At 75.3% G+C, this 56,001-nt stretch carries 51 protein-coding genes (2 of these 51 only partly in view); 21 read left to right on the top strand and 30 right to left on the bottom strand.

Going from position 1 to position 56,001, the window contains the following annotated elements; all coding sequences use genetic code 11:
* Positions 1-573: the beginning of a carboxylate--amine ligase gene (locus tag CUT44_RS03700; RefSeq protein ID WP_100200828.1), read on the bottom strand. Its footprint begins 756 nt before the window's first position; only the first 573 of its 1,329 coding nucleotides appear in the window; the start codon lies at positions 571-573; its stop codon lies off the left edge, out of view.
* Positions 574-820: 247 nt separating this feature from the next.
* On the opposite strand from CUT44_RS03700, the gene CUT44_RS03695 reads away from it, so the two are divergent.
* Positions 821-1,993: a glycoside hydrolase family 26 protein gene (locus CUT44_RS03695; RefSeq protein ID WP_100200658.1), complete on the top strand. Its 1,173-nt coding sequence runs from the start codon at positions 821-823 to the stop codon at positions 1,991-1,993.
* Positions 1,994-2,160: 167 nt separating this feature from the next.
* Here the strand turns inward: CUT44_RS03695 and CUT44_RS03690 are convergent, their stop codons facing one another.
* From CUT44_RS03690 to CUT44_RS03650, 9 genes are all read right to left on the bottom strand, one after another.
* Positions 2,161-3,339 (bottom strand): GNAT family N-acetyltransferase, encoded by a 1,179-nt coding sequence (locus CUT44_RS03690; protein ID WP_199185602.1) that lies wholly within the window; start codon positions 3,337-3,339, stop codon positions 2,161-2,163.
* A gap of 26 nt (positions 3,340-3,365) precedes the next feature.
* A complete protein-coding gene (locus CUT44_RS33410; protein WP_199185592.1) occupies positions 3,366-4,262 on the bottom strand; it encodes a YveK family protein in 897 nt (298 codons plus the stop codon).
* A complete protein-coding gene (locus CUT44_RS03680) occupies positions 4,259-5,521 on the bottom strand; it encodes a glycosyltransferase (RefSeq protein ID WP_100200657.1) in 1,263 nt (420 codons plus the stop codon). Before CUT44_RS03680 ends, CUT44_RS33410 begins: the two co-directional genes overlap by 4 nt.
* Positions 5,518-6,363 (bottom strand): polysaccharide deacetylase family protein, encoded by an 846-nt coding sequence (locus tag CUT44_RS03675; protein ID WP_199185591.1) that lies wholly within the window; start codon positions 6,361-6,363, stop codon positions 5,518-5,520. The genes CUT44_RS03680 and CUT44_RS03675 overlap by 4 nt, the downstream gene beginning before the upstream one ends.
* Positions 6,353-8,047, bottom strand: a complete 1,695-nt coding sequence (gene murJ / locus CUT44_RS33765) for a murein biosynthesis integral membrane protein MurJ (protein ID WP_332888246.1) — start codon at positions 8,045-8,047, stop codon at positions 6,353-6,355. Before murJ ends, CUT44_RS03675 begins: the two co-directional genes overlap by 11 nt.
* Positions 8,044-9,552: an O-antigen ligase family protein gene (locus tag CUT44_RS33760; protein ID WP_233221200.1), complete on the bottom strand. Its 1,509-nt coding sequence runs from the start codon at positions 9,550-9,552 to the stop codon at positions 8,044-8,046. The genes murJ and CUT44_RS33760 overlap by 4 nt, the downstream gene beginning before the upstream one ends.
* A 40-nt stretch (positions 9,553-9,592) precedes the next feature.
* Entirely contained in the window at positions 9,593-11,176 is a 1,584-nt protein-coding gene (locus CUT44_RS03660; protein WP_100200655.1) for a sugar transferase, read from the bottom strand.
* Positions 11,173-12,426: a glycosyltransferase gene (locus tag CUT44_RS03655; protein WP_100200654.1), complete on the bottom strand. Its 1,254-nt coding sequence runs from the start codon at positions 12,424-12,426 to the stop codon at positions 11,173-11,175. Before CUT44_RS03655 ends, CUT44_RS03660 begins: the two co-directional genes overlap by 4 nt.
* 70 nt (positions 12,427-12,496) lie before the next feature.
* The gene (locus tag CUT44_RS03650) at positions 12,497-13,600 is read right to left on the bottom strand and encodes a DUF3344 domain-containing protein (protein ID WP_199185590.1); all 1,104 of its coding nucleotides are present in this window, start codon (positions 13,598-13,600) and stop codon (positions 12,497-12,499) included.
* A 281-nt stretch (positions 13,601-13,881) separates the two neighbouring features.
* Here CUT44_RS03650 and CUT44_RS03645 point away from each other — a divergent pair, with 281 nt between their 5' ends.
* Complete coding sequence (locus CUT44_RS03645; RefSeq protein WP_100200653.1) at positions 13,882-14,127, top strand: chaplin; 246 nt, start codon at positions 13,882-13,884, stop codon at positions 14,125-14,127.
* Positions 14,128-14,247: 120 nt separating this feature from the next.
* Here CUT44_RS03645 and CUT44_RS03640 read toward each other — a convergent pair whose 3' ends face one another.
* On the bottom strand, positions 14,248-14,829 hold the full coding sequence (locus tag CUT44_RS03640) for a copper chaperone PCu(A)C (protein WP_100200652.1): 582 nt from the start codon (positions 14,827-14,829) through the stop codon (positions 14,248-14,250).
* Positions 14,830-14,987: 158 nt separating this feature from the next.
* On the opposite strand from CUT44_RS03640, the gene CUT44_RS03635 reads away from it, so the two are divergent.
* Positions 14,988-15,191, top strand: coding sequence for a hypothetical protein (locus tag CUT44_RS03635; RefSeq protein WP_100200651.1), 204 nt, complete (start codon positions 14,988-14,990; stop codon positions 15,189-15,191).
* Between the two features lie 174 nt (positions 15,192-15,365).
* On the opposite strand, the gene CUT44_RS03630 is transcribed toward CUT44_RS03635, so the two are convergent.
* Positions 15,366-15,794 carry a hypothetical protein gene (locus CUT44_RS03630; protein ID WP_100200650.1) on the bottom strand — a complete coding sequence of 143 codons (429 nt, stop codon included), beginning with the start codon at positions 15,792-15,794 and terminating at the stop codon, positions 15,366-15,368.
* Between the two features lie 114 nt (positions 15,795-15,908).
* Here CUT44_RS03630 and CUT44_RS03625 point away from each other — a divergent pair, with 114 nt between their 5' ends.
* A complete protein-coding gene (locus CUT44_RS03625; RefSeq protein WP_100200649.1) occupies positions 15,909-16,787 on the top strand; it encodes a DUF72 domain-containing protein in 879 nt (292 codons plus the stop codon).
* A gap of 765 nt (positions 16,788-17,552) precedes the next feature.
* Positions 17,553-18,929 carry a transglycosylase family protein gene (locus CUT44_RS03620; RefSeq protein ID WP_100200648.1) on the top strand — a complete coding sequence of 459 codons (1,377 nt, stop codon included), beginning with the start codon at positions 17,553-17,555 and terminating at the stop codon, positions 18,927-18,929.
* Positions 18,930-19,007: 78 nt separating this feature from the next.
* On the opposite strand, the gene CUT44_RS03615 is transcribed toward CUT44_RS03620, so the two are convergent.
* Together CUT44_RS03615 and CUT44_RS32975 are read right to left on the bottom strand one after the other, a co-directional pair.
* Complete coding sequence (locus tag CUT44_RS03615; RefSeq protein WP_100200647.1) at positions 19,008-20,594, bottom strand: FAD-dependent oxidoreductase; 1,587 nt, start codon at positions 20,592-20,594, stop codon at positions 19,008-19,010.
* Positions 20,591-21,247: a hypothetical protein gene (locus CUT44_RS32975; RefSeq protein ID WP_158239567.1), complete on the bottom strand. Its 657-nt coding sequence runs from the start codon at positions 21,245-21,247 to the stop codon at positions 20,591-20,593. Before CUT44_RS32975 ends, CUT44_RS03615 begins: the two co-directional genes overlap by 4 nt.
* A gap of 266 nt (positions 21,248-21,513) precedes the next feature.
* Between CUT44_RS32975 and CUT44_RS03600 the strand changes: the two genes are divergently transcribed.
* Positions 21,514-22,722, top strand: coding sequence for a hypothetical protein (locus CUT44_RS03600; protein ID WP_100200645.1), 1,209 nt, complete (start codon positions 21,514-21,516; stop codon positions 22,720-22,722).
* A 129-nt stretch (positions 22,723-22,851) separates the two neighbouring features.
* On the opposite strand, the gene CUT44_RS03595 is transcribed toward CUT44_RS03600, so the two are convergent.
* Positions 22,852-23,433, bottom strand: coding sequence for a hemerythrin domain-containing protein (locus tag CUT44_RS03595; protein ID WP_269846163.1), 582 nt, complete (start codon positions 23,431-23,433; stop codon positions 22,852-22,854).
* A 157-nt stretch (positions 23,434-23,590) separates the two neighbouring features.
* Here CUT44_RS03595 and CUT44_RS03590 point away from each other — a divergent pair, with 157 nt between their 5' ends.
* From CUT44_RS03590 to CUT44_RS03575, 4 genes are all read left to right on the top strand, one after another.
* The gene (locus tag CUT44_RS03590; protein ID WP_199185589.1) at positions 23,591-24,727 is read left to right on the top strand and encodes a carboxylate-amine ligase; all 1,137 of its coding nucleotides are present in this window, start codon (positions 23,591-23,593) and stop codon (positions 24,725-24,727) included.
* Positions 24,724-25,848 (top strand): iron-containing redox enzyme family protein, encoded by a 1,125-nt coding sequence (locus CUT44_RS03585; protein WP_100200643.1) that lies wholly within the window; start codon positions 24,724-24,726, stop codon positions 25,846-25,848. Before CUT44_RS03590 ends, CUT44_RS03585 begins: the two co-directional genes overlap by 4 nt.
* A gap of 104 nt (positions 25,849-25,952) precedes the next feature.
* Positions 25,953-26,447, top strand: a complete 495-nt coding sequence (locus CUT44_RS03580) for a hypothetical protein (protein WP_100200642.1) — start codon at positions 25,953-25,955, stop codon at positions 26,445-26,447.
* Between the two features lie 47 nt (positions 26,448-26,494).
* Positions 26,495-26,851: an HIT family protein gene (locus CUT44_RS03575; RefSeq protein ID WP_199185588.1), complete on the top strand. Its 357-nt coding sequence runs from the start codon at positions 26,495-26,497 to the stop codon at positions 26,849-26,851.
* A 158-nt stretch (positions 26,852-27,009) separates the two neighbouring features.
* Here the strand turns inward: CUT44_RS03575 and CUT44_RS03570 are convergent, their stop codons facing one another.
* Positions 27,010-27,321: a CDGSH iron-sulfur domain-containing protein gene (locus tag CUT44_RS03570; protein ID WP_100200641.1), complete on the bottom strand. Its 312-nt coding sequence runs from the start codon at positions 27,319-27,321 to the stop codon at positions 27,010-27,012.
* The gene (locus CUT44_RS03565) at positions 27,305-27,970 is read right to left on the bottom strand and encodes a HemK2/MTQ2 family protein methyltransferase (RefSeq protein ID WP_100200640.1); all 666 of its coding nucleotides are present in this window, start codon (positions 27,968-27,970) and stop codon (positions 27,305-27,307) included. The genes CUT44_RS03570 and CUT44_RS03565 overlap by 17 nt, the downstream gene beginning before the upstream one ends.
* A 128-nt stretch (positions 27,971-28,098) precedes the next feature.
* Between CUT44_RS03565 and CUT44_RS03560 the strand changes: the two genes are divergently transcribed.
* The gene (locus CUT44_RS03560) at positions 28,099-29,286 is read left to right on the top strand and encodes a zinc-dependent alcohol dehydrogenase (RefSeq protein ID WP_100200639.1); all 1,188 of its coding nucleotides are present in this window, start codon (positions 28,099-28,101) and stop codon (positions 29,284-29,286) included.
* A gap of 48 nt (positions 29,287-29,334) precedes the next feature.
* Here CUT44_RS03560 and CUT44_RS03555 read toward each other — a convergent pair whose 3' ends face one another.
* Entirely contained in the window at positions 29,335-29,634 is a 300-nt protein-coding gene (locus CUT44_RS03555) for a DUF6343 family protein (RefSeq protein WP_100200638.1), read from the bottom strand.
* Between the two features lie 169 nt (positions 29,635-29,803).
* On the opposite strand from CUT44_RS03555, the gene ggt reads away from it, so the two are divergent.
* On the top strand, positions 29,804-31,705 hold the full coding sequence (gene ggt, locus CUT44_RS03550; RefSeq protein ID WP_100200637.1) for a gamma-glutamyltransferase: 1,902 nt from the start codon (positions 29,804-29,806) through the stop codon (positions 31,703-31,705).
* 17 nt (positions 31,706-31,722) lie between these two features.
* On the opposite strand, the gene mnhG is transcribed toward ggt, so the two are convergent.
* The 7 genes from mnhG to CUT44_RS03515 all read right to left on the bottom strand — a co-directional run bounded on the left by mnhG (position 31,723) and on the right by CUT44_RS03515 (position 38,417).
* Positions 31,723-32,202, bottom strand: coding sequence for a monovalent cation/H(+) antiporter subunit G (mnhG, locus tag CUT44_RS03545; RefSeq protein WP_233221199.1), 480 nt, complete (start codon positions 32,200-32,202; stop codon positions 31,723-31,725).
* Positions 32,199-32,465 (bottom strand): monovalent cation/H+ antiporter complex subunit F, encoded by a 267-nt coding sequence (locus CUT44_RS03540; protein WP_100200636.1) that lies wholly within the window; start codon positions 32,463-32,465, stop codon positions 32,199-32,201. The genes mnhG and CUT44_RS03540 overlap by 4 nt, the downstream gene beginning before the upstream one ends.
* Positions 32,462-33,064 (bottom strand): Na+/H+ antiporter subunit E, encoded by a 603-nt coding sequence (locus CUT44_RS03535; protein WP_100200635.1) that lies wholly within the window; start codon positions 33,062-33,064, stop codon positions 32,462-32,464. Before CUT44_RS03535 ends, CUT44_RS03540 begins: the two co-directional genes overlap by 4 nt.
* Positions 33,061-34,599 (bottom strand): Na+/H+ antiporter subunit D, encoded by a 1,539-nt coding sequence (locus CUT44_RS03530; RefSeq protein ID WP_100200634.1) that lies wholly within the window; start codon positions 34,597-34,599, stop codon positions 33,061-33,063. The genes CUT44_RS03535 and CUT44_RS03530 overlap by 4 nt, the downstream gene beginning before the upstream one ends.
* Positions 34,596-34,994: a Na(+)/H(+) antiporter subunit C gene (locus tag CUT44_RS03525; RefSeq protein WP_100200633.1), complete on the bottom strand. Its 399-nt coding sequence runs from the start codon at positions 34,992-34,994 to the stop codon at positions 34,596-34,598. Before CUT44_RS03525 ends, CUT44_RS03530 begins: the two co-directional genes overlap by 4 nt.
* A complete protein-coding gene (locus tag CUT44_RS03520) occupies positions 34,991-37,948 on the bottom strand; it encodes a Na+/H+ antiporter subunit A (RefSeq protein WP_100200632.1) in 2,958 nt (985 codons plus the stop codon). Before CUT44_RS03520 ends, CUT44_RS03525 begins: the two co-directional genes overlap by 4 nt.
* 82 nt (positions 37,949-38,030) lie before the next feature.
* Positions 38,031-38,417 (bottom strand): hypothetical protein, encoded by a 387-nt coding sequence (locus CUT44_RS03515; RefSeq protein ID WP_100200631.1) that lies wholly within the window; start codon positions 38,415-38,417, stop codon positions 38,031-38,033.
* Between the two features lie 103 nt (positions 38,418-38,520).
* Here CUT44_RS03515 and CUT44_RS03510 point away from each other — a divergent pair, with 103 nt between their 5' ends.
* The gene (locus tag CUT44_RS03510) at positions 38,521-41,601 is read left to right on the top strand and encodes an FAD-binding and (Fe-S)-binding domain-containing protein (RefSeq protein ID WP_100200630.1); all 3,081 of its coding nucleotides are present in this window, start codon (positions 38,521-38,523) and stop codon (positions 41,599-41,601) included.
* Between the two features lie 138 nt (positions 41,602-41,739).
* Here CUT44_RS03510 and CUT44_RS03505 read toward each other — a convergent pair whose 3' ends face one another.
* Complete coding sequence (locus CUT44_RS03505; RefSeq protein WP_100200629.1) at positions 41,740-42,858, bottom strand: enolase C-terminal domain-like protein; 1,119 nt, start codon at positions 42,856-42,858, stop codon at positions 41,740-41,742.
* A gap of 125 nt (positions 42,859-42,983) precedes the next feature.
* Between CUT44_RS03505 and qcrB the strand changes: the two genes are divergently transcribed.
* Positions 42,984-44,642 (top strand): cytochrome bc1 complex cytochrome b subunit, encoded by a 1,659-nt coding sequence (gene qcrB / locus CUT44_RS03500; RefSeq protein WP_100200628.1) that lies wholly within the window; start codon positions 42,984-42,986, stop codon positions 44,640-44,642.
* A gap of 85 nt (positions 44,643-44,727) precedes the next feature.
* On the opposite strand, the gene ctaF is transcribed toward qcrB, so the two are convergent.
* Together ctaF and ctaD are read right to left on the bottom strand one after the other, a co-directional pair.
* Positions 44,728-45,114 (bottom strand): aa3-type cytochrome oxidase subunit IV, encoded by a 387-nt coding sequence (ctaF, locus tag CUT44_RS03495; RefSeq protein ID WP_100200627.1) that lies wholly within the window; start codon positions 45,112-45,114, stop codon positions 44,728-44,730.
* 49 nt (positions 45,115-45,163) lie between these two features.
* The gene (ctaD, locus tag CUT44_RS03490; protein WP_100200626.1) at positions 45,164-46,867 is read right to left on the bottom strand and encodes an aa3-type cytochrome oxidase subunit I; all 1,704 of its coding nucleotides are present in this window, start codon (positions 46,865-46,867) and stop codon (positions 45,164-45,166) included.
* Between the two features lie 243 nt (positions 46,868-47,110).
* Between ctaD and CUT44_RS03485 the strand changes: the two genes are divergently transcribed.
* On the top strand, positions 47,111-48,262 hold the full coding sequence (locus CUT44_RS03485; protein ID WP_100200625.1) for an NAD-dependent epimerase/dehydratase family protein: 1,152 nt from the start codon (positions 47,111-47,113) through the stop codon (positions 48,260-48,262).
* Between the two features lie 613 nt (positions 48,263-48,875).
* On the opposite strand, the gene CUT44_RS03480 is transcribed toward CUT44_RS03485, so the two are convergent.
* Positions 48,876-49,817, bottom strand: coding sequence for a polysaccharide pyruvyl transferase family protein (locus tag CUT44_RS03480; RefSeq protein ID WP_100200624.1), 942 nt, complete (start codon positions 49,815-49,817; stop codon positions 48,876-48,878).
* A gap of 74 nt (positions 49,818-49,891) precedes the next feature.
* On the bottom strand, positions 49,892-50,119 hold the full coding sequence (locus CUT44_RS03475; RefSeq protein WP_100200623.1) for a DUF6480 family protein: 228 nt from the start codon (positions 50,117-50,119) through the stop codon (positions 49,892-49,894).
* Between the two features lie 106 nt (positions 50,120-50,225).
* Here CUT44_RS03475 and CUT44_RS03470 point away from each other — a divergent pair, with 106 nt between their 5' ends.
* The 6 genes from CUT44_RS03470 to CUT44_RS03445 form a co-directional block, all read left to right on the top strand.
* Positions 50,226-51,194 (top strand): NAD-dependent epimerase/dehydratase family protein, encoded by a 969-nt coding sequence (locus CUT44_RS03470; RefSeq protein WP_100200622.1) that lies wholly within the window; start codon positions 50,226-50,228, stop codon positions 51,192-51,194.
* 190 nt (positions 51,195-51,384) lie between these two features.
* A complete protein-coding gene (locus CUT44_RS03465; protein ID WP_100200621.1) occupies positions 51,385-53,022 on the top strand; it encodes a carbamoyltransferase family protein in 1,638 nt (545 codons plus the stop codon).
* Entirely contained in the window at positions 53,019-54,095 is a 1,077-nt protein-coding gene (locus CUT44_RS03460) for a glycosyltransferase family 2 protein (protein ID WP_100200620.1), read from the top strand. Before CUT44_RS03465 ends, CUT44_RS03460 begins: the two co-directional genes overlap by 4 nt.
* The gene (locus CUT44_RS03455) at positions 54,092-54,754 is read left to right on the top strand and encodes a D-glycero-alpha-D-manno-heptose-1,7-bisphosphate 7-phosphatase (RefSeq protein ID WP_100200619.1); all 663 of its coding nucleotides are present in this window, start codon (positions 54,092-54,094) and stop codon (positions 54,752-54,754) included. Before CUT44_RS03460 ends, CUT44_RS03455 begins: the two co-directional genes overlap by 4 nt.
* Complete coding sequence (locus CUT44_RS03450) at positions 54,751-55,806, top strand: glycosyltransferase family 9 protein (RefSeq protein WP_100200618.1); 1,056 nt, start codon at positions 54,751-54,753, stop codon at positions 55,804-55,806. The genes CUT44_RS03455 and CUT44_RS03450 overlap by 4 nt, the downstream gene beginning before the upstream one ends.
* A protein-coding gene (locus tag CUT44_RS03445) for a glycosyltransferase (RefSeq protein ID WP_100200617.1) crosses the window boundary here: on the top strand, positions 55,803-56,001 show its start. The gene runs 767 nt beyond the window's last position; only the first 199 of its 966 coding nucleotides appear in the window; it begins with the start codon at positions 55,803-55,805; its stop codon lies beyond the right edge, outside the window. Before CUT44_RS03450 ends, CUT44_RS03445 begins: the two co-directional genes overlap by 4 nt.

Below are 56,001 nucleotides of genomic sequence, written 5' to 3'. Positions count from 1 at the left end.
CAGCAGCCAGGGGCGGCTCCACTTGGCCACCAGGGGCAGCCCCAGTTCCGCCGCGGCGGCGGCCGCCTCACCGGCGCTGCGCGGCACCACGGTCGGCGGGTGCGGTACGCCCAACTCCCGGCACAGCCGGGCGAGTTCCGCCTTGTCGGCCACCCGTCGCGGCAGTCCGGGCGGCTGGGCGGGCAGCAGGAAGCGCCCGGCGAGCCGAGCGGCGAGCCGGGCGGCGGCGATGGCACCCAGATCGTCCATCGGGATCAGGGCGGCCGGCCGGCCGATGCGGTCGGAGATCCGGCGGAGCGTCTGCTCGAGCCTCCCGTCCGGCACCGGCACCGCACCACCGGTGCCGGTGCCGGACGGGAGGCGGTCGCCGTACCCGCCGTCCACCGGCAGCCGGTGCCCCCGGCTCAGATGGCGGGAGCGGCTGATGGGGCCGTACGGGGACTCCACGACGGCGTGCACCTCGGCACCGGCCCGGCCCAGGGACCTGATGGCCCCCAGGGTGCCGTGGTGAAAGGGGTTCTGATCCAGTCTCAGCAGCAGTACGGGTACGTCGGTGTCGAGCGGTGGCGGCATGGACACGGGAATTCCTCGGTTCTCCCTGGTGGTTTCCGGACGGTTTTCCGGCGGGACGCCGGTGGCGCCCCGGAGCTTCTCCGGCCCACTGGTCCGAGCGGGCGACGAAAACAGCGAACGGGTTATCAGAAAGCAGTCGGGCGGCCGATTCCGCAGATCCTCCGATTAGTGTCTGAATTCCGGGGGGAATTCGCGCGGGGGCGGGGAGGGCGCGAGAAGGGTTCCGGTGAAGCGGCAAGGAGACACCATGCGCCAACGACACGGCGGACCGCGCGGGGCCGGACGGCACCGCAGGCCGGCGGCACCCGCGCGGCGCCGGAGGCTGACGACCGCCTGCGTCGGGGCCGCCGTCGCCGGAGCGCTCGTCGCGGGCGGCGCCCTGGCGACCGACGTGCTGCGGGAGGACGGCCCGCGGCCCCGCCCGCCGCGGGCGTCGTCCGGCACCGCCGTGGGCGCCTTCCTCGGCTCGGACTCCGAAGGGGTCCGGCGGATCGCCGGACTGCAGAAGTGGCTCGGCGGCACGCGCCTGCGCGTGGGGCACACCTACCTGCCGGGCGACCGCTGGGTGAACATCGAGGGCCGGCCCGGCTTCCTGCGGCCCTGGGCGCAGTGGCGGCGGGCCGAGGACGACCGGCTGTTCGTGCTCAACGTGCCGATGCAGGAGCGCAACGAGGAGAACGTGCCCGACCACGAGGTGCGCCGGCTGCTCGCCAGGGGGGCCGGGGGCGACTTCGACCACCACTTCCGCACCCTGGCCGGGCGGCTGGTCTCGCTGGGCGTGCCCGACACGGTGATCGTGCTGGGCTGGGAGATGAACGGCACCACCTACACCCACCGCTGCGCGCCGGACCCGAAGGCGTGGAAGGCGTACTGGCGGCGCGTCGTCACCGCCATGCGGTCGGTGCCCGGGCAGGAGTTCCGTTTCGACTTCGCTCCCAGCCGCGGGAGGGACGCCGTCGGCTGGACGGAGTGCTACCCGGGGGACGACGTGGTGGACATCGTCGGAATGGACTCCTACGACCAGCCGCCCGGCGAGACCTTCGACGACCAGGTGAACCAGCCCTACGGTCTGCGGCACCAGGTGGAGTTCGCCGCCGCGCGCGGGAAGCCGGTCTCCTACCCCGAGTGGGGGCTGTTCCGCCGGGGCGACAATCCCGAGTACATGCGCCGCATGCTGGAGTGGATCGAGGAGCAGAAGCCGCTCTACCACACCATCAGCGACTACTGCCCGCACGGGGTGTGGCGCTGCGCGGAGCATCCGCGGTCCGCCGCGGTGTTCCGGTCGGCGCTGCGGCCGGGGCCCGGTAGGCCGCCCCGGCCCGGCCGGCCGGAGTACTGCCTGGACCTGGAGGACTGGCTGGGCGCCTGGTTCGGCGGACGGCGGCTGTGCGTGATCCTCTCGCGGGAAGGCGGCCGGTGACGTGCCGACCGGGGCGCGTACCGCTCGCCGCCCCGGCACGCCCGCCGGCCGCCCCGGCCGCGGGCCCGGGCGGGGACGGCCGCGTACGGCTTCCGGCCGCCTGACGAGGGCGCCCGTCCGGGTGGCCCGCCCGCCGGGCCGCCCGGACGCCGGGGCGCGTACCGCCCTCACCGCGCCCCGGCCAGGAGCGCGCGCCAGCGGTTCAGCCGGACCCACCAGACGCCCGGCACCGGGCCCCGGCCGCGTACCGCCCCGGCCAGCCGGACGCGGGCGGCCCGCCCGGCGGCGCGGAGCCGCAGGGCCGGGGCCATGACGGGACGGGCCAGCAGCAGCCGCCGGTTGGTGACGGCCTCGGGCCGCCAGTGGAGCTTGTACGGTTCGGTGCCGCGCAGCAGGCCGATCACCCCGCGGCCGGTCGCGGCGGCGTACTCCGCGTCGTGCCGCAGCAGCATGGCGGAGACGTCGACCCGGGCGCGCAGCCCGGGGTGGGCGCCGTGGAGGTAGCCGCCCAGGAAGTCCCCCGAGAGCAGGACGGCGTCGGCGGCCACCACCCTGCCGTCCAGCCGGTACTCGGTGACCCGGGCCGTGCCGTCGCGCACCATCGCGGTCAGGGCCCGGACCAGATGCCCCGCGAAGCGCGCTCTGAGATGCTCGGGGGTGATCCCGCGGCCCCGCCACTGCAGGACGTGCAGCCGCAGCAGCCCGGCGACCGCGGCGGGCACCTCCCCGGCGGGCACCGCCCGGTGTTCGACGCCCGCGCGGTCGAGCCGGCGGACCTTGCGGCGCAGCCTGCGGGCACTGGTGCGGGGCAGCCGGGCGAGCAGCCCGTCCGGGGGGAGGCCGGGGAGCTCCAGGCACACCGAGTCCGCCAGTTCGCGCCGGGGGCCGGACCAGTGCCGGTACAGCCGCTCGGCACAGCCCCCGGGACGCACCTCCCGCAGATCCACCACGGCGGTACGGGCCGCCCGGCGCAGCCCCGCGGCGAGCGCGGCGGCCGCGGCGTCGGCGCAGGAGTCGTCCAGCAGCACGTCGCAGTGGTCGGAGATGCCCGTGCCCAGCGGAACCAGGACGGGGAACGGCCGGAAGGCCAGCATCAGCGGCGCGGCGCCGACCAGTTGTCCGGCCCGGTGCACCAGCACCAGGCGCAGCCGCCCGGGCAGGCCGTAGGACAGCCACCACGAGTGCAGCCAGGGGTGTGTCTGGAAGGGGGTCGCGGCGCGGCAGCGCCGGTACAGGTCCGCCCACCGCGGACCCAGGGCCGCGAAGCGCGCCGGGTCGCGGCACAGGGTCGCGGACAGGGCGGCGGACGGTTCCGGACCGTGCGCGGGCGGGGCGTTCGCGGGCAGGGCCGCCGCGGGGGGTGCCGAGCCGGTCACCGGACGGTCCGGCGGGTGCGCTGCCCGCTTCCGCCCCGCGCTTTCGCCGCGGACGCGGCGGCGGGTGCGGCGGGTGCGGCGGCGGATGCGGCTGTGGTGGAGGCGGTGGCGGGTACGGGGTCACCCGCCGTGCCCCGGTCCGCCCCGTTCCGGTCCGCCGCGGTGCCGGTGCGCGTATCGGTGCGCGCCGCGGCGGGCACCGGCGGTACGGTCCCGCGGTGGTCGGGGCCGGGGGCCGGGGCCGGTACGCCGGGGAGCGCCGCCGGCCGGCGGGGGCGCGGCGCGGCGAGGAGGGCGAGGGCTCCGACGAGCCCTCCGGCGCAGCCGCCCACGGCGGCGGCGAGCGACGGGGAGGGCGAGGTGGGCTCGTCGGGGGCGAACGCCGAGGAGAACGACGACAACCGCACCCCGGTGCCGTCGGCGGCCCGGTTGCCGGTTCGGGTCAGTGCGTCGGCCACCGCGTTGGCGACGGCCGCGGCGCGGTCGGGGTGGGAGGCGGTCCCGGTGATCTCCACCATGGGGGCGTCCGGTGAGGTCACCGCCCGTACGGCGCTCCGCAGTTCGTGCGGCGGCGTCCCCGCCTTCTCCCCCGCCGCCGCCAGGACGGTGCCCTCGGTGGCGACCCGGCCGTACGCCTGGGCGAAGCCGAGGGCCGCCGTCGCGTCGGACCGCTCACCGGGGACGACGACCACGTAGCTGGTCGCGGTGTACCGGGGGGTGGCGAGCGTCCCGTAGGCCGCCCCGCCGAGCAGCCCCAGCAGGGCGCCCAGCGCCAGTGGCCACCAGGCGGGGCGTGGGAGCCGTGACGGGCCGGCGTACCGGGCGGGCTCCGTGGGCCGGTCCGCGGGCTCCGTGGGCTGGGCAGTGGGCCGTCCGGTCAATGCGGTGCTCACCTCTTCGTCCTCGTCGTCGTCTTCGGCGGTGTCTTCGGTGTCTTCGGTGTCTTCGGCGGGGTTCTCGCCGGGTTCGCCGGTGCGGGCAGGACGGGCAGGCGCAGGGTGAGCGTGCGCTCGGCGCTGCGCCCGTGGAGGTCCTCGTACAGGTCCATGAGCAGATCGGCACCGCGCGCGGCGTCGTAGCGGCGCACGGCCTCGCAGACCGGCGCGCGGCGCCGCCCGGCCGGTACCGACGACGGCTCCCGCAGCGCCGCCGCCAGGCTCTCCGCCCCCGGCCGCACACGGTGCGCCCCGGGCGCCTGGCCGGCGGGCAGTTCGTCGATCGCCGGGCAGGTCACATGGAGTACGGGCAGCCCGGCCGCCAGCGCCTCCAGCACGGCCAGCCCGAAGGACTCCTCGGCGGACGGCGAGACGAAGACGTCCATGGCGCTGAGCAGCCCGGGGATGTCCGGCCCGGCGCCCGGTCCGGCGCCGTCCCCGCCCCCCACCGCTCCCCCGCACTCCCCCAGCAGCCGGACGCGCTCGGCGATGCCGAGCCGGTGGGCCAGCCGCCACAGCCGGGACCGCTCCGGGCCGTCGCCGGCCAGGACCAGATGGGCCCCGGGCAGCCGCGCGACGGCCCGGAGCGCCACGTCGAAGCGCTTGCCGGGCACCAGTCGGCCGACACCGCCGACCACCAGGGCGTGGGCGGGCAGTTCCAGCCGGGTGCGCACGGCCGCCCGCGCGATGGGGTCGAAGCGGAAGCGCGCGGCGTCGATGCCGTTGGGGACGACCCGGATCCGGGAGCCGGGCACACCCCAGCACCGCAGCCGGGCGGCGACGGTGGCGGAGACCGCGACGGTGGTGCTGCCCAGCCGCTCGGTGGCCAGGTACAGGGCGCGTACCCCAGGGGTGAGCGGGCGGCCCTCGATCAGCCGCTCGCCCAGCGAGTGCTCGGTGGCGACCACGGTCCGCACCCCGGCCAGCCGGGCGGCGAGACGGCCGTAGACACAGGCCCGGTACAGATGGGTGTGGACGATGTCGTAGCGCCCGGCGCGGATCAGCTCCACCAGCCGGGGCAGGGCGGCCAGATCGCGGTTGCCGCGCATGCCCAGACAGGTGACCGCGGTGCCGTCGGCCTCGATGCCGGCGGCGACCGCGCCGGGGTTGGTGAGGGTGACGACGTCGCAGCAGATCGGCAGCCGGCGCAGCAGCAGCCGCAGTTGCTGTTCGGCGCCGCCCGCGCCCAGCCCGGTGATGACGTGCAGCACCCTCATCGGCCGGCCCCGGTGAGCCCGGTGCGGAAGCCGCCGGCGGCCGACGGGGCGGCGGGGCCGGGCACGGGGCGGCGGCGCAGCGGGTGCAGCAGCCGTTTGGCGTACAGCCGCCAGGCGGTGTCCGCCTCGCCGACGTGCACCCGGGGCAGGGCGTACGTCCCGGTCAGCGGGCCGGGGTCGATGGCGCAGGCGTATTCGTAACCCGCCGCGCGCACGGCCCGCGCCACCCGGCGGTCGACGGTGCCGTAGGGGTAGCAGAAACCCGGTACGGGGCGTCCGGTGAGCTCCTCCAGCAGCCGTCGGCTGCCCTCGGTCTCGCGCCGCAGGGCCTCGTCGCCGATCCCGGTCAGCTCGATGTGGAGCATCCCGTGGGAGCCGATCTCCATTCCGGCGCCGACCGCGGCCCGGACGCCGGCCTCGGTCAGCAGCGGCTTGCGGGGACCGAGCGGGTCCCACTCGTTGCCGCCGCCGAGCCGGCCGGGCAGGACGAACACGGTCGCGGTGCAGTCGTGGCGGCGCAGCAGCGGCACGGCCTCCCCGATGAAGTCGGCGTAGCCGTCGTCGAAGGTCAGGCCGACCAGCCGGGCGCCCCGTCCGGCGGCGCGCTCGCGCAGCAGCTCGCCCACCCCCACGCCGCGCAGGCCGCGCCGCCGCAGCCAGCGCAGCTGGCGGTCCAGCCGGTCCGGCGAGACGGTGACACCGTAGGGGTCCTCGGTGTGCTCGGCCACCGAGTGGTACATCAGCAGCCAGGGGCGTGCCGGGCGGGGCCGGCCCGGAGTGGCGGACCGCACGGCGTACGGGGTGGCGAACGGGGCGGGTACGGACGTCGGGTCAGCGGACATGTCGGAACCTTCGTGTGACGGCGGTGAGCAGCTGGGGTACTTCGGGGGCGCGGACGGCGAGCGCCACGGCGGTGAAGACGGCCGGGACGAGCAGACAGCCGGCCAGGGCGGTGGGGAGCGGGGCGGGGACGAGCGGGGCCGCGGTCCAGCCGGCCGCGCAGGCGGCCGCGGCGGCCAGGACCAGCCGGCCCAGGCCGGACGCCACCCGGCCCACCCGGACGGGGAGCACCCGGGCGCCCAGGCCGTACAGGAGCAGCAGCGCGGTGACGGTGATCCCGGCGGCGTTGGCCGCGGCGATGCCGTGGACACCCCAGCGGGGAGCGGCCAGCGCCCCGGCCACGACCGTCAGCAGCAGGCCGGCGGCCATCGCCCCGGCCGGGTACCAGACGGGCCGGGCGGCGGCGAAGAACGGCCGCACCAGGGCACCGGCCAGACAGTGGCCGAGCAGGCCGAGGGCGTACACCCGCATGACCGAGGCCGTGGCGGCGGTGTCCGCCGCGCCGAACGCCCCGCGCTGGAAGAGGAGTCCGATGATCTGGGGGGCATAGGCGACCACGTACGCGGCGCCGAGCAGCACCACCAGGGCGGCCAGCACCAGGTCCCGCTCCACCCGGGCCCTGGCCCGTTCCGTCCGGCCGTCGGCCATGGCCCGGGCGACCAGCGGGAAGGTGACGGTGCACAGCAGCAGGGAGAAGGTCATGGGCAGTTGGGCGACCTTCTGGGCGTAGTTCAGGTGCGAGATGGCGCCGGGCGGCAGCGAGGAGGCCAGGAAGCGCTCGACGAGCACCTGGGACTGGCGGGAGAGGGCGAAGACGGCCACCGGCGCGAGCACCGCGCCGCCCACCAGCGCCGCCGCGCGCGGGCCGGTGCCGCGCCGCCGCCCGCCGCGGCGCGGGCGCGGGCGCACGGGCAGCCGTACGACCGGGCGCACGGGCAGCCGCCGCCAGAACGCCGGGAGCTGGACGAGGACCATCGCGGCACTGCCCGCGGCCACCCCGAGCGCGGCGGCGCGCACTCCCCACCGGGCGTGCAGGACGAGGACGGCGGTAATGATCGTCAGGTTGTAGGCCAGATAGACGGCTGCCGGGGGAACGAAGCTGCGGTGGGCGCGCAGCGCCGCGCTGAAGTACCCGGCCGTGCCGAAGCCCAGCACGGTCAGGGCGGTCAGCCGGGTGCACTCCACCGCCAGGGCGGGATCGGCCAGTCCGGGCGCGAGGCCGCGCACCAGCAGGGGGGCCAGGAGCGCGGCCGTCCCGGCGGCGCACGCCAGTGCCAGCAGCAGCCGGGGCAGCGTCGCCGCCAGCAGGTTCCGTACGGGATCGGGGGCGGGGCCGCAAACAGGGCCGGGGCCGGGAACGGGTGCCGGTCCGCCGCCGTGTGCCGCGGCCCGGCGGGAGAGCGCGAGGCTGAACGCGGGGATCAGCACCAGCGCCATGGCGTCCTCGATGAGGAGGGTCGCGGCGAACTCCGGAACCGTCCAGGACACCAGGAACGCGTCCGTGTCGCTGCCCGCCCCGAACAGGTGGGCGACGGTCTGGTCCCGCACCAGGCCGAGGAAGGAGCCCGCCGCCGTCAGGACGGCGGTGGCGCCGGCGGCCCGGGCGACGAACCGCCCGCCCGGTGTCCGGTCCGGCGCCGCGTGCGGGCCGGGGGGCGGCGGTGGCGCGGTGGGTGCGGTGGTCACCTGGCGTCCGCCCCCGTCCCGGCGGGTTCCCCGCCGCCCCGGACCGCCCGGGTCGCCCGGCCGGGCGCCAGGGCCCACCAGGCGGCCAGTCCGAAGGCCACGGCGGTCAGCACGGTGGAGGGACCGCCGATGTCGGCGTACAGGAAGTCGGTGAGGTGCAGGACCAGCAGGCCGACCGCGGCCAGCCCGCAGTCGGTGCCCCGGTCGCCGCCCGGTCCGCCGCCCGGTCCGGGGCCCACCGCACGGGCCCGGCGCAGCCGCCGCACCCCGAGCACCAGCAGCGCCGCCCAGCCGCCGAGGACGGCGGTGGCGCCGGCCAGCCCCTGCTCGGCCAGGACGAGCAGGTACATGTTGTGCGGGGAGAGCAGCGGCTGGCGGTGGAAGTCCTGCCCGGCCCCGGCGGTGTCGCTCGCCGAGGACAGCGCGAGGGAGGCATGGGTGTCGCGGTGTCCGGCGAAACCCCGGGGCCCCACCCCGGTCACCGGGTCCGCGCGCCACATCGCCACGGAAGCGGCCCACAGGGTGTAGCGGTCGGTCACCGAACTGTCGGGGGCGTCGGCCACCTCGGTGATGCTGCCCGCCCGCCGGGCGAGCTGCCCGCCGCCCGTCCCCGTGCCGTCGGCCAGGAGCGCTCCGGCGGCCGGCGACACCGCCAGCAGTACCACCAGCAGCAGTGCGGCCAGGGTGCGCAGTGCCGTCCGCGTCCCCGCCAGGAACAGCACCGCCGTACCGGCCACCGCGGTGGACAGCCACGCCCCCCGGCTGAAGGAGAGCGCCAGCGGCACCAGCAGGACGGCCGAGGACGCGAGCGCCGCGGTCCGCAGCCGGCGGGACGTGCCGGGCGGCGGGGCCAGACCGAGGGCCAGGGCCGCGACGACACCGCAGGAGACGGCCGAGGACATCCCCATGACGTCCAGCGGCCCGAAGGTGCCGACGGCCCGGATGTTCTCCCCCTGGTAGGAGGCGCCGGTCCCGGTGAGGTACTGGTGGACGCCGACCGCGCCCTGCACCAGGGCGACCGCCACCAGGGCGGCGAGGACCAGCCGGGCGCACCGGCGCGACCGCAGCACCAGCACCAGGGCGGCCGGCACCAGCACGAAGACCTGGAGCAGCCGTACGAGGCCGGGCAGCGCGGCCACCGGATCGCGGGCGGTGACGGCCGACAGCGCGAACGCCGCGGCGGGGACCGCCAGCACGACGACGGCCGTACGGTCCAGGGGCCGGCTCCGGGTGCGCAGCGCCGACAGCGCGCAGCACAGCACCAGCAGCCCCGAGGCGGCGTCCGCGGCGGTGGCCCCCGTACCCGCGGTACCGGGGGCGGGGGCGGGCCCGGTACCGGCGGGTACGCACACCAGCGCGACGGTGGCGAGGACGGGCAGCACCGGCCAGTGGGCGGCGGCGGCCGCCCGGAGCCGGCCCGGTGCTCCGGCCGGGGTGCTGCCCCATCGGTCCGGCCGCCCTTCCCGCCGCTCGTCCCGCAGCCCGTCCCGAGTCCGGCCGTACACGGCCGGAGCGGCCGGAGCGGCCGGAGTGGCCGGGGGCACCTCAGCGCCCTCCCAGGCGGAGCACGGAGCCGGCGGTGCGCAGCAGGAGCCCGACGTCCTGCCACAGCGACCAGGTGTCGATGTAGTGGTTGTCGAACCGCGCCCGGTCCTCGATGGAGGTGTCGCCGCGCAGCCCGTGCACCTGGGCCAGCCCGGTGATCCCGGCGGGCATCCGGTGGCGGGCCGCGTAGCCGGGATGGAGCCGGCTGAACCGCTGGACGAAGTAAGGGCGTTCGGGCCGCGGGCCGACCAGGCTCATGTCGCCGCGCAGGACGTTCCACAGCTGCGGGAGCTCGTCGAGCGAGGTGCGGCGCAGCGCCCGGCCGACCGGGCTCATCCGCCGGTCGTCGGCGACGGACCACCGGGTCGCCGACTCGTGCTCGTCGCGCGGGCGCAGGGTGCGGAACTTCAGCACGGTGATCGGACGGCCCGCCAGTCCGACACGCTCCTGGCGGAAGAGCACCCCGGGGCCGTCGGCGATCCGCACGGCGAGCGCGCAGGCCAGCAGCAGCGGCGCGAGGGCGACCAGGGCGGCGGCGGCGACCACCACGTCCAGGGCGCGTTTGCGGCGCGGTGTGCCGGTGCGGTGCCGGGGCGGCGGGTCCAGCCGGCGGCAGGCGAAGCCCCACAGGTGGTCGCCGCCGCGGAGCCGCCCGGTGGTGCGCAGGGCGGGCGGGCCGGCCAGCCACACGGTGCAGTCCAGTGCCGCCAGGAGCGGTACGAGTTCCGCGGTCGCCGGGTCGGAACGGGGGTCGTGGGTGAGCACCACGTCCCGCACGGCGTTCTGGACGGCGGCCCGGACGACGTCCTCCTGTCCGGTGAGCACCGGCACGGGGATGTCGCCGTCCGGTCCGGCGCCCGGTCCGGCGTCCGGCCCGGGAAAGGGATCGGTGAGGGAGTCGGGGAGGGAGTCGGGGAGCGAGTCCGGGAGGGAGTCGGCGCCCGGCTCGCCGCCGGGATCGGCCAGGCCCACCGGGCGCATGCCGTATTCGGGGTGGGCGTGCAGGGCGGCGGTGATCCGCCGGGCGGCCCGGCCGGTGCCCACCACCAGGGTGGAGCGGGGCCTGCGGCGGCCGGCCCGGCGCAGCGCCGACCGGACCGTACCGCGCGCCGCGCAGGCCAGCGCTGTATGGGCCGACACCGCGACCGTCAGGGCCGCCCAGTCCAGGGCCTGGCCGGGGGCGGTGGCGGCGAGCAGCGCCGCCGCCACGCACCAGGCGAGCACCGCCCTGCCGAACAGGGCGGGCAGTTCGTCGAGCGCGACGGCGGCCGGAGCCGTGCGGTACAGGCCGCCGTGCGCGTTGAGCGCGACCGCGGCCGCCGGCAGCGCGGCCCACAGGACCGGCGCGACCGGCGTGGCGGAGGCCGCCGCGACCACTGCGACCGCCGCGACCGCCGCCAGGCAGTCGGCCGCCGCGAGGGGGGCGGCGGTGCGGTGTCCGCGGCGGAGCCCGCGCGGCCGGGGCGGCATCCGCCCCGGGAACGGGCCGCGCCGCGGGGTCGCGGACACCGCCGGACGGGCGGCGGACGGTGGCGGGGTGAGGACCCCGCTCGGATGGGATGTCCCGGTGCTCTCCGCGGTCATCGCCTGGTGCGCTCCATGGGTGCGGACTGGGAATGGGATCGGGGGTGGGGCCGGCGGGCGGGCGGGGCGGCGGACCGCCCGCCCGCCCGTCCGGCCAGCACCTCGTCGTACAGCTCCATGACCCGCGCCGCCGTCCGCCGTACGTCGTGCGCGGCCCGTACGTGTTCGCGGGCCCGCCGTCCCAGGCCGCCGCACAGCTCCGGATCGGCCAGCAGGGCGGCCAGCGCGCCGGCCAGGGCGCCGGGGTCGTCCGGGGGGACCAGGCAGTGGTCGGCACCGCCCGGCGGAAGGCTCTCGGCGGCGCCGGCCACGTCGGTCACCACCACCGGGCGTCCGCAGGCCATCGCCTCCAGCGGGACGAGGGCCATGCCCTCCCAGCGGGAGGGCAGCACCACCGCGTCGGCCGCCGCGTACCAGGGCGCCGGGTCGGCGGCGGCCCCGGCGAACAGCACCCCTCCGGGTGCCGCCGCGCCCAGTGCCCGCCGGGCCGGGCCGTCGCCGACCAGGACCAGCCGGGCGCCGGGGACCCGGGCGGCCACCTCGGGCCAGGCCCGCAGCAGGACGTCCTGGCCCTTCTGACGGCACAGCCGGCCGACGCAGACCACCAGCGGGGCGTCCGGCGGCAGCCCGTCGAGCCCGGGCAGGACGGCCCGGGCGGCGGCCCGGACATCCCCGGCGGGACCGTCCGCCGGGTGGAAGCGCTCGGTGTCCACGCCGTTGGGCACCACCGCCCAGCGGGCGCGCACACCCGTCGCGGCACCGCGCCGCCGCTCGTCCTCGCTGACGCACAGCACCCGGTCCGCCCAGCGGGCCGCCAGCCGCTCCCAGCGCCGGGCGAGGAGGGCGGTGGTACCGCCGACCGCCTCGAAGGACCAGGCGTGCGGCTGGTGGACGGTGGGGATCCGGCCGCGGACGGCCAGCCGGCCGGCCAGTCCTGCCTTGGCGCTGTGCGTGTGCACCAGGTCGGGGGCGGTGTGCCGGACCAGGTGCGCGGCCCGGGCGGTCTCCCGGTACAGGTCCGGGCCCGGGGCGCGCCGCGCGGGCCAGTCCAGCACCTCGGCGCCGGCCGCGGCGGCGTCCCGGCCCAGTGTGCCGCCGGGCGGGCAGGCCACCACGGCGCGCAGTCCCGCGGCGGTCTGGGCGCGCACCAGGTCGGTGACGACCCGGGCCACGCCGCTCCCGGCGGGCTGGGACAGGTGCAGCACCGTCCGCGCCGTCCGCGGCTCCGTCTCTGTTCTGTTCCCAGGCATGCGACAACTCCCCACACGATTCCGGTCCGACGCCGCTCCGGCCCGGCGCCCGAGGGCGCCGGGCCGCGCCTCACCGGCGCGCGTCGGTCTGCAGGAAGACCGCGCCGAGCTGGTAGCCCTCGCCGCGGTCGGTGAAGCGGAGCGTCACCGAGTCGCCGCCGCCCCGCAGCGCGGGCGCGATGTCGTAGACGTCGGAGTCGTAGCCGAGGGTGTTGGCATGGGACGGGACCCGGCGGGGCCCCGGTCGCCCGTGGTCGGTGATCGTGGAGTTCATCAGGTCGCCGACGGGGTTGGCCCGGTCGCGCACCCCCGCCTCCGGCCCGGTGCCCGCGCGTACGGCCAGCGACTCGCCGCCCCTGCCCCGGTCGCCGTTGTAGGCCACCACACCCACCGAGCCCGCGGCCCCCGGCGGCACCGGCAGGTCGCCGGCGGTGAACCGGAGGGTGTTCCGGGCGGTGGTGGTGGCCTCGTAGCCGTCCATGACCACCAGATGGCGCAGCGGCTCCCGCCGGTGCTCGTAGGCGGTCACCAGTGTCCAGCCGCCCCAGGCCCCGGCGGGCGAGTGCCCCCGGGCGACGTTGAGCTGGGCGACGGTGTAGAGGCCGCCGCCCGACCGTGCGACGAGGCCGGTGACGTCGGCCGAGGCGGTGTAGCCGTCGGTGAGCCGGGTGCGGCGGTGGCCGACGAGGGTGTCGGCGAGGACCTCCTTGTACCGGCCGCCCGGTTCGGCCACCAGTACCCGCCCGTTGTCCGCGGGGGGCTTCTGCTCGCCGACCCGGAGGTTGCCGCCCCAGTACAGCCGGGCGTAGGTGACCCGCGCACCGGCGGGCAGCCGCAGCTCGGCACGGCTGGAGTTGTAGGTGTTGGGGTCGTCGTCGACGTCGACGTACGTCATCTCGTAGTCGCCGTTGGTCCCCGTGCCGGTACCCCGCCGGACCGCCGCGCAGGAGGGCACCCCGGCGCTGACGGGCGAGGCGCAGGTGGCCGCGGAGTTGGCGGCGCGCACGATGCCGCCGTGCTGGGTGGCGCGGTAGCGCTCGGCGAACGGGACGCGCGGTGCCTCACCCGGTGTCGGCGCCGGCGCGGCCGCGGACGGCGACAGCGTCATCGCCAGGGCCACGGACGTCAGTGCGCACACCACGCCGCGGCCGGTGAACCCCACGGAAAAACGCATGGATCTTCTCCGATCGATACCGATCAAACCGGAGCAAACCATGGCAGAGAACCGGCTTTCCGCCGGAGAGACGCGCGGGGATTGCGCCGGGTGTGTGATCACTCCGATGGGCCGGGAGAAGGTGCGGAAACGGTCCGCGGACCCTTCCGTCCCGAGCACCTTCCGGCCTGCCACGGGCCGGAACGGCGGACAAATAAGCCTATCGAGTGATCATGCGTATCTCTTCTCTCCGGACCGGCGTTGTGAGGGTGTCCCATTCACCACCTGAAAGGAGTACGGCGATGATCCGTATCGCCAAGGCCGCCACCCTCACCGCGGCGGGCTGCGCCCTCGTCCTCGGCGGCGCGGGAGCCGCGGCCGCCAGCGACGGTGCCCACGCCCAGGGGGCGACCGTCGGTTCCGGCGGCATCGCGAGCGGCAACGTGGTCCAGGTCCCGGTCCATGCGCCGGTCAACGTCTGCGGCAACACCGTGAGCGTCATCGGCCTGCTGAACCCGTCCTTCGGGAACACCTGCCTCAACGCGTGACCCGGAGTGGCGGCCGCCGCCACTCCTCCTCCCGCCGCCCACGCGGGCGGAGACCGGCCGGGCCCGGCGGGGATCCCCTCCCCGCCGGGCCCGGCCCCGTGCCGGCCGTCCTCGCCCTCCTCAGCCGAAGGCCGGGGGCGGGGCCATGTCCTCCCGGGGCTCCTCGGGGACGACCTCCTCGGTCTCCTCGGGCAGGATCTCCTCGGGGGACTCACCGTAAGTGGGCGGCTGCGCCTGGACGTTCAGCTCCAGGGAGCCCACGGGGTCGAACTCGAACGTGACCGGGACGAAGTCACCGCCCCTGATGGTCTGTTCCACATCGCGCAGCACCAGGTGCACCCGGTCGCGCTCCAGTTCCCGGAAGCCGTCCGGCGGCACGGTCACCGCCTGCGGCGCGTCCTCCCCCTCCGGCGCGACGATGTCCACCGACGCGGCCACCGGGGACTCCGCGCCGACCAGCCGGGCGGCCTCCCCGCCCGGTTCGTTGTCGTTGTAGACCCACAGGTACAGCGGGACGTCGTCGCCCTCCCGCCACGGGTCGCCGTCCCGCGGCTCCGCCAGGTGCGCGTACCGCACGTCGACGAAACCCACCTCCCCGTTGGCGCCCGGCTGGTTGTAGCTCTCGGGCAGTGCGCATCCGCCGAGGAGGAGGGCGGCCAGCGTTCCGACCGCAAGGGCCCTGACCGGTGTGCGGGGCGGCATCGGCGGCTCCTGTTCCAGAGGTTTACCGTGCTCCGTTCCGGGACGGTCGGCCTCCTCGGGTGCCACAGCGGCGGACACGGGAAACCGCCCGGAAGAGGTCACCACGCCCGTTTCACCCGAAAAGGCCCGGGAACCCGCGGTCGCGGAGGTGAACGGACATGCCCGAACCAGGCAGCAAGGAGTACGACAAGCAGCGCGCCCGGCGCCGCAAGGACGCCGAGCAGAACGGCATCCCCGACCGGCACGCGAACGAGGAGGCCAACCGGTCGCTGCAGGAGGACCCGCACTGGCGCTCCTCCGGGCCGCGGACCGAACGCGGTCTGGGGCCCAAGGGCGAGCGTCCGGAGTCCGAGGGCGGCTGACCGGCCGCCGCGTCCCGCGCACCCCGCCGCGCGACGGGGTGCGCGGAGCGCCGCCGGACGCGCCGTACACCCCCGGAGGGCTCAGGGACCGCCCGCCGCACCCCGGAGGACGTCAGGGACCGCCCGCCGCATCCCGGAGGACGTCAGGGACCGCCCGCCGCATCCCGGAGGACGTCAGGGACCGCCCTCCTCTTTCTGCCGCCGCACCGCGTCCCGTTCGCCCGCCGCGTCCCGGGGCAGATCGCCGCCCTTGGGCGGATCCACCTCCACCGGCGGGATCCAGGGACCGCGCTCCACCTTCTCGCCCGGCTGCATGCCGGGAACCGGCCCCTCGGCGATCTCGGGCTGCCCGATGTCGGGGCCCGACACCGCGTGGACGTCGCCCTTCCCCTGCGGGGAGGGACGGGGCGGCTCCGAGCCGCTCCGGTCGGGCCAGTGGCGCTCACCCGTTCCCGGGTCCTCCCCGCTCATCCCGGGGACGGCGTTCCCCGGGTTCCGGGTCCGCTCGGCCTCTTCGGCGATCTCCCGGGCGCGCCGCTCCCGGTCCGCGCCGCCCGTTCCGCTGTCCCGGTCGCCGTGCCTGTCCCTGTCCGCGCCGGTCATGGCTCGCTCCTTCCTGAGTGTTCCGGGAGGCACCCGGCATCCCGTGTGCCTCCGGATGCCGCCGGTGCCTCCTGACGGCGGATCGCGCCGACGCCGCGCGGGTACCCCGCGACCATGGGAAGCATTCTGGTGGGCACCTGCTCGTGGACGGATCCCGCGCTGGTCGCCGGCGGCTGGTATCCGCCGGACGCCCGGGACGCGGAGGGCAGACTGCGGTACTACGCCGGGCGGTTCGCAGTGGTGGAGGTGGACGCCACGTACTACGGGCTGCCCAGCACCCGCAACAGCGAACTGTGGGCGGCCCGCACCCCGCCCGGCTTCGTCTTCGACGTCAAGGCGTTCTCCCTGCTCACCGGCCACTCCACGCGGATCGGCGCGCTGCCGCGGCAACTGCGTCCGGCCGGTTCGGAGCGGGCTTGGGTACGGCCCGGGGCGCTGCCCCCGGCGGCCGTGGAGGAGGTCTGGCAGCGCTTCGCGGACGCCCTGGAGCCGCTGCGCGCGGCGGGACGGCTGGGGGCGGTGCTGATGCAGTTCCCGCCGTCGCTCCGCCCCGGCCCCGGGGCGGAGGAGTTCGTGGCGCGCTGCCTGGAACGCGCGGGCGCGCTGGGCTGGCGTACGGCGGTGGAGTTCCGGGACCCGGGGTGGTACGGACCGGAGCGGTCCGCGCGGACGGTGGCGCTCGCCGGACGGTACCGGTCCGCCCTGGTGGCGGTGGACACCGCCCGGGGCCTGCCCGCCTCCGTGCCGCCGGTGGCCGTGGCGACCGTCCCGGAGCTGTCGGTGGTCCGGTTCCACGGCCGCAGCCCGCACTGGGGCACCGGCGGCAAGGAGGACGCCTACCGGCACCGGTACGCCAAGGAGGAACTCATGGAGTGGGTCCCGCGGATCCGGGCGCTGGCGGAGCGCACCGAGCAGGTCCACGTCCTGTTCAACAACTGCTGCGGCGACGCGGCGGTCGGCGCCGCCGAGACCATGGACCGCCTGCTGGCCTGAGCTCCCGGCAGGGGATCGGGCCGAGCGGATCGTGGCGGAACGGCGGACGGACCGCGGACGGACCGCGGACGGACGGTGCCGGACGAGGAGCGGGAGGTCCCGGAACGCCGCCACGGTGCGCGTACCGCCGGCACACCGCGGCCGCGCCCGCGAACGGGCGGGCGGGTGTCCGGCCGCGCGACACGCCCGGCGCCCCGGCGGCGGCCCGCGCGCCGTCCGGCGCCGGGCCGGAAGCACCCGGTGAACGGCCGGAACGACCCGGCGGGAGCGGGTGGGCGCACCCGCCGCCGCAGCGGCTCCCGACCCGGCGACGGCACGGGGCCGCTGCGGCGCCGGGAGGGTCGCGACCTGCGCCGGGAGGGCCGGGGCGGACCTCTTCCCGGTTGGCCGCGGGCCGTCCGACCGGAGCTCGTACAGCACCTCGCCCGCCGGTGGCCCGCCGGCGCCGGGCGACCGGCGCGCCGGGAGTCGTCGCCGTGCCCCGCGGGGGGTCCGGCACGCGCCGGACCCACCCGGAAGACGGCCGGCGAAGTGCGCGCCACCACTGCGGAATCGATGGTTCCGCTTTCCTTTCCGAGCTGTCCGGAAGGACGTTTCGCGCGGTCGTGCGCCGCCTCCGGCGCACCCCGGGGGTTTTCCACATCTCAAAGGCGGCCCTTGCCGGATTGCAACGGGGGTGTTTATCTTTGGCGCGCTCACCAACAGCTTTCTCTGAAAGCTCAACTGACGGAGCGCCGGGTTTCGGCGTAAGGGGAGGGACCGGCTGTGGCCGGACGTGGTCGTCATCGCCGCTACAAGCCCAACGCGGTTTCCCGGGCATCGCTGACCGTCACCGCGGGAGGCGCGGGAATCGCCATCCCCCTGGTCGGCGCCACCGCGGCCCAGGCGGCGCCCCAGGAGATCTGGGACAAGGTCGCCGAGTGCGAGAGCAGCGGCAACTGGAATATCAACACCGGCAACGGCTATTACGGCGGCCTGCAGTTCAAGCAGAGCACCTGGCAGGAATTCGGCGGCACCGCCTACGCCCCGCGCGCCGACCAGGCGACCAGGCAGGAGCAGATCGCCGTCGCCGAGCGGGTGCTGGACGGGCAGGGCCCGACCGCCTGGCCGGTGTGCTCGTCCCGGGCCGGGCTGACCTGGGAGCACCGCGGCTCCTCCGGGGACCGGGCACCCGAGCGGACGTCCGAGCGCAGCACCGCGCAGCAGGCCGGGCCGGCCGAGGAGCGGGCCGAGCGGCAGGTCAGACCCCAGCAGACCAGACCCCGGCAGACCGCCCCGGAGGCGCCGCGGACCTCACCCGCCGCCGCGCCCGCCGACGCGGGCCGGGCGTACCAGGTGGCCAGCGGTGACACCCTGTCGGGGATCGCGGACGAGCACCAGGTTCGCGGCGGCTGGCAGGCGCTGTACGAGAGCAACCGCACGGTCGTCGGTGACGACCCGGATCTGATCTTCCCCGGTCAGCGGCTCCAGCTCCAGCAGAGTGTGCGGGCGCCGGAGAAGTCCGAGCGCCGGGCGGAGCAGCCCGCCGCGGAGCCGAAGGCCCCGCAGAAGGCCGAGGCGCAGAAGAAGGCCGAGACTCCGGAGAAGACCGAGGGCCGGCACCGGGCCCAGGAGAAGCCGAAGGCCCAGGCCAAGCCCGAGGCCCGCAAGGAGGTCAGGGCCCAGGCCAAGCCGCAGGAGGACCGCAAGCCCCCGAAGGCCGCCTCGCGGACGGCCCCGAAGGCGGAGAGCGGTACGTCCTTCTACGCTCCCGTCTCCGGAGCGGGCCCCAGCACGGCCTACCGGCAGTCGGGCGGCAGCTGGTCCAGCGGCTACCACACCGGTGTCGACTTCCCCGTCTCCACCGGCACCCCGGTGAAGTCCGTCGGCCGCGGCGAGATCGTCTCGGCCGGCTGGGCCGGCGCGTACGGCTACGAGGTCGTCATCCGGCACTCCGACGGCCGCTACAGCCAGTACGCCCATCTGTCGGCGATCTCCGTACGCGCCGGGCAGCAGGTCTCCGGCGGCCAGCGGATCGGACGTTCCGGCTCCACCGGCAACAGCACCGGCCCGCACCTGCACTTCGAGATCCGCACCGGCCCCGGCTACGGCTCCGACATAGACCCGCTGGCCTACCTGCGCAACCACGGCGTCCGGATCTGAGTCCCGGCCCCGCTTCCGTTCCCCTCGTTTCTCCCCGCGTTCCCGCGGGCGGCACGCGCGCCGCCCGCGGGAACGCTTTCACTCCTCGGCTCCGTCCCCCTCCGCTTCCCCGGTCCCCGCCCCGCCGAGGTCACGCCGTTCCAGGGGGCGGACGGCCGGGCCCTGGAGCACCGAGCCGTCGGGGGCGAAGCGCGAGCCGTGGCACGGGCACTCCCAGGCCAGTTCCGCGTCGTTGAAGTGGACCAGGCAGCCCAGGTGTGTGCAGCGGGCCGAGACGGCGTGCAGTTGCCCCTGGGCGTCCCGGTGAACGGCGCAGCGGCGGCCGCCGATCCGCACCAGCGCACCGCTCCCGGGATCGATGTCCTCCACGGAGTCCGCGTGGGTGGAGCCGCCCAGCCGGTCGCCGACGAAGTGCTTGGCGACGGTGGCCTGCAGGCCCAGCAGCGCGGGTGCCTCCCGCACCCCCGGCAGCCGCCTGGGGTCGTACAGGCCCGCCCACGGCGGCAGTTCACTCTCGGTGAGGTACGCGGTGAGCAGTTGCCCGGCGAGCACCCCGCTGGTCATCCCCCAGCCGCCGAAGCCGGTGGCGACGTAGGTGTGCCGCGCCCCGGGGTGGAAGGGGCCGATGTAGGGGACCCGGTCGGTGGAGCCGTTGTCCTGGGTGGCCCAGCGGTGGACGATCCGGGCGTCGGGGAAGCGCTCGGCCGTCCAGCCGGCCAGCCGCGCGAAGCGCTCGGGGACGTCCGCGGTGCCCGGCAGGAAACTCTCACCGGTGACGATGAGCAGCCGCTGCCCGTCACCGTACGGCGCGGTGCGCACCGAGCGGGTGTTGTCCTCGGGGGTGATGTACATCCCGGCCGGATCCTGGTCGGCGGGGATCGCGGCGGCGACGACCAGCTCCCGGTGCGGTTCCAGCCGGGAGAAGAGCATCGCCCGGTCGAAGACCGGGTAGTGGGTGGCGACGACCACCTCCCGGGCGGTGACCACCGCACCGTTCTCGGCGGTCACCCGGCAGGGCTCGCCCTCCTCCAGCCCGACCACCCGGGTGCGTTCGGCGATCCGCCCGCCGTGCCGCAGCAGGTCCGCGGCGAGCGCCAGCAGGTACCTGCGGGGGTGGAACTGCGCCTGGTCGGCCACCCGCACCGCGCCGCGCACCGGGAAGGGCAGCCCGGTCTCGGTGACGTAGGAGGCGGGCAGCCCGGCCTCGGCGGCTGCCTCGGCCTCGGCGCGCACCTTCTCGTCCTGTTCCTCGGACTCGGCCCAGGTGTAGGCCGCCACCCGCTCCAGTTCGCAGTCGACGCCCAGTTCGTCCACCACGGCGACGAGGTGCTCCAGGGCCGCCTGCTGGGAGCGGGCGTAGTGCCGGGCGCCCTCGGCGCCGTGCTTGCTCCGCAGCTCGTCGTAGATCAGCGAGTGCTGGGCGGTGACCTTGGCGGTGGTGTGTCCCGTCACCCCGGCGGCGATCCGGTCGGCCTCGACGACGGTGACCGCGCGGCCGGCCCGGGCCAGTTCCCAGGCGGTGCACAGGCCCGCGATGCCGCCGCCGACCACCACCACCTCGGTGTCGGTCTCGCTGCCGGGTTCCAGCGGCGGGTGGGACGTCTCCGGGGTGACGGGGGCGGATGCCAGCCAGTACGACTCGTGGTCGGAGGGGAGTTCGCTCACGGGTTCCGTGTTCCCCTTCCCTCCGGGCGCACTCCGGTGCCCTCGCCCCGGCCGGACTCGCCGACCTCTCCCACACCCTCGGGCGGGCCGGACTGGTCCGCGTCCTCCTCGCCGCGCAGCTGCCCGACGTCGCGGTCGTCGTCGACGATGTGGACGGCCGTCTCCTCAGGCCCCAGCCCCTCGGCCGGGGACTCGTGGGAGAACACGTCCTGGTTGGCGGGCCGCTCCCCGAGCGGGTCGTCGCTGAGCTGGCCCGCCTCCTCGGCCGGGGCGCCGTAGGCGACGTCCTCGCCGATGTCGGGCTCCTCCTCGGCCAGCCGCTCGTCCAGGGGCTCGCCCTCGACCTGCTCGGCGTAGGTGGTGCCCCACTTGTCGGCGGCCACCGGGCGTTCACCGGGGACGGGCATCTGCTGCGGGTCGCTCATCCACTCCTGCTCGGGCGTGCCGTTCTGCAGGTCGGGGATGCCCTCGTCCTCCGGGGCGGCGCCCGGGTCGTCGGGGCCGGACAGCGCGGAGTCGCCCGGGCTGGGACCGGTGGCGGGGGTGTCGTCGGGCGCGAGACCGGGGGTCTCGTCGTCGGTGGCGGTGGCGCCTTCCTCGCTCGGCCCGGGCCCGGTCTCGTCTGTCTCGATGGGCTCGTTCTCGTCAGCCATGGTCCTTCTCCCTCCGGGTCCCGGTGCAGGTCAGGGGCGTGGACACGTCGGTGATCCGGTTGGTTCTCATCGCCCCGCCGGTACCCGCCGACTCCCGGCGGAAACGCGCCCCGTGCCCCGGCCACACCCGTTCGCCCCGTTTCGGGGGTGGGGTCAGGGGTACCCCGGCGCCTGCGCCCGACACGGGGGAAGGCCGGTGGAGGCCGGTGGAGAGCACGGAGCAGCGAGCCGGGCGCGGCCAGCCGTACACGAGCAGGAGGACCCAGGTGACCTTCAACCCCCTGGAACAGCGCGGTATCCCGCTGGACCGGCAGATCCGCAACTGGCGCGAACTGAACGTCGAGCCGATCGACCCCAACCACGCCGACCCCTACACCCGCTGCCGCATCATCACCATGAACGGCATCGAGGTCGAAGCGATCATGTTCAGTCACCACTTCGCCCGGGTGTGCCCGGACATGGAGGTGAAGCGGAAGCTGGCGGAGGTCCGGTACACCGAGCAGCAGCAGCAGAAGACCGTCAACTGGCTGCTGCCGGGGTTGTCCTCGGTGCTGGAGACGACGATCGCCTACGAGCAGGTGGCCGTCGACCTCACCGCCTGGGTCGCCCGGATGGAGCCCGACCCGTACCTCAAGCAGGCGTACCAGTTCGGCGTCCTGGAGGACTTCGACCATCTGTACCGGTACTCGAACCTGTACGAGATGATCGAGCACCGCAAGGCCGAGAAGATCGTCGACCAGCTCACCGAGGTCATCCCGGGCCGGCCGACGAAGTACCACCACCGGCACCCGGCCGACAACGTCCGCGAGCCCTACGACCGGCAGCGGGCCGACCCGCTCTCCAAGCTGCACGCCCTGACGATCATGTCGGCGGAGCAGCAGACCATGAACTTCTACATGAACGTCGGCCCCCAGTACATGGAGCCGATCGCCCGGCAGCTCTACCAGGAGATCGGACTCATCGAGGAGGAGCACGTCACGCACTACGAGTCCCTGGTGGACCCGGGCGAGACCTGGTGGGAGCGGCTGGTCAACCACGAGTACAACGAGTGCTACCTGTACTACTCCTTCATGCAGCAGGAGAGCGACCCGAAGGTCAAGGCGATCTGGGAACTGCACCTGAACATGGAGCTGGAGCACCTGCACATCGCCTGCGACCTGATGCGGCGGCACGACGGACGTGAACCCGAGGAGGTCCTGGCGCCCGCCCTGCCCAACGTCCTGACCTTCGAGCCCAACAAGCAGTACCTCCGGGAGCTGCTGGACACCCAACTGGACCTGACGACGCTGGGCGCGGGCTACGTGCGCGAGGCCCACGAGCGCTTCGAGCGGATGCAGGAGCAGATCCACGGCGGTGAGGAGCCGCCGAGCGAGCAGGTCATCGACCGGCACCGGGAGATGTTCGGGGGCGAGTACCGGCTGAGCACCGAGGGCGAGCACCCGGACCCGGCGCTGCGCGAGCACCAGCGGACCTGACCCCTCACCTGGCCTCCGGCGCCCCACGCCCCCGACACGCCGGGGCCGCCGCCCTCCGGGAGGGCGGCGGCCCCGGCCGCGGTACGGCACCGGACGCGGGTGCCGTACCGCGCCTGGCAGCACCCGCCCTCAGTGCCCGCCCATGACCTTGCGCACGGCGTCCCGGGCACGGTCGGCCACGGCGGCGAGCGGACCGACCGCCAGGTTCTCCGCGGCGGTCTCCGCACCGGGATGCGGACGGGTGGGGGCCGTCGCCTCCGCCGCCCTGAGCGCCTTCGCCATGGTGCGGAGCCGCTCGGGTTCGGTGTTGCGGCTGATCTGGATGAACTCGTAGCGCTCCTCGGCGCGCGCGTGCGACTCCACGTCGTGCCGCAGTGCCGCCAGCCGGGGCATGAACTCCGGGCTGTCCGGGTCCATGTCCTCCATGTCCTTCAGCGTCTCCTTGGCCTTCTTCTCCTCCGCCAGGCGGTCCTCCACCACCGCCTCACCACCGTCGATGCTGCGCCGGGCGTAGGGGTGGATCACCTCCTCCTCGGCGGTCTCGTGCACCGCCAGCAGGCGCACCAGACGGTGGAAGGCGTCCCGCCGGGCATCGCCCTCGGTCGCCTCCACCTCGTCGAAGAGGTTCCTGATCTCGCCGTGCTGCCGCATCAGCAGCGCCACTGCGTTTTCTTCGTTCCCGCCGTTCCCGCCGCTGCCGTCGCCGCTGATCCCGCCCAGTTCCTGCTGCCGTTCCGCCACGTGGGTTCCCTTCGTGAGTCGGTGTCCGCCGGACGTCGCCGGTGCGGCCGCTCGCGGTACCCGTGGGTCCGCCCCGGAAAACCCGGCCGCTCGTTTCACCACCCGGTCCGGGGGTACGCACACTGCCGTGACCAGGGACGGAAGCGCCGGAGGACTGACCATGGGGGTCGAGGAGGAGTTCCTCCTGACCGACCCGACCACCGCACGCACCGTGCCCGCCGCACAGGCGGTGCTGCGCCGCGCCCACCAGGAGGCGTCCCCGGCCGACGGCTCCGGGTGCAAGGCCGAGTTCCTCGCCAGCCAGGTGGAGTCCGCCACTCGGGTGTGCACCTCGCTGGAGGAGCTGCGCCACGTGCTGGCGGCGGACCGCGCCCGGCTGGTGGACGCCGCCCGGGAGGAGGGCCTGTACCTGCTGTCCGCCGGCTCGGCACCGCTCAGCGACGGGCGCGTCCCGGTGGCCGACGGGGAGCGGTTCCGGCGCATCTCGGAGCGGTTCGCCGACATCGTGGACGACTACCAGGTCTGCGGCTGCCACGTCCATGTGGGGGTGCCCGACCGGGAGACCGCGGTGGCCGTGGTCAACCGGGTTCGTCCCTGGCTGCCGACCCTGCTGGCGCTGTCGGTGAACTCGCCCTTCTCGCACGGTCTGGACCGCGGATACGCCAGTTGGCGCATGATGGAGCAGTTCCGCTTCCCCGCCGCGGGCATCCCGCCCCGCTTCCCCGACGCCGCCGCCCATGACGCCGCGGTCGGGCGGCTGGTGTCCTGCGGTGCGCTCATCGACGACCGGATGAGCTTCTGGCTGATGCGCCCCTCCCCCTGGCTGCCCACCGTGGAGTTCCGGGTCGCGGACGCGGCGGCCACCGTCGACGACGCCGTGCTGCAGGCCGCGCTCGGGCGGGCCCTGGTGCGCCGGGCCCTGGCCGAGCTGGCGGCGGGGCTGCCCGAGCCGGAACTGGACGAGGGGACGGCCCGCGCCGCGGTGTGGTCCGCGGCGCGGTACGGGACGGCGGGCGACGGGGTGGATCCCGTCACCCGCACCCGGGTGCCGGCCGCCGACCTGGTCGGCGCCCTGCTGCGGCATGTCGCGCCCGCCCTGGAGGAGACCGGCGACACCGGGACCGTACGGCGGCTGCTGGACGCGGTGCGCCGGGACGGCACCGGTGCCGAGCGGCAGCGGCGGGCCTGGGCGCGGGGCGGGCCGCGGGCGGTGGTGGAGCTGCTGGCTTCACTGACCGACGCGCGGGCACACGACCAGGCATGACGACCGGTTCTCTTTCCCCGAGCCCCACGACCGCCGTGGACAGCGCCCTGACCAGCGCCGACACCGCGGCGCTCCCCGAGGCGCGCGGCGCGCTGAGCGCCGCGGTGCTGGACGCCCTGACCGGCCCGCCGGGCGCGGGCGGCGGGCCGGTGGGTTTTCCCTCCGTCCAGGACCCGGCGGTGGCGGACGCCGATCCGTACGGCGATGATCTGCAGCTGGCCCTGTACCTCTGCTACGAGCTGCACTACCGGGGCTTCGCGGACGTGTCACCCGACTGGGAGTGGGACCCGGACCTGCTGCGGCTGCGCGCCGCCCTGGAGCGGGTCTTCCTGGCCGCGCTGCGCCGCGACACCGGCAGCGACGGCGACGGCGACGGCGACGGCGGCAGCGGCACCTCCTCCGACTCCGATGTGGCCGCCGCGCTGGACCCGCTGCTGATACAGCCCGCCGAGGGCGGCGGGGTGTCGGACTTCCTGCTGCGCGAGGGCCAGTGGTGGCAGATGCGCGAGTACTTCGCACACCGCTCGGTCTACCACCTCAAGGAGGCCGATCCGCACGCCTTCGCCATCCCCCGCCTCGACGGCCAGGCCAAGGCGTCGCTGGTGGCGGTGGAGTACGACGAGTACGGCGGTGGCCGCGGCGAGCGGGTGCACGCGCGGCTCTTCGCCGACCTGCTGGCGGGCGCCGGGCTGGACCCGTCCTATCTGGGCTACCTGGACCGGGTGCCCGCCCCGGCGCTGGCCACGGTGAACCTGATGTCGCTGTGCGGGCTGCACCGGTCGCTGCGCGGCGCGCTGGTGGGCCACTTCGCCGCCGCCGAGATCAGCACCGCGCCCAGCGCCCGGAAGATGGCCCGGGTGCTGGAGCGGCTGGGTGCCGACGAGCGGTGCGTGCTGTTCTTCACCGAGCACATCGAGGCGGACGCCGTCCACGAGCAGGTGATGCGCCGGGACGTCATCGGCGATCTGCTGGCCCGTGAGCCGCACCTGGCCGCCGACGTGGTGTTCGGGATCAGGGCCACCGAGCTGCTGGAGGAGCGGCTGGCGGAGCACCTGCTGGGCGCCTGGCGCGGCGGCGACTCCTCGCTGCGGCGCCCGCTGGACGCGCCGCCTGCGGGCTGAGGCCGCCCCGCGCTCCCGGCGCCGGAAAACCCGGTGCCGGGAACGCGGGCCGCTGCCAGAATGCCTCTCGCCGGAGAGCCCGGACACGGAGGCGGAGGACATCCATGGGGTACGTGCTGGAAGCGGTGGTCGCCCGCGAGGAGCCACTGCGGGCCGCGGCGGCGGGCATCGCCGCCGCGCGGACGGTGCCGCTGCGTCAGGGGCTGGCGCTGCTGCCCATGACGGACGAGCTCTTCGGCGTCCTCTCCCCCGGCGGCACCGCGGGTCCGGAAGCCCGTCCGCCGGGCTTCCGCAAGCTGCCCGGCGGCTTCGACCGCACCCTCACCCGCTGGTCCGCCACCGGTCCCGTCGCCTACGCCGAGGCCGATTTCTTCGGTGGTGACGGCGAGCAGCGCGCCGCCGTGTGGGACGCCGGCGCTCTGGTGCTGGGGCCGCTGCACACGGCCGAGGGCGACCCGTTCCCCGCCGCGGGCAGTCCGCTCTCCCAGGCCCTGCGGCGGCTGGGGGCGGTGTGCGACGCGGAGTCCTTCGACGAGTTCGCGGCGGTGGGGCTGGGGCGGCACCGGCACACCCGGGACTGGGCCGGTCCGGCACGCTGAGCGGGATGCCGCCAAGCCGTCCGCCGGTCCCGGTGAGGAGTCCCCCCATGAGCACACCGTCCGCCCCGCGCCCTGTCCCCGGGGACGCTCCGGTGGCGGACTGCGCCTTCTGCCTCATCGGCCGGGACGAGGCCGACACGGAGCTGGTCGGGTACCGCTCGGGGAACGTCCGCGCCGTCCCGAACCTCATGCGGCGGGAGAACAACCCCGGCCACACCGTGGTCCTGCCGGTGGCCCATGTGACCGCGCTGTACGAGGCGCCGCCCGCCCTCCTCGCCGAGCTCTTCGGAGCCGTCGCCGCGTGGCGTCCGCCGTGCGCGAGGCGTACGGGGCGGTGGGCAGCACGGTCGCGCAGAACAGCACCGCGCCCGGCCAGGTCTTCCACCACCTGCACGTATCGGTGATCCCGCGCTTCGCGGGCGACGCGTTCCGGATCCCGGAGCCGGAACTGGCCGAGGAGTCCCGGGAGACCCGGCTGGCGCGGGCCGCCGCGCTGCGGCGGGTGCTGCGCCGGGAGGGGCGCCGGGAGGGGTGCGGCGGACCGGCGCGGCAGCCGGCGCCGTCAGGTGTCCCGGCCCGGTTCCACGTCCTGCTCCTTCCCCGCGGCGGCCGGACGGGGACGGCGCTCCCGGCGGCGGTGGCTGGTGTCGCACCACGGGTAGCGCTGGCTGCGGCGGCAGACGCACACGGCCACCACGAAGCGGTCCGAGCGGGCGGTACGGCCGTCGGGGAGCTCGACCTCCACCGGCCCCTCGATCAGCACCGGCCCCTCGGGGTCGACCACCACACGCCGGGCACGCCGGTCCGCGGGCTCCGCCACGGGTTCCACCACCGTCTCCTCCGCCGGGTCACGGGCCTCAGGGGAGGTCGCCACGGACCACCACCAGCTCCTCGGTGCGCTGCCCCGGGGCGATCAGCCCCCGTTCCTCCAGCCAGGCGGCGCGTCGGCGCAGCACCGGGCCGAAGGGGATGACGGCCCGGGCCACCACCGAGGACTTCATCCCCCGCTCGCGCAGCATGGCCAGGGTGGTCTCGGTGCCGCACAGCCCGGAGTGGACCAGCAGCAGCGCCCCGCCCGGCACCAGCAGCTCCGGCGCGCTCCCGCACAGCCGGTCCAGCACGGTGCGGCCGTCCGGGCCGGCGTCCCAGCACAGGGCGGGGCCCCGGCGGGGCAGCTCCGCGTTCGGCGAGGGCACGTACGGCGGGTTGGCGAGGACCACGTCGAAGCGTCCGCCCCGGGCCGCCTCGGTCACGGCGTCGGCGAGGTCGCCGCGCCGCACCCGCAGCGGCAGCCGGTGCAGCCGGGCGTTGCAGCGGGCGGCGAGCACCGCGCGGGGCGAGGCGTCCAGCGCCACCGCCTCGGCGGCGCCCATCCGCAGGGCGGACATGGCGAGCACTCCGGTGCCCGTGCACAGATCGAGCACGCGGGCGCGGGGGGCCAGTGCGGCGTCCCGCAGCGCCTGCCGCAGCAGCCAGGTGTCGTCCTGCGGCGCGTAAACCCCGGGGGGCCTGAGCAAGAACATGGCCACCGAATACCTCGTTTGCCGCAGAGCTAACACGACCGCGGGTGTGGTCGGGTGTGGTGACGCCACGGGACTGGCCGCCCCGCTCGCGGGTACCCGTCCGGTTCCCTACCCGGAGGTGAAGTCTGATGAAGGCAGTGGTCTGGCACGGTCGGGGCGACGTACGGGTGGACGAGGTGCCCGATCCGGTGATCCAGGAGCCCACGGACGCGATCGTGCGCGTCACCTCGTCCGGGCTGTGCGGCTCGGACCTGCATCTGTACGACCCGCTCACCCCCTTCATGACGGAGGGTGACATCCTCGGGCACGAGCCGATGGGTGTGGTGGAGGAGGTCGGGCCGGAGGTGCCGAACCTCTCCCCCGGCGACCGGGTGGTGATGCCCTTCCAGATCGCCTGCGGCTCGTGCTTCATGTGCTCCCAGAACCTGCAGACCCAGTGCGAGACCACCCAGAACCGCGAGTACGGCACGGGCGGCTCGCTCTTCGGCTACACCAAGCTCTACGGGCAGGTGCCCGGCGGCCAGGCCGAGTACCTGCGGGTGCCGCAGGCCCACTACGGGCCGGTCAAGGTGCCCGAGGGACCGGCGGACGACCGCTTCCTGTACCTGTCGGACGTGCTGCCGACGGCCTGGCAGGCGGTGGCGTACGCGGACGTCCCCGAGGGCGGCACCCTGACGGTGCTGGGCCTGGGTCCCATCGGTGACATGGCGTGCCGGATCGCGCTGCACCGGGGTGCCTCGAAGGTGATCGGCGTCGACCTGGTGCCCGAGCGCCTGGAGCGGGCCCGGGCGCGCGGCGTGGAGGTGCTGGACCTCACCGAGCACGGCGCCGAGGGGGTCGCCGACGTCATCCGCGACCGGACCGGCGGGCGCGGCACCGACGCGGTGATCGACGCGGTGGGCATGGAGGCCCATGGCAGCGCGGTGGCCGAGGCGGCGCAGAAGTCGACCAAGCTGCTGCCGAAGAAACTCGCCGAGAAGCTGATGACCACGGCGGGGGTGGACCGGCTCGCCGCGTTCCAGCTCGCCGTCGACGCCGTGCGGCGCGGCGGCACGATCTCGCTCAGCGGTGTCTACGGCGGGATGTCCGATCCGCTGCCGATGCTCACCCTGTTCGACAAGCAGATCCAGTTGCGCATGGGGCAGGCCAACGTGCGGCGCTGGGTGCCGGACGTCCTGCCGCTGCTGACGGACGAGGACGTGCTGGGCGTGGACGGCTTCGCCACCCACCACGTGCCGCTGGCCAAGGCCCCGGAGGCGTACGAGATGTTCCAGAAGAAGACCGACGGCGCGGTGAAGGTCGTCTTCCAGCCCTGATCCCCGCCCCGGTGCCCCGGCGCCGTCCGGGCGGTGCCGGGGCGGGGATCAGGACCGCCTGCTTCCCCGCCCCGGTGCCCCGGCCCGTTCGCGCCTGCGGCGGGCGAGTACGACCAGCAGATCCACCAGCCCCAGCACGGTCAGCACCGCGCAGATCCAGGCCAGCGTGCGCAGTGAGTCCGGGGCCGGCGCGTCGCCCGGATCGGCCCGGGAGGCCCAGACGGCGAAGAACACCGTCCCGGCCAGGAACACCGGGGTGTACACCAGGGACAGCAGCAGCCGCAGTCCCAGGGCGCTGCGGGCGGTCACGGGCTCGGTGCCGGTCCGGGACCGGCCGGGGATCTGCATGGTCGGCGCACCTCCTGACGGGATGCCGGGCCGGGTACCCGGCCCGGCATCCCGTCATGCCCGTCCGTGCCCGCCTCCGCCCGGACCGGCGCGGCACCGTTGCCCCGGCCCGCCGCGGCTGACAGGGTTTCCCGTCGTCTGAGCGTCCCCGGGAGACCACGGAGGCTCCATGCCCGCCCGATCCCTTTTCCCTCCTCGCTCCTTCCCCGCCTTTCCCGTCCCGTTCCGCCGCGGCCCGGCCCCGGTCCTGACGGCGGCAGTGGTCCTGGCCCTCGCCCTGGCCCTGCTGCTGCCACCGTCCGCGACGGCCGGCACCGCGACCGACGCGGGCCGCAGACCGCCCGCCGTCCCCGTCGCCACCGGCCACGGCGGCGCCGTCGCCAGCGTCAACCCCTACGCGTCCCGGGCCGGTCTGGAGGTGTTGCGCGCGGGCGGCAACGCGGTGGACGCCGCGGTCGCGACCGCGGCGGCGCTCGGTGTCGTCGAGCCCTACTCGGCGGGCATCGGGGGCGGCGGCTACCTCGTCCACTACCAGGCCCGCACCGGACGGGTGCACACCCTCGACGGGCGGGAGACCGCCCCGGCCGCCATGCGGCCGGACGCCTTCCTCGACCCGGCCACCGGCGAGCCGATCCCCTTCGGCGAGGCGGTGAACTCGGGCCTGTCGGTGGGGGTGCCGGGTACGCCCGCCACCTGGGAGGTGGCCCTGGAGCGCTGGGGCACCGTCCCGCTGGCGGCGGCGCTGCGGCCGGCCACCCGGATCGCCGAGCGCGGCTTCACCGTCAGCCCGGAGTTCCGGGCCCAGACCGAGCTGAACGAGGACCGCTTCCGGGACTTCACCCCCACCGCCGAGCTGTTCCTGCCCGGCGGGGAGCCGCCCGAGGTCGGCTCGGTGTTCCGCAACCCCGATCTGGCCGGCACCTACCGGCTGCTGGCCCGCAAGGGCACCGACGCACTCTACGAGGGGCCGCTGGCCCGCGAGATCACCCGTACGGTGCAGCACCCGCCCGTCGCGCCGGACGCGGACCGCACGGTGCGGCCCGGGCTGATGACCGCCGCCGACCTGGACCGCTACCGCGTGCTGTTCCAGGAGCCGACGAAGGTGGACTACCGGGGTGTGGAGGTGTACTCCATGGCCCCGTCCTCCTCCGGCGGCACCACGGTCGGCGAGGCGCTGAACATCCTGGAGAACTTCGACCTGGCCGGGATGGACCGCGCCGGGGCGCTCCACCACTACCTGGAGGCGAGCCGGCTCGCGTACGCCGACCGCAACCGGTGGGTGGGCGATCCGGCGTTCTCCGAGGTGCCGACCGAGGAGCTGCTCTCGGACCGGTTCGCCAAGGAGCGGGCCTGTCTGGTCGACCCGGACCGGGCGCTGCCCGGCCCGGTGGCGCCCGCCGACCCGAGGGCTCCCGGCTCCGGGGAGTGCGCGGCCGGACCCGGCGGCCCCGAGCCGTACGAGGGCCCGTCCACCACGCATCTGGTGACGGCGGACCGCTGGGGGAACGTGGTGTCCTACACGCTGACCATCGAGCAGACCGGCGGCTCGGCGATCACCGTGCCCGGCCGGGGCTTCCTCCTCAACAACGAGCTCACCGACTTCGACTTCACTCCGCTGTCGCAGGAGGTGGACGGGCCGAACCTGCCCGGTCCGGGCAAGCGGCCGCGCAGCAGCATGGCGCCCACGATCGTGCTGGACGACGGCCGCCCGCTGCTCGCGCTGGGCACGCCGGGCGGGTCCACCATCATCACCACCGTGCTGCAGACCCTGGTGAACCGGCTCGACCTGGGCATGACGCTGCCGGAGGCGGTGGCCGCGCCCCGGCTCTCGCAGCGCAACACCGCCGACACCCTGGCCGAGCCGGACTTCCTGGACTCCGCTCCCGAGCGCGCGGCGCTGGAGGCACTGGGCCACCGGTTCGTCCTGCCGCCGCAGGCCTTCACCCCCGCGCCGGAGATCGGGGCGGTCGCCGCGCTGGAGGTGCTGGGCGGCGGCCGGTACCAGGCCGTCGCCGAGCCCGAGCGGCGCGGCGGGGGCTCGGCGGTGGTACTGCGTCCGGCCCGCCGCTGAGCTCCCCGCTCAGCCGTTCACGGCTCGTGTCCCCGGCCGTTCCCGGCGTCCCCGCGGTCCTCCGGCTCCCCGGTGGGGGATCCGGGGTCCGGGTCCGGGTCCGGGAGCGCGAGCCGTCCGGCCAGCTCGTCGGTGAACAGGGTGCGCCGGTCCACCGCGCCGGTGCGGTAGGCGACCCGGCCGATGACCTGACCGGTGACGGGTACGGTGAACAGCTGGAAGAAGGCGATGAGCAGCAGCAGGCCCGCGTACGGGGCGGGCACCCGGAGGGCCGCGCCGAGCAGGCTCAGCAGCACCCCCAGGGTCTGGGCCTTGGAGGAGGCGTGCAGCCGGGTGGCGGTGTCCGGGAAGCGCAGCAGCCCGACGGCGCCCAGCAGGCAGAAGGCGGCCCCGGCCAGCAGCAGGACGGCCGAGACGGTCTCCAGCACGGTCTCCGGCACCCCGGCCGACAGCATGACCGAGGACATGTCCGAAGACGTGGCCGGCAGCGTCCTCATCGCAGGTCCTCCCGCTCCTCGACAAGCCGGGCGGCCGTCATCGAGCCGACGAATCCCAGCAGCGCCAGCACGATCAGCACGGGCACGAACATGACGTAGTCCCATACGGCCACGGCCACACAGGTACCGGCGATGACCAGGGTCACCAGGACCTCCACCGCCACGATCCGGTCCAGGGCCCGCGGTCCGCGGGCCAGCCGGACCAGCACCAGCAGCCCGGCAGCCGAGAGCAGTGCCAGGGCGATGACCGCGACGACGTTCACCGCTGCTCCTTCCCGTCGTGTACGTCCCCGTCCGGGGCGCCTCCGCCCCGCCCGCCGGGGGCCAGGGCGCGCCTCACCCGGCGTTCGGCACTCGCGACGTCCCCGCGCTGCGCCTCGGCCTCCGCCGCGTCGCGCACGGGCAGCGAGTGGATGTAGAAAAGCCGTTCCCCGCGGTCGATCTCCAGCACCATCGACCCCGGTGTCATCGTGGTCAGATGGGACGCGGCGGTGATCAGCAGGTCGGTGTCCACCCGCAGCGGCGCCTCCAGCACCGCCGCCCGCACCCGCGGACCGCGCAGCACCGCCTCCCGCGCCACGATGAGGGCCGAGCCGGTCAGGTCCACCAGCAGATGGCCGGCCATGGCGACCACCCACAGCGGGTGCACCGCCAGCCGGTGGGTGATCGGCGGCAGCGGGAAGAGGAGGACCACCAGCAAGGCCACCAGCAGCCCACCGAGGATCACGACGGGGCTCACCGATCCCCACAGCACGACCCACAGCAGCCACAGCCAGCCGGCCACCGGCCAGCGGAGCCACGCCTGGTGCCACAGTCCGGCGGAAGCGGTACCCGGCGACCGCCCTTCCCGTACCGGTGTCATCGGTCCTCCCGGTCCCGCTCGCTGTCTTTGCCGGCGCTCTCCCCCAGCACGGCCTCCCGGTAGGCGTCCCGCTCCAGGAGGTCCGCCGCGGCACGTTCGCTGACCCGGGCCAGCGGCCCGGCGCACACCGCGACCAGCACACCGGTCAGCACCGCGCCGGTCGTGGCGCCGAGCATCAGCCGGATGCCGGTGCCCCGCCGGTGCCGGGCGGGCGGCTTGTCGGGGCCGGCGGCGAACGCCGCCCGCCACACCCGGGCCATCGCGTACAGCGTCAGCAGACTGGTGACCAGGGCGGCGGCCAGCAGGGCGAGGACGGCCGCGCCGCCGAGCTCCACCCCGGCGCGCAGCAGGGCGAGTTTCGCGACGAAGCCGGAGAGCGGGGGGATTCCGGCGATGCTGAGGCCGGACACCAGGAAGAGCGCCGCCAGCAGCCCCGGGGGCGGGGCGGCCCGGGCCAGTCTCGACAGTGCGGCGGTGCCGCTCCAGTCCGCCACCAGGCCGGCGATCAGGAACAGCGCGGCCTGCACGGCGATGTGGTGCATGGCGTAGAGGATGGTGCCGGCCAGCCCGGCGACGGTGTACAGCGAGAGCCCGAAGAGCATGTAGCCGATGTGGCTGACCAGCACGAAGGACAGCAGCCGGTTGAGGTCCTGCTGGGCGACCGCGCCCAGCACGCCCACCAGGAGGGTGAGCGCTCCCGCGATCAGCAGCGGGGTCCAGGGCTCGGTGCGCGGGAAGAGTAGCGTCTGGGTGCGCACCATGGCGTACAGGCCGACCTTGGTCAGCAGTGCGGCCAGCACCGCGGTGATGGGCGCCGGTGCCGTCGGATAGCTGTCCGGCAGCCAGAAGTGCAGCGGCACCACGGCCGCCTTGATGCCGAACACGATCAGCAGCAGCAGGCTGAACACGGTCCGCAGACCGTCCGGCAGAGCGGGTATGCGCTCGGCGAGGTCGGCCAGGTTGACCGTGCCGGTGGCCGCGTAGACCAGTCCCACGGTGGTGAGGAAGAGCAGCGACGACAGCAGGCTGGTGATGGTGTACGTCATCCCGGCCCGGATGCGGCCCTCGTCGGCGTCCAGGTTGATCAGCACGTAGGAGGCGGCGAGCATCAGCTCGAAGGCCACGAAGAGGTTGAACAGGTCGCCGGACAGGAACGCCAGGCCCACCCCGGCCACCAGCAGCAGGTAGGAGGGGTGGAAGGGCGCGTGGATCGGGTCGCCGCCCTCGGCGGTGCCCTGCCCGATGGCGAAGACCAGCACCGCCAGCGACACCGCCAGCGCCACCGTGAGCAGCAGCGTCGACAGCCGGTCGGCCACCAGGGCGATCCCGGCGGGAGCCGGCCAGCCGCCGACCTCCAGCACCAGCGGGCCGCGGCGGTCGGCGAGCACCAGCAGGACCACGGCGTCGGCCAGGACGGCCACGAGCGCGCCGGTGCCCAGCAGCCGCTGGGCACCGGCGCTGCGCCACACGGCCAGGGACAGTCCGGCCGCCAGTACCGGCAGCAGGACGGGGGCGACGAGCAGCCAGCCGGTCACCGCCGCGCCTCCTCGTGCCGTTCCGTCCACCGCGTCCGCTTCCCCAGCCTGCGGTCCTCGACGTCGTCGCGCACCTCGTCGTGGCCGCGCAGTTGCCAGCCGCGGTAGACCAGGGCGAGCAGCAGCACGGTGACGCCGAAGGTGATGACGATGGCGGTCAGTGCCATGGCCTGCGGCAGCGGGTCGGCGAACGCCCCGGCGCCGCCGTCCCCGGCTCCGGTGATCGGTGGCCTGCCCGGTGGGCCCGCGGCCAGCAGCACCAGCAGGTTGGTGGCGTGTCCGAGTACCAGGAAGCCGAACAGCAGGCGCATCAGGGAGCGCTGCAGCAGCAGATGGAGGCCGACGGCGAACAGCCCGCCCACCACCACGGCGCTCGTCAGGTCGAGGGTCGTCATCGGTCGCGGCTCCCGTGGTCGTCGTGGGCGGAGGCGGTGGACTCGGTGGTGGACTCGGTGGCGGGGGCATCGGGCGCGTCGGGCGCGTTGTCCGGTTCCCGGGTGGCCTCCTGGAGGGAAACCTGGGCCGGTCCGACGGCGGACAGCAGTTTCAGACACACACCGAGGACCAGCAGGTAGACGCCGGTGTCGAAGAACACGCTGGTGGCCGTCTCCAGATGGCCGAGCAGCGGCAGCGTCCCGGCCAGGGGCGCGGCGGACAGCGGCGCGCCACCGAAGGCGACCGGGGCCAGCCCGGCGGTGGCGGCCAGGGCCAGCCCGGCACCCGCCAGGACCCGGGGGTCGACCGGCGCGGCGAAGGCGGTGTCGGCCCGGCCGCCCACCAGGTAGCGCAGGGCGAAGGCCTGCCCGGCCACCAGTCCCCCGGCGAAGCCGCCGCCGGGGCGCAGGTGCCCGGAGTAGAGCAGGTAGACCGAGAGCACCAGGACGGACGGGAACAGCAGCCGGGTGACGACCTCCAGCAGTATCGAGCGGTCGTGGTCGGGCAGTTCCTCCGCCTCCGGCAGCCACCGCTCGCGCGGCACGCCCCAGCGGGCGGTGAGCGGATGGCGGTCCGCGGCGGGCGGTCTGGCCCCGGGCTCCGGCGGACCGGTCTTCCCCTTCCGGGCCGGGACGGCGATCAGCGCGCCCACCCCGATCGCCGTCACCATCAGCACGGCGATCTCGCCCAGGGTGTCCAGCGCGCGGAAGTCGACGATGATCGCGTTGACGATGTTGTGGGAGCCCGCCTCCTTCACGTGCTCCGTGTAGTAGGCGGACACCGCCGGATCCCGGCGGGCCGCCGAGGCGGCCATGGTGAGCAGTCCGACCAGCACGCCGGTGGCCGAGGCCACCACCAGCCGCAGCCGGCGGGCACGGCGGGTGCCGGGCCGGAAGCCGAAGTCGGCCGGCAGCCCGCGCAGTACCAGCACGATGATCACCAGGGTCAGTGTCTCGACGAGGAACTGGGTGAGCGCCAGGTCCGGTGCCCCCTGCACCAGGAAGAGTCCGGCGACCCCGTAGCCGACCGCGCCGACCAGCAGGGCGGCGGAGAGCCTGCGCCGTACCCGGGTCAGCACCACGGCTGCGGCCAGCACCACCACGCCCAGCGGCACCTGGACGGCCGAGGCCCACAGCGGCGGGGCGGGCACCGTGACGTCCCGCAGCAGCAGGGCGGTGCCGGGCACCGCCAGCACGGTCACCAGCAGCACGGTGAGGTAGACCGGCAGGGAGCCGACCTGGGTGCGGCGGGTGAACCCCACGGCGGTCCGGTCCAGGCCGCGTACCGCGCGGGCGTAGCCCTCCTGGGCGTCGGGCCGCCGGGCGGGCAGCCGGTCCCCGGCCCGGCCGAGGGCGGGGAGCGCGCGGTACAGGAGGAGCCCGGCGGCCAGGGTGACGGCGGTCAGCGCCAGGGAGGGGGTCAGGCCGTGCCAGAGCGCCAGGTGGTACGGCTTCTGTTCCGCCGTCAGGGTGTCGGCGTAGGGCTCGGTGAGCGCGGTGGTGCCGGGATACCACACGCCCAGCGCCAGGGCGGCCGACACCAGGGCCGCGATGGGCACCGCCATGCCCAGGGCCCGTTCGGCGGCCGGATCGCCGGCCGGGGTGGCCGGCACCCCGGGCTTGGCGGCGAAGGCGCCCCACAGATAGCGGGCGGAGTACGTCACGGTGAGCGCCGAGCCGGCGAGCAGGGCGGCCAGGATCCATGCCCCGCCCGCTCCGGAACCGTGCCGGGCCGCCTCCCAGAAGGTGTGCAGATACGTCTCGTGCCCCAGATAGCCGGCCAGTGGCGGCAGCCCGGCCATGGAGGCGGCGGCGAGCGCGGCGAGCGTCAGCAGCACCGGCCTGCGCCGGCCCACCCCGGACAGCCGGTCGATCTCGCGGGTGCCGGTGTGGTGCTCCACCAGTCCGGTGGTGAGGAACAGCGCCGACTTGAAGGTGGCGTGTGCCAGCAGCATCACCGCGCCGGCCAGCGCGGCGTTGCGGGTGCCGTAGCCGAACAGGGCGATGAGCAGGCCGAGTTCGCTGATGGTGCCGTACGCCAGCACCCGTTTGAGGTCCTTCTCCCACAGCGCCCGCCAGGCGCCGAACAGCAGGGAGGCCAGGCCGACGGTCAGGACCAGGGGCCGCCAGGGCACGGTCTCGGCGAAGCCCGGGGCGAGCCGGGCCACCAGGTACACGCCCGCCTTGACCATGGCGGCGGCGTGCAGATAGGCGCTCACGGTGGTGGGCGCCACCATCGCGGCGGGCAGCCAGCCGTGCAGCGGAAGCTGCGCCGACTTGGTGAACGCCCCGAGCAGGACGAGCACCAGCGCGGCGGGCACGTACCCCCCGCTCGGGGGGTCGGCGACCAGTTCCGAGATCCGGTAGGTGCCCGCGGACTCGCCCAGCATCACGAAGCCGAGCAGCATCGCCAGTCCGCCGCCGGTGGTGACCACCAGGGCCTGCTCGGCCGCCGCGCGGTGCTCCCGGCTCCGCCCGCGGCCCGCGATCAGCAGGAACGACACCACGGTGGTCAGTTCCCAGAAGACATACAGGACCAGCAGGTTGTCAGCGGTGACCAGGCCGAGCATCACCCCGGCGAAGACGAGCAGCAGCCCGGACTCGCGGCCGTGCCCCTCCTCGGTGTAGCGGGCGCCGTAGACCAGCACGGCGGCTCCGACCCCGGCGACGACACACACCATCAGCAGGGAGAGGGCGTCCAGCCGGAGGACCACCTCCAGTCCCAGTGAGGGCGCCCAGCCGAAGCGCTCGACGGGCGCGTCGCCGTCCAGGACGCCGGGCGCCCGCGCCGCGGCCCAGGCCAGCGCCGCCAGCGGCACCACCGCCGCGACCGCCCAGACGGCGCGGCCGATCCGCCTGGCGAGAACGGGGAGGACGGCGGCCACGACGGCATGGGCGGCGATCAGAACCAACAAGGGCACTCCTGACGTAACCACGCGGATGCGCACAGAACGGTACCCACATCGCGCGGTTCATGCCTCCGCCCGCGACGCGCCGTCAGTGATCCGCCTGCCCGTGCGCCTGCCCGCGCATTCCCAGCGACTCCTCCAGTTCCCGGATGCGCTCGTCGAGCCGTTCGGCCCGGAGCGCGCGCTCGTACGGGGTGGGCGAGGGACGCCGGGTGATCACCAGGGTGGCGCAACGGTAGAAGAGGTAACCGGGTATGACGACGGGCCAGGCGAACCCGTACAGGAAGCCCGTGGTGGCGGCCACCGACTGGCCCTGCTCGCGGAAACGCTCCACCGGGTCCTCGTCGGTGTGCCAGTCGCGCTCCTGCTCGATGATCCGGGCGCGTTCCATGCCGTACGCCACACGGGCCGTCAGCAGGGCCACCGTCAGATAGCCCAGGAACATCAGCAACAGCACCAGGAGGCTGACCAGCATGCCGTTCCTCCCTCCTTCCGGTTCTTCGCGGTACCCGTGACGGAGGGACGGAAACACCGGTTGTGTCCGGTTTCGATGCACCCGGATGAGGTAACCGACGCGCGTGCTTGCCCTGGAGAAGGAACTGCGGAGAAGAGTGAAGGGCGAGGTCCGGTTCGATGCCGGTACCCGGGCCACCTACGCCACCGACGCGTCGAACTACCGGCAGACACCGCTGGGGGTGGTGCTGCCCGAAGCGGTGGACGACGCCGTGGCCGCGCTGGAGGTGTGCCGGGAGCACGACGTGCCGGTGCTCTCCCGGGGCGGCGGCACCAGCCTGGCCGGCCAGTGCTGCAACACCGGTGTCGTACTCGACTGGAGCAAGTACTGCCGGCGGCTGGTCTCCGTCGACCCCGGCAGCCGCACCTGCGTGGTGGAGCCGGGGATCGTGCTGGACGAGCTGAACCGGCTGCTCGCGCCCCACGGGCTGCAGTACGGGCCGCGCCCCGCGACCCATCCCAACTGCACGCTGGGCGGGATGATCGGCAACAACTCCTGCGGCTCGACGGCCCAGTGGTACGGCAAGGTCTCGGACAACATCCGGCGCCTGGAGGTGCTCACCTACGACGGGCTGCGGATGTGGGTGGGCCCCACCGGCGAGGAGGAGCTGGCACGGCTGTGCGCCGAGCCGGGACGCCGGGGGGAGGTCTACCGGGGGCTGGTAGCGCTGCGCGACCGCTACGCCGGGCTGACCCGCGAGCGCTTCCCCGACATCCCCCGGCGGGTGTCGGGCTACAACCTGGACGCGCTGCTGCCGGAGAACGGCTTCGACGTCGCCGGGCTGCTCGTCGGTTCGGAGTCCACGCTCGTCACCGTGCTGCGGGCCGAGCTGGAACTGGCCGACGTGCCCGGGCACACCGCCATGGCGGTGCTCGGCTTCCCCGACGCGGCGACGGCCGCCGACCACGTACCGGCCGTCTCGGAGCACGGACCGCACGCGCTGGAGGGCGTCGACGACCGGCTGGTGTGGTTCGAGGAGCTCAAGGGGCTCAACCCGGCCGGCCGCGAGATGCTGCCCGGCGGCGGCTCCTGGCTGATGGCGGAGTTCGCCGCCGACACCCGGGAGGAGGCGGCCCGCCGGGCCCGGTCCCTGGTCGACGCCTTCCCCGAGGCGACCGACGCCACCTGGTACCACGGGAGCGGGCCCAAGCACGCACTGTGGAAGGTCCGCGAGGCCGGGCTCGGCGCGACCGCGCACGTACCGGGGCTCCCCGACACCTGGGAGGGCTGGGAGGACTCGGCCGTACCGCCCGACCGCGTCGGCGACTACCTGCGGGACCTCAGCGAGCTGTTCCGGGAGTTCGGCTACGGCGATCCGGCCGTCTACGGGCACTACGGGCACGGCTGCCTGCACACCCGCATCCCCTTCGACCTCACCTCCGCCGAGGGCGTCGCCACCATGCGCGCCTTCGTCGAACGCGCCGCCGACCTCGTGGTGTCGTACGGGGGCTCGCTCTCCGGCGAACACGGCGACGGACAGGCCCGCGGCGAGCTGCTGGAGAGGATGTTCGGCCCCGAGGTCGTCCGGGCCTTCGAGGAGCTGAAGGGGATCCTCGACCCGGGCAACCGGATGAACCCGGGAAAGGTGGTCTTTCCCGCGAAGCTGGACCAGCATCTGCGGCTGGGCGCGGACTTCCGGCCCCGTGAGCCGGAGACCGCCTTCTCCTACCCGCACGACGAGGGAAAGTTCAGCGGGGCCGCCCTGCGCTGCGTCGGGGTCGGCAAGTGCCGCTCGCTGGAGGGCGGGGTGATGTGCCCCAGCTACCGGGCCACCCGCGAGGAGGAGCACTCCACCCGTGGCCGGGCCCGGCTGCTGTTCGAGATGGTGGACAACTCCGGGCCGATCGGGGACGGCTGGCGCTCGAAGGAGGCGCACGACGCCCTCGACCTCTGTCTGGCCTGCAAGGGCTGCAAGAGCGACTGCCCGGTCAATGTCGACATGGCGACCTACAAGGCCGAGTTCCTGCACCACCACTACGCGGGCCGCCTGCGGCCGGCCGCGCACTACTCCATGGGCTGGCTGCCCGCCCTGGCCCGGCCGGCGGCCCGGCTGTCCGGTCTGGTCAACGCCGTCACCCGCACGCCGCTGCTGGAGCGGGCCGCCAAACGGCTGGGCGGCATCGCCCCCGAGCGCGAGCTGCCGGTCTTCGCCGACGAGACGTTCACCGACTGGTGGCGGGCCCGCGGCGGGACCCGCGGCGGCGGCCGGCGGGGCGAGGTGGTGGTGTGGCCCGACACCTTCACCAACTTCTTCCACCCGGCGGTCGGACGGGCCGCGGTGGAGGTCCTGGAGGACGCCGGCTTCCATGTGAGGGTCCCGGACGCGGCGGTCTGCTGCGGGCTGACCTGGATCTCCACCGGCCAGCTGACGGTCGCCAAGCGAGTGCTGCGGCACACCGCTCAGGTGCTCCGGGAGGATCTGCGGCGCGGCGTCCCGGTGGTCGGCCTGGAACCGAGCTGTACGGCCGTCTTCCGGGCGGACGGCCCCGAGCTGCTCCCGGACGACCCGGACATCGGACGGCTGAAGCGGCAGACCCGCACCCTGGCCGAGGTGCTGACCGAACGCGCGCCCGACTGGGAGCCGCCCCGCCTGGACCGCTCCGCCGTGGTCCAGCCGCACTGCCACCAGCACGCCGTCCTCGGCTTCGACGCCGACCGGGCACTGCTGGAGCGCGCCGGGGTGGACGCGTCGGTGGTGGAGGGCTGCTGCGGTCTGGCGGGCAACTTCGGTTTCGAGCGCGGCCACTACGAGGTCTCCGCCGCCTGCGCCGAGCACGCGCTGCTGCCCGCGGTGCGCGAGGCGGACGCCGGTGCCCTGGTCCTCGCCGACGGCTTCAGCTGCCGCACCCAGACCGAGCAGTCGGACACCGGCCGCGCCCCGCTGCACCTGGCGGAGGCGCTGGCCGCCGGGCTGCGGGAGCGGTGCGGCACGGTCGACGCGGCGGGCACGAGAAGCAGTGCGGCGCCGGAACCGGAACGGACCGCGCCGCCGTCCCGGGCACGGGCCGCGGCGACGGTCGCGGCGGCGGCAGTGGTGTCGGCGGGCGCGGTGGCGGGCGCGGTGGCGGGCGCGGTGGCGGGCGCGGTCTCGGCGGCGGCGGCCGTACGGCGGGCGCTGCGCGGCACCGCGGGCCGCGCCCGCTGAACCGCACCCGCCGGACGCCCCGCGACGCCCCTGCGGGCGCGCACCGCCCCGGCCGCCGCAGCACCCCGGCCGGGGTACCCCGGGACGAACCCGGCGGCCGGAGTGCGGGCCGGGCCGCAGCGGTGCCGCCGCGGCCCGTCACCGCACCCGGTGGCGTTCCAGCCGGTCGGCGCGCAGTGTCAGCCCGTGCCCGGAGCGGGAGCGGTCCGGGCGCAGGGCACCGCCGGGGCCGGGGGCGAGCACGCCGTCGAAGAGCGCCTCCTCGATGCGCACATGGTCGTGGAAGTACTCCAGGTGCCGCAGCCGGGGCGCGGCGGCGCACGCGTGCGCGCTCAACTGCGGCGCGCAGTGCGCCGACAGGCCGATGCCGTGGGCGTCGCACAGCGCGGCGACGGCACGGAAGCCGGTGAACCCGCCGCAGCGGGTGACGTCGGCCTGGAGGCAGTCCACCGCCCCCGCTTCGAGCATGCGGCGGAAGTACGGCAGGGTGAAGCCGTACTCCCCCGCCGCGATGTCCAGGCCCGCCGGACCGCGGTCGCGCAGCAGCCGCAGCCCTTCCAGGTCGTCGGAGGAGACCGGTTCCTCCAGCCAGGTGACGCCCGCGTCGCGGAGGCGCCCGGCGTGGTCCAGGGCCTGCTTGCGGGTCCAGGCGCCGTTGGCGTCCGCGTACAGCTCGGCCGAGTCGCCGATCGCGGCACGGGCCGCGCGCACCCGCTCGGCGTCCGCCGCGTCGTCGCGTCCGACCTTCATCTTCACCCGGGTGACCCCCTCCTCGACCCAGCCGGCGAGCTGCTCGGCGACCTCGGCCGGACCGTAGGAGGTGAAACCGCCGCTGCCGTAGACGGGAACGGCCTCGTGCACCGCGTCCAGGGCGGTGGCCAGGGAGACGCCCAGCAGCCTGCTCTTGAGGTCCCACAGGGCGGTGTCCACGGCCGAGACCGCCAGCGCGCCCATCCCCGGGTAGCCGGCGTTGCGCAGCGAGCGGTGCAGCACCGACCAGACGTGCCCGGGCCGCAGCGCGTCGGCGCCCGTCACCAGCGGCGCGAGCCGGGTGTCGATCAGTTCGGCGGTGGCCCGCTGGGCGTAGGTCCAGCCCGTGCCGGTGTGCCCGGCGGCACGCGCCTCCACCAGGACGACGGTGGTGGAGTCCCACTCCAGGGTGCCGTCGGACTCCGGGCGGTCGGTGGGGACCGTCCAGACGCGGGTGCGGACCTCCTCCACCGGCGGCCCGCCGCCCTCCTGCGCTGTCGCGGGCATTCGGCCCTCCTTCCGGTCGCTCCTTGCGGTGCTTCGTCTCCGCCGCCGGGTGCCCGGCGTTTGGCGCGGCATGCTGCGGGCACTGGCGCACACCGCGTGATGTCCCGCGGTGGAGAGGGCTGTTCATGTTCCTGTCGAGAAGACGAGCACGCTGGAGGGCGAAGGTACGGAAGGCGGAGTGGCGCGGCTACGGCTCGGTGGACGGACGGCTGCCGGTCTCCGAGGCCGCCCGGGGACTGCTGCGCAAGCCCTTCCCCGACCACTGGTCGTTCCTGCTGGGGGAGTTGGCCCTGTACAGCTTCGCGGTGCTGCTGCTCACCGGGGTCTACCTCACGCTGTTCTTCGACCCGAGCATGGCCCAGACCACGTACACCGGCTCCTACGAGCCGCTGCGGGGTACCCGGATGTCCGAGGCGTACGCCTCCACGCTGGACATCAGCTTCGACGTGCGCGGCGGGCTGCTGGTGCGGCAGGTGCACCACTGGGCGGCGCTGCTCTTCGTCGCCTCGGCCGCCGTGCACATGCTGCGGGTCTTCCTCACCGGGGCGTTCCGCAGGCCGCGCGAGGTCAACTGGGTGATCGGGGTGACCCTGTTCGTGCTGGCGATGGTGGAGGGCTTCAGCGGCTACTCGCTCCCCGACGACCTGCTGTCGGGGACGGGGCTGCGGATCGCCCACGGGATCATGCTGTCCATCCCGGTCGTCGGCACCTATCTGGCCTTCTTCGCCTTCGGCGGCGAGTACCCCGGGGAGGAGATCATCCCCCGGCTGTACTCGCTGCACATCCTGCTGGTGCCGGGGCTGCTGGTCGGGCTGATCACCCTCCATCTGATCCTGGTGGTCTACCACAAGCACACCCAGTGGGCCGGTCCGGGCCGCACCGGCCGCAACGTCGTCGGACAGCCGATGGTCCCCCAGTTCGCCACCAAGTCCACCGGTCTGTTCTTCCTCGTCACCGGGGTGCTGGTGCTCGTCGCCGGCCTGTTCCAGATCAATCCGGTGTGGGCGTACGGCCCCTACCGCACCGACAAGATCTCCTTCGGCTCCCAGCCCGACTGGTACATCGGCTTCCTGGAGGGGTCGCTGCGGCTGGTGCCGGCGATGGAGACCACGCTGTGGGGCCACACGATCGCGTGGAGCGTGCTGCTGCCCGCCGTGGTGCTGCCCGCCGTGCTGTTCCTGCTGCTGTACCTGTACCCGTTCTTCGAGAGGTGGGTGACCGGCGACAGCCGGGAGCACCACCTGTGCGACCGGCCCCGCGACCGGCCGGTGCGCACCGGTCTGGGGGCCGCCGGCGCCACCTTCTACGCGGTCCTGCTCCTCGCCGGGGGCGACGACGTGATCGCCCATGTGCTCCACGTCTCCCTGAACGGGCTGGTGTGGGTGACCCGGGTGGCCCTGGTGGTCGCCCCCGTGCTCGCGTTCCTGGTCACCAAGCGGCTCTGCCTGGCGCTGCGGGACCGGGACGCCGAGCGGCTGGCCGAGGGCGAGCCGACCGGGGAGGTCGTCCAGTCGGTCGAGGGCGCCTTCCACCCGGGCCACCGGCCGCTGCCCGAGCAGGAGCGCTACACGCTGCTGGCCCGGGCCCGGGAGTTGCCGCGGCCGATGGCGGCCGACGGGGACGCCGGGCCGGTACGGCGGCTGCGGACGCGGCTGAACCACTGGTACTACCGGGACGCGTACCGGCAGCGGCTGGCCCGCGAGGAGCGGGAGGTGCGCGAACTGCCGCCGCACGCCCCGGGGGAACTGGACCCGTACGAGCCCGGGGCCTCCTCCCGGGACTGAGCGGACCGGAGGCGGACGGGACCGGGGGCGGAAGCCACGCGGGAGACGCGCGGTGACGGCACCCCTCCCGGCCTCCGGCCCGCGCTCAGCCCCTCCTGGCGTACTGGAAGACGAACCCGAACACCCCGGCCGCCAGCACCCCGAAGCCCATCAGGAACAGCCACAGCCCGAACACCACCCCGGCCCCCAGCAGGGTGGCCCCGAGCGCGGTGACGACCGGCCAGGGGCTGCCGTCGGGGAAGAAGTCCAGCGGTCCCGCCCGGTCGGCGATCTCACCGTCGCGCCGGTCCTCCGGGCGCCCGCCGTGCCTGCGGTGCTGGACACCGAGGAAGAGGGCGACCATGGCGGCCATCAGGAAGGCGACGACCAGGGCGGCGGTCCCGGCCGCGTCGTCGGAGAGCAGCCCGTAGCCGACGGAGATCAGCGCGAAGAACAGCGCCACACCGCCGAAGAGATAGGTCTCGGCCTTCATCGTTCCTCCTGCCTCCCGCCGTGCCGTGTGTGCCGTTCGTGCCGCCGTGTCACTGTCCGCCCGCGTCCGGCGGCTCCAGCGGCTTGCGCTGCTCCTGCGAGGCGATCCCCGGATGGTGCAGGTGGAAGGCCGGGGACTCGGAGCGGACGCGCGGCAGGGTGGTGAAGTTGTGCCGGGGCGGCGGGCACGAGGTGGCCCACTCCAGTGAACGGCCGTACCCCCAGGGGTCGTCACCGGGGGCCTTGTCCCCGTACCGGGCGGTCCACCACACGTTGTAGAGGAACACCAGGGTGGACACTCCCAGGATCGCCGAGCCGACCGTGGAGACCAGGTGGAGGGCGGTGAAGCCGTCGGCCTCCAGGTAGTCGGAGTAGCGGCGCGGCATGCCGAACTGGCCCAGCCAGTGCTGGACCAGGAAGGTGATCTGGAACCCCACCAGCGTCAGCGCGAAGTGGATCTTCCCCAGCCGCTCGTTCAGCATCCGCCCGGTGAACTTGGGCCACCAGAAGTAGAAGCCGCCGAACATGGCGAACACGACGGTGCCGAACAGCACGTAGTGCAGGTGCGCCACCACGAAGTAGGTGTCGGTGGTGTGCCAGTCCAGCGGCGGGGAGGCCACGATGACACCGGTGAGGCCGCCGAGCAGGAAGGTGACCAGGAAGCCCAGCGCCCACAGCATCGGCGTCTCGAAGCTGAGGGAGCCCTTCCACATGGTGCCGATCCAGTTGAAGAACTTCACTCCGGTGGGCACCGCGATCAGGAAGGACATCAGGGAGAAGAACGGCAGCAGCACCGCTCCGGTGGCGAACATGTGGTGCGCCCACACCACCGCCGAGAGCATGGTGATCGCGATGGTCGCGCCGATCAGGCCGATGTAGCCGAAGATCGGCTTGCGGCTGAAGACCGGGATGATCTCGGTGATGATCCCGAAGAACGGCAGGGCGACGATGTAGACCTCCGGGTGGCCGAAGAACCAGAACAGGTGCTGCCACAGGATCGCCCCGCCGTTGGCGGGGTCGAAGATGTGCGAGCCGAGGGTGCGGTCGGCCTGCAGGGCCAGTAGCGCGGCGGTCAGCACGGGGAAGGCGATCAGTACCAGGATCGAGGTGAACAGCACGTTCCAGGTGAAGATCGGCATCCGGAACATCGTCATGCCGGGGGCGCGCAGGCAGATGATCGTGGCGATGAAGTTGACCGCGCCCAGCACCGTGCCCAGCCCGGCCACCACCAGTCCCATGGCCCACAGGTCGGCGCCGAGGGTCGGGGTGTACTCCTCCCGGTTGAGCGGGGCGTAGGCGAACCAGCCGAAGTTCGCGGCGCCGGCGGGGGTGAGGAAACCGGAGAGGACCAGCAGCCCGCCGAAGAGGAACAGCCAGTAGGTGAGGGCGTTCACCCGGGGGAAGGCCACGTCGGGGGCGCCGATCTGCAGCGGCATGACGGCGTTGGCGAACCCCGCGAACATCGGGGTCGCGAACAGCAGCATCATGACCGTGCCGTGGATGGTGACGAGCTGGTTGTACTGGTGGTTGTTCAGCATCTGGAGTCCGGGCGCGGCCAGCTCGGCCCGCATCAGCAGGGCCATCACCCCGCCGGCCAGGAAGAAGCCGAAGGCGGTGGTGATGTACAGGTTGCCGATCACCTTGTGGTCGGTGGTCGTCAGCCAGCGCAGCAGCGCCCGGCCGAACCCCGTGCCGGTGCCCCCCGCCGGCGTGCGGGTCCCCTCTCCTCCCCGTACCTCGTCCACATCGGTCATGGCTTTCCGCACTCTCCTGCCCGCTGTCCCGCTGTCCCGTGGCCGGGTACCGCGTAACCCGCCGCACGGTGACCAAACGGGTGCATCCGGTGGGCAGGCCGCCGGAGCCCGCCGGGCGCGCCGTTTCCCCCCTGTGCGCGGGGGTACTCCGCCCTCCGCCCGGCGGGTACCGGGACGGCGCGGAACCGGGCGGCGGACGCGGCCCGGCGGTGCGGCGACAGGACGTGCGAGGAGAGGGACGAGATGGGCACAGCGGTGGACGGCGGCACGGGGACCGGTGGCGACGGGCTGCGGGTGGTGGTCCTGGGCGCCACCGGCAACGTGGGCACCTCCGTGGTGGAGCGGCTGGCCGCCGATCCGCACGTCGCCTCGGTACTGGGCCTCGCCCGCCGTACCCCCGGATGGAGTCCCGCGAAGACCGAGTGGGCGAGCGTGGACCTCGGCGGGGACGGCGGGGAGCATGGAGCGGACGGCGACGAGGACCGCGCCGGCCGGCTGGTCGAGGAGCGGCTGACCGATCTCTTCCGGGGCGCCGACGCCGTGGTGCACCTGGCCTGGCTGATCCAGCCGCTGCGCGATCCGCTGACCACCTGGCGCACCAACGTGCTGGGCACCGCCCGGGTGCTGCGCGCGGTGGTGGCGGCCGAGGTGCCCGCGCTGGTGTACGCGTCCTCGGTGGGCGCCTACTCCCCCGGTCCGAAGGACCGCGCCGTGGACGAGACCTGGCCGACCCACGGCGGCCGGCCGGACACCGCGTACTGCCGGGAGAAAGCGTACGTGGAGCGGCTGCTGGACGGCTTCGAGCACGACCGGCCCGAGGTGCGGGTCGTGCGGATGCGGCCCGGTTTCCTGTTCAAGGAGGCGGCGGCGAGCGAGCAGCGGCGGTTGTTCGCCGGTCCGCTGGTGCCCCAGCGGCTGCTACGGCCCGGTCTGGTGCCCGTGGTCCCGGACCTGCCGGGGCTGCGCTTCCAGGTGCTGCACACCGACGACGCCGCCGAGGCGTACCGGCTCGCGGTCACCCAGCCGGTGCACGGCGCCTTCAACCTGGCCGCCGACCCGGTGGTCGACGCCGAGGTGCTGGCCGGGGTGCTGGGCGCCCGGGTGGTGCGGCTGCCCCTGGGACCGGTGCGGGCCGCGGTGACGGCCGCCTGGCGGCTGCGGCTGGCGCCCGCCTCGCCGGAACTGTTCGACGCGTTCCTGCGGCTGCCGCTGATGGACTGCGGCCGGGCCGGGCAGGAACTGGGCTGGGCGCCCCGGAGGTCGGCTGCCGAGACCTTCGGCGCGCTGCTGACCGGCATGCGGGAAGGGGTCGGCGGACCGACCCCGCCGCTGGTGTCCCGGATCCGGGGCGGACGGCTGGGCGAGCTCGCCACCGGGGTGGGCCGGCGGCCCTGACCGGCGGCCGGGGCCACCGGGGCGGGGGGCCGCCCCGGTCTGGCCGGACCGCGATCCGTCGGCCGCGCCCGTCCACCGGCGCCGCTCGGCGCGCCGCTCCGCAGCTGCCGCCCACGGACCGGCAGAGCCGGACACGAGCCGGACCCGGCGCCCCTGACCGGCGACCGGCAGCCGAACCCCTCGACCGGGCCGACCCGCCACCGGGACGGCCCGCGGCGATCACCGGTGCGTCCCGGCGCGCCACTCCCGCGGCCGCAGCCCGCGGCCCACATCCGGGCCGGACGTGGGCCGGCCCCGGTGCCACGACAGGCAGCAGGCGAAACCCCGGCGCGCCGCCGGCCGGGATGTGGAAGCGGGCCGACGGCACGGCGGCATCACCGGTGTCCCGGGGGCGAAGCGGACGGCCGGGTGAACCCGCCGGGACGGGCCGACGGCACGGCGGTACCCCGGCCGTCGGCCGTACGCACCCGCCGGAGCGGTCCGGCACGCTCCCGCGGCCGGGCCGGACACCCATGTCCGGGCCGGATACGAGCCGGACCGGCGGCCGGGGCCCGCGCGCTCGGCGCGGCGGACCCGCCACCGGGCTGGCCCCGGTCCGGCCGGGACCCGGCCGTCAGCCGGAGGTGCCCGCCGGTTCGGCCCGCAGGGCCGCCACCACCTCGTCGGCCAGGTCGTGCCCGTCGCGCCCGTGGCGGCGCTGGAGGGCCCGCCGCCGCCGGGCCGCGGCCCGGCCCGGTCCCAGGCACCACCGCCACCAGTGGTCCAGTTCCTCCTCCGTGAGCCGTTCGGCCGGTATCAGGGCGGGCCACCGGTGCACCCGCGCCTGGGCCGTCACCTTCGCGCCGCCCGCCACCGGGTCCACGGCCAGTGCCGGTACCCCCGCGCGCAGCGCGAGGACCAGGCCGTGCAGCCGGTCGGTGACCACCACGTCGAGCCGGGCGAGGACGGACTGGAGCTGGGCGGGGGTGCCGCACAGCCGCCAGTCGTCGCGGGCCAGCCGGGTGTCCAGCTCCAGCCGGGCGCAGTCGGTACCGGCCAGCCAGCCGGTCACCCGGCGGGCCACCTCCTCGTGGCGGCGGCGCGGCCCGTACTCCCCCTGCCCGTGGGTGAGGACCACCCCGGCCACCGGGACCGCGGGCGTCCCGGGCGCGGCGGCGGCCAGGTCGGCGGCCGGTGCCGTGCCGGGGGCGTCGCGCGCCAGTACGCGGTGGAAGCCCGTCACGGCCGGGTCGTCCGGGTCGGGGACGGACACCCCCACGGCGAGGCGTGCGCAGTGGGGGTAGCGCTCGTGGAGGGCGGCGACCTGGGAGCCGTGCAGGGGGCCGCAGAGGAAGACCACATGGCTGTACCGCTCGGGGGCGGCGTCCTCCAGGTGGAGCGCGTCCGGCCGGAAGCCCGGGCTCCAGGCGGTGTCGTACGGGATGCCGGCCCGGTCCAGGACCTCCTGGACACGGCGCAGCGCCAGTTCGTCGCCGGCGGTGACCTCGCCGTGCAGGAAGGTGAACCAGCCGGTGAGCAGGGCTCTCGGGTTCCGTGCGGCTGCCGCCGTTCTCACTGCTGTTGCCACCGTTTCCGCCGTGGTTGCCGTCTTCTCCCGTGTTTTCCGCGCCGCCGTCAGGGGACTCGGGGTCACAGTGCCACTGCGTAGGCGAGGAAGAACGCAGCGACAACGGCCCCCAGTACCAGCAGCAGGACCAGTGGCAGCGGCCCCCAGCCGCTCGGCGTGTTGGCGTTCTGGTCGGGAGCCCCCGCGGGGGTGCTGCTCTCACCGGGCGGTGTCTCGCCCGGCGGCACCCCGCCGCCACCCTCGAGGCCCGGTGTCCGGCGGGGGTCGGGGTCCGGATGCGTGTTGTCCATGCCTCCCGAGTGCACGGCGAACCGCCCTCTTACACCAGCCGGAGGGCACCAATGAGCGATCCGGGCCGACCGGAGATGCCGGAGTAGAGAAGGAAGAGGTTGCTCGATGAACGGTGGACGTGACCGGCGCCGGGCCGTGGTGACCGGCGGGGCCGGCTTCCTCGGCTCGCACCTGTGCGAGAGGCTGCTGGACGACGGCCGCGAGGTGGTCGCCGTGGACAATCTGCTCTCGGGCACCGAGCGCAACCTCACCGGGCTGCTCGGCCGTCCGGGCTTCACCTTCCTGCGCCACGACGTGTGCGCCCCGGGCGCCCTGGCGGACCTGCCGGGCGGCCCCTTCGGCCTGGTGTTCCACCTGGCCTGCCCGGCCTCCCCCGCGGACTACCTGCGGCTGCCGCTGGAGACCCTGGAGACCGGCAGCAGCGGCACCCGCAACGCGCTGGAGCTCGCCGCCCGGGACGGCGCCCGGATGGTGCTGGCCTCCACCTCCGAGGTGTACGGCGACCCGCAGGTGCACCCGCAGCGCGAGGACTACTGGGGGCACGTCAACCCCGTCGGCCCGCGCAGCGTCTACGACGAGGCCAAGCGGTACGCCGAGGCGCTGGTCACCGCGCACCGGAACACCCGCGGCACCGATGCCGCGATCGTGCGGATCTTCAACTCCTACGGTCCCCGGATGCGGGCCGGGGACGGCCGCGCGGTGCCGACCTTCGTCCGGCAGGCACTGGCCGGCGAGCCGCTGACGGTGGCCGGGGACGGCAGCCAGACCCGTTCGCTGTGCTACGTGGACGACACGGTGGCGGGTGTCCTCGCGCTTGCGGAGAGTGACATCGACGGACCGGTCAACATCGGCGGCGAGGAGGAGACCACGGTCCTCGACATCGCCCGCCGGATCATCAAACTGACCGGCTCCGCGTCCCCGGTCGCCTTCGTCGAACGCCCCGGCGACGACCCCGCCCGGCGCTGCCCGGACACCACGCTGGCCAGGGAGAAGCTGGGCTGGGAGCCCCGGGTCGGCTGGCAGGAGGGCCTGGAGCGGACCATCGGCTGGTTCGCCCGCCGGGCCGGCGCCTGACCCCTCTCCACCCCTGCGGCGGAGGGCCCTCCGGGGCCCTCCGCCGTCACGTTCGGGAGTCAGTTCCCCCCTAAAGAGTCGATAAAAAAAGTTTGTCCCAACTGCTGACGGTAACCACGGAGGCCATCGCTCCCGCACCGGGCGGGAGCCGCCAGGGCCAGCCGGGACCGACACACGGAGGACTCCCCTTATGCGCATCCTCGGCATCAACGCCGTCTTCCACGACCCGGCGGCGGCGCTCGTGATCGACGGCCGGACGGTCGCGGCGGCGGAGGAGGAACGGTTCAGCCGCCGCAAGCACGGCAAGCGTCCGGTGCCCTTCTCCGCCTGGGAGATGCCCGGGCTCTCCGCCGCCTGGTGCCTGCGGCAGGCCGGGCTGACCCCCGCCGACCTGGACGCCGTCGCCTACTCCTTCGACCCGGCCCTGACCGAACCCGCCGAGTCCCTCGGCCTGAACGACCCCTGGGACCACCTGCGCCGGGAGTACGCCCGGCTCGCCCCGTCCTTCCTGGCCGAGGCGCTGCCGGGCCTGGACCCGTCCATCGTCCGCTTCGTGCCCCACCACGTGGCGCACGCCGCCTCCGCCGGGATCGCCGGACCGCGCCGCGACACCGCGGTGCTGGTGCTCGACGGGCGCGGCGAGGCCGCCTCGCACCTGTCCGGGCGCTACCACGGCGACCAGCTCCAGGTGCTGTCCTCCCAGCGGCTGCCCCACTCGCTCGGCCTGGTCTACGAGGAGCTGACCGAGCACCTGGGCTTCCTGCGCTCCTCGGACGAGTACAAGGTGATGGCGCTGGCCTCCTACGGCAAGCCGCGCTTCCTGCCCGAACTGCGCCGGTGGGTGCACTCCACCGGCGACGGCGGCTTCCGGGCGCACGGGGTGGAGTGGGCCGCGCTGGCCCCGGCCCGCAAACCGGGCACCGAGTGGACCCAGGACCACGCCGACCTGGCCGCCAGCGCCCAGGAGGTGCTGGAGGAGGCGCTGCTGGACCTGGTGAGCTGGCTGCACGCCGAGGGCGGCGGCGAGGAGCTGACCATGGCCGGCGGCGTCGCCCTCAACTGCGTGGCCAACTCCCGGATCGCCGCCGAGGGCCCCTACCGCCGGGTGTGGGTGCAGCCGGCCGCCGGGGACGCGGGCACCGCGCTGGGCGCGGCCCTGCACGTGGCCGCCGCCGAGGGCCTCTCCCCGGCGCCGATGCCCGGCGCCGACCTGGGCCGCGGCTGGTCGGAGACGGAGATCGAGGGCTTCCTGAAGGAGGCCGCCGTCCCCTACGAGCGGCCCGCCGACATCGCCGAAACGGTCGCCGGGACGCTGGCCGACGACGGGATCGTCGCCTGGTTCCAGGGCCGCAGCGAGTACGGCCCGCGGGCGCTGGGCCACCGCTCGCTGCTGGCCCACCCCGGCCGGGCGGAGAACCTGGACCGGCTCAACCGGGTGAAGGGACGCGAGGAGTTCCGCCCGGTGGCCCCCATGGTCGCCGAGCACCGCGCCGCCGAGATCTTCGACGGTCCGGTCCCCAGCCCGTACATGCTGTTCGTGCACGAGGTGGCCCGGCAGTGGCGGGACCGCATCCCGGCCGTGGTGCACGTGGACGGCACCGCCCGCGTCCAGACCGTCGCGCCGGAGGACGAGCCGCTGGTGGCCCGGATGCTGGACGCCTTCGAACGGCGCACCGGACTGCCCGTGGTGGTCAACACCAGTCTCAACACCGCCGGACGGCCGATGGTGGACACCCCGCGCGACGCGCTGGAGTGCTTCGGCTCCTCGCCCGTGGACCTGCTGGCCATCGGCCCGTTCGCCGTCCGCCGCGGGAGGTTCTTCGCATGACCGGATCCAACCGGGCGGCGGCCGGCTACTCGGTGGTCATACCCACCGTCGGGCGCCCCTGTCTGACCGACTGCCTCGCCTCGCTCGCCGGGTCGCTCGGCCCCGAGCCGCGCGAGATCGTGCTCGTGGACGACCGGCCGCAGCCCGAGCCGCTCCGCGACGACCTGCCGCTGGACGCACTCGGGCCGCTGCGGGAGCGCGCCGTCGTGGTGCAGACCGGCGGGCGCGGTCCGGCCGGCGCCCGCAACGCCGGCTGGCGGCTGGTCACCGCCCCCTGGGTGGCCTTCCTCGACGACGACGTACGGGTCGGCGCCCGCTGGTGCGAGGACCTGGCCCGCGATCTGGGCGAGGCCGACCCCACCGTCGCCGGGGTGCAGGGCGCCCTGGACGTGCCGCTGCCCACCGGGCGGCGCCCCACCGACTGGGAGCGCAACACCGCCGGGCTGGCCCGTGCCCAGTGGGCGACGGCCGACATGGCCTACCGCACCGAGGCGCTCAAGGCCGTCGGCGGCTTCGACGAACGCTTCCCCCGCGCCTTCCGCGAGGACGCCGACCTGGCGCTGCGGGTGCTGGACGACGGCTGGCGCATCCGGCGCGGCAGCCGGCTGACCACCCACCCGGTACGGCCCGCGGACCGCTGGGTGTCGCTGCGCATGCAGCGCGGCAACGCCGACGACGCGCTGATGCTGCGGCTGCACGGCCCCACCTGGTGGCAGCGGGCCGCCGCGCCGAAAGGCCGGATCCGCCGCCACACGGCGACCGCCGCCGCCGGTGCCGCGGCGCTCGTCCTGGCCGCCGCCGGACGGCGGCGGGCCGCCGCGCTGGCCGGGGCGGGCTGGCTGCTGGGCACCGCCGAGTTCGCCCGGGCCCGGATCGCCCCCGGACCCCGGACCCGCGAGGAGGTGCTGGCCATGCTGGCGACCAGCGCGCTCATACCGCCGCTGGCGGCGTACCACCGGCTGGCCGGGACGCTGCGCCACCGCCGTGCCGCCCCCTGGGACGGCGCGGCCGCCGCGGCGGAGGGTCCGGCCCCGGAGGCCGTGCCGGAGACCGTACCGGAGGCCGGGACATGACGATGGTGCGCGCGGTGCTGCTGGACCGGGACGGCACCCTGGTCGAGGACGTCCCCTACAACGGCGACCCGGAACTGGTGCGCCCCATGCCGGGTGCCGTCGAGGCCATGGCCCTGCTGCGCTCCCGCGGGGTGCCGACCGCGGTGGTCACCAACCAGTCCGGCATCGCCCGCGGCCTGTTCGGCTGGGACGACATGGGCCGGGTGCACGCCCGGATCGACGAGCTGCTGGGCCCGGTGAACGTCTGGGCCGTCTGCCCGCACGGCCCCGGTGACGGCTGCGCCTGCCGCAAGCCCGCCCCCGGGCTGGTGCTGGACGCCGCCCGGCGGCTGGGCGTGACTCCCGCCGAGTGCGTGGTGATCGGCGACATCGGCGCGGACATGGGCGCGGCCCGGGCCGCGGGTGCCCGGGGCGTCCTCGTCCCCACCCCCGTGACGCTGCCCCGGGAGATCCGGGACGCCCCCTCGGTGGCCCCCGATCTGCTCACCGCGGTGCGCCGCTGTCTGGACGGCGGTACGGGCGACGACCCGGCCGGCGCCGCGGGCGCCCCGCACGGCGGCGCGGACCGCGCTCCGGCGCCCGTCCGCACCACCGCCCGCGCCCGCACCCGCGGTACCGGCGCCGCCCGTACCGCCGGTACCGCCCGGAGGCCGTCATGAGGGCGCTCGTCGCACGGCTGGACAGCTTCGGGGACGTGCTGCTGGCGGGCCCCGCGGTACGGGCCGTGGCGGCCCGCGCCGAGCGGGTGACGCTGCTGTGCGGCCCGCGCGGGGCGCCCGCCGGGCGGATGCTGCCCGGGGTGGACGAGGTCCTGGTCTGGGACGCCCCCTGGGTGGGCTTCGACCCGCCCCCCACCGACCGCGCGGACGTCGAGCGGGCGGTGGCCGAGATCGCCGGGCAGCGCTGCGAGGTCGCGCTGATCCTGGCCTCGGCCCACCAGAGCCCGCTGCCGACGGCGCTGGTGCTGCGGATGGCGGGGATCGCGCGCGTCGCCGCGGACAGCGTGCACTACCCCGGTTCGCTGCTGGACGTACGCCACAAACGGGACCCGCACGCCCACGAGGCCGAGGCGGCCCTCGCGCTGGCCGAGGCGGCGGGCTTCCCGCTGCCCGACGGCGACGACGGGCGGCTGCGGGTGCTGCCCCCGCCGCCCGCGGCGGGGCTGGCCGGGCCGCCGGGGTACGTCGTGCTGCACCCGGGAGCGAGCGTGCCCGCCCGCCGCTGGAGCCCCGAGCGGTCCGCCGAGGCGGTACGGGCCCTGGCCGCCGCCGGGCACCGGGTGGTGGTCACCGGAGTGCCCGAGGAGCGCGAACTGACCGCGTACGTGGCCGGCGACGACGCCCTCGACCTGGGCGGGCGCACCTCGCCCGCCGAACTGGCCGGGGTACTGGCCGGAGCGGCGGCCGTGGTCACCGGAAACACCGGACCGGCCCATCTGGCCGCCGCCGTGGGCGCCCCGGTGGTCTCGCTGTTCGCCCCGGTGGTCCCGGCCGAACGCTGGGCGCCGTTCCGGGTGCCGCTGGTGCTGCTGGGCGACCAGCGGGCCCCGTGCGCGGACAGCCGGGCCCGCGTCTGCCCCGTCCCCGGGCACCCCTGTCTGGACCGGGTGACCGCGCAGGACGTGGTCACCGCCGTGGAGAAGGTCTTCGCCGAAGGCGGACGACAGAGCACGGTCGCCGAGCGCGGCGGCCCGGAGGGAGGAGCCGCATGAGGATCCTGCTGTGGCACGTACACGGCTCCTGGACCACCGCGTTCGTCCAGGGCCCGCACACCTACCTGGTGCCCGTGACCCCCGACCGCGGCCCCGACGGGCTCGGCCGGGCCGTCACCTTCGACTGGCCCGGCAGCGTGGTGGAACTGACGCCCGAGGAGCTGCGGGAGACGGACGTCGACCTGGTGGTGCTCC

Source organism: Streptomyces carminius, assembly GCF_002794255.1.
Classification (GTDB): Bacteria; Actinomycetota; Actinomycetes; order Streptomycetales; family Streptomycetaceae; genus Streptomyces; species Streptomyces carminius.
This window is presented reverse-complemented; position numbering and strand designations above follow the sequence as displayed.

Excerpts from the sequence above, each read along its gene's own strand:
- CUT44_RS03460 (WP_100200620.1), top strand. The coding sequence starts at position 53,019 with ATGACCGGATCCAACCGGGCGGCGGCCGGCTACTCGGTGGTCATACCC.
- CUT44_RS03645 (WP_100200653.1), top strand. The coding sequence starts at position 13,882 with ATGATCCGTATCGCCAAGGCCGCCACCCTCACCGCGGCGGGCTGCGCC.
- CUT44_RS03450 (WP_100200618.1), top strand. The coding sequence starts at position 54,751 with ATGAGGGCGCTCGTCGCACGGCTGGACAGCTTCGGGGACGTGCTGCTG.
- CUT44_RS03625 (WP_100200649.1), top strand. The coding sequence starts at position 15,909 with ATGGGAAGCATTCTGGTGGGCACCTGCTCGTGGACGGATCCCGCGCTG.
- CUT44_RS03475 (WP_100200623.1), bottom strand. The coding sequence starts at position 50,119 with ATGGACAACACGCATCCGGACCCCGACCCCCGCCGGACACCGGGCCTC.
- CUT44_RS03505 (WP_100200629.1), bottom strand. The coding sequence starts at position 42,858 with ATGCCCGCGACAGCGCAGGAGGGCGGCGGGCCGCCGGTGGAGGAGGTC.
- CUT44_RS03635 (WP_100200651.1), top strand. The coding sequence starts at position 14,988 with ATGCCCGAACCAGGCAGCAAGGAGTACGACAAGCAGCGCGCCCGGCGC.
- CUT44_RS03515 (WP_100200631.1), bottom strand. The coding sequence starts at position 38,417 with ATGCTGGTCAGCCTCCTGGTGCTGTTGCTGATGTTCCTGGGCTATCTG.
- ggt (WP_100200637.1), top strand. The coding sequence starts at position 29,804 with ATGCCCGCCCGATCCCTTTTCCCTCCTCGCTCCTTCCCCGCCTTTCCC.
- ctaD (WP_100200626.1), bottom strand. The coding sequence starts at position 46,867 with ATGACCGATGTGGACGAGGTACGGGGAGGAGAGGGGACCCGCACGCCG.
- qcrB (WP_100200628.1), top strand. The coding sequence starts at position 42,984 with ATGTTCCTGTCGAGAAGACGAGCACGCTGGAGGGCGAAGGTACGGAAG.
- CUT44_RS03655 (WP_100200654.1), bottom strand. The coding sequence starts at position 12,426 with ATGCCTGGGAACAGAACAGAGACGGAGCCGCGGACGGCGCGGACGGTG.
- CUT44_RS03640 (WP_100200652.1), bottom strand. The coding sequence starts at position 14,829 with ATGCCGCCCCGCACACCGGTCAGGGCCCTTGCGGTCGGAACGCTGGCC.
- CUT44_RS03565 (WP_100200640.1), bottom strand. The coding sequence starts at position 27,970 with ATGTTCTTGCTCAGGCCCCCCGGGGTTTACGCGCCGCAGGACGACACC.
- mnhG (WP_233221199.1), bottom strand. The coding sequence starts at position 32,202 with ATGAGGACGCTGCCGGCCACGTCTTCGGACATGTCCTCGGTCATGCTG.
- CUT44_RS03465 (WP_100200621.1), top strand. The coding sequence starts at position 51,385 with ATGCGCATCCTCGGCATCAACGCCGTCTTCCACGACCCGGCGGCGGCG.
- CUT44_RS03555 (WP_100200638.1), bottom strand. The coding sequence starts at position 29,634 with ATGCAGATCCCCGGCCGGTCCCGGACCGGCACCGAGCCCGTGACCGCC.
- CUT44_RS32975 (WP_158239567.1), bottom strand. The coding sequence starts at position 21,247 with ATGGCTGACGAGAACGAGCCCATCGAGACAGACGAGACCGGGCCCGGG.
- ctaF (WP_100200627.1), bottom strand. The coding sequence starts at position 45,114 with ATGAAGGCCGAGACCTATCTCTTCGGCGGTGTGGCGCTGTTCTTCGCG.
- CUT44_RS03535 (WP_100200635.1), bottom strand. The coding sequence starts at position 33,064 with ATGACACCGGTACGGGAAGGGCGGTCGCCGGGTACCGCTTCCGCCGGA.
- CUT44_RS03650 (WP_199185590.1), bottom strand. The coding sequence starts at position 13,600 with ATGCGTTTTTCCGTGGGGTTCACCGGCCGCGGCGTGGTGTGCGCACTG.
- CUT44_RS03630 (WP_100200650.1), bottom strand. The coding sequence starts at position 15,794 with ATGACCGGCGCGGACAGGGACAGGCACGGCGACCGGGACAGCGGAACG.
- CUT44_RS03580 (WP_100200642.1), top strand. The coding sequence starts at position 25,953 with ATGGGGTACGTGCTGGAAGCGGTGGTCGCCCGCGAGGAGCCACTGCGG.
- CUT44_RS03660 (WP_100200655.1), bottom strand. The coding sequence starts at position 11,176 with ATGACCGCGGAGAGCACCGGGACATCCCATCCGAGCGGGGTCCTCACC.
- CUT44_RS03680 (WP_100200657.1), bottom strand. The coding sequence starts at position 5,521 with ATGAGGGTGCTGCACGTCATCACCGGGCTGGGCGCGGGCGGCGCCGAA.
- CUT44_RS03470 (WP_100200622.1), top strand. The coding sequence starts at position 50,226 with ATGAACGGTGGACGTGACCGGCGCCGGGCCGTGGTGACCGGCGGGGCC.
- CUT44_RS03485 (WP_100200625.1), top strand. The coding sequence starts at position 47,111 with ATGGGCACAGCGGTGGACGGCGGCACGGGGACCGGTGGCGACGGGCTG.
- CUT44_RS03575 (WP_199185588.1), top strand. The coding sequence starts at position 26,495 with ATGAGCACACCGTCCGCCCCGCGCCCTGTCCCCGGGGACGCTCCGGTG.
- CUT44_RS03585 (WP_100200643.1), top strand. The coding sequence starts at position 24,724 with ATGACGACCGGTTCTCTTTCCCCGAGCCCCACGACCGCCGTGGACAGC.
- CUT44_RS03525 (WP_100200633.1), bottom strand. The coding sequence starts at position 34,994 with ATGACGACCCTCGACCTGACGAGCGCCGTGGTGGTGGGCGGGCTGTTC.
- CUT44_RS03560 (WP_100200639.1), top strand. The coding sequence starts at position 28,099 with ATGAAGGCAGTGGTCTGGCACGGTCGGGGCGACGTACGGGTGGACGAG.
- CUT44_RS03675 (WP_199185591.1), bottom strand. The coding sequence starts at position 6,363 with ATGTCCGCTGACCCGACGTCCGTACCCGCCCCGTTCGCCACCCCGTAC.
- CUT44_RS03695 (WP_100200658.1), top strand. The coding sequence starts at position 821 with ATGCGCCAACGACACGGCGGACCGCGCGGGGCCGGACGGCACCGCAGG.
- CUT44_RS03455 (WP_100200619.1), top strand. The coding sequence starts at position 54,092 with ATGACGATGGTGCGCGCGGTGCTGCTGGACCGGGACGGCACCCTGGTC.